Source organism: Sphingomonas crocodyli (assembly GCF_004005865.1).
Taxonomy (GTDB): domain Bacteria; phylum Pseudomonadota; class Alphaproteobacteria; order Sphingomonadales; family Sphingomonadaceae; genus Rhizorhabdus; species Rhizorhabdus crocodyli.
Genome location: NZ_SACN01000003.1, coordinates 1 through 57671, shown reverse-complemented (window position 1 = coordinate 57671; position 57671 = coordinate 1). Strand labels below are relative to the sequence as shown.

The 57671-nt window shown below is 59.4% G+C and carries 56 protein-coding genes (1 of these 56 running past the window's edge); 38 read left to right on the top strand and 18 right to left on the bottom strand.

All coding sequences use genetic code 11. The features are described from left to right. The 7 genes from EOD43_RS17840 to EOD43_RS17810 form a co-directional block, all read left to right on the top strand. Positions 1–654, top strand: partial view of a SurA N-terminal domain-containing protein gene (locus tag EOD43_RS17840; protein WP_127745413.1) — the 3' portion only. 159 nt of this gene lie to the left of the window's left edge; 654 of the gene's 813 nt are visible here — the last part of the coding sequence; its start codon lies beyond the left edge, outside the window; it ends in the stop codon at positions 652–654. A 198-nt stretch (positions 655–852) separates the two neighbouring features. Next, positions 853–1743: an FxDxF family PEP-CTERM protein gene (locus EOD43_RS17835; protein ID WP_127745412.1), complete on the top strand. Its 891-nt coding sequence runs from the start codon at positions 853–855 to the stop codon at positions 1741–1743. A gap of 395 nt (positions 1744–2138) precedes the next feature. Further along, complete coding sequence (locus EOD43_RS17830; protein ID WP_127745411.1) at positions 2139–2405, top strand: XrtV sorting system accessory protein; 267 nt, start codon at positions 2139–2141, stop codon at positions 2403–2405. Positions 2406–2570: 165 nt separating this feature from the next. Next, positions 2571–3779, top strand: coding sequence for an outer membrane beta-barrel protein (locus tag EOD43_RS17825; RefSeq protein WP_164857313.1), 1209 nt, complete (start codon positions 2571–2573; stop codon positions 3777–3779). 74 nt (positions 3780–3853) lie between these two features. Next, positions 3854–6094, top strand: coding sequence for a GumC family protein (locus EOD43_RS17820; protein WP_127745409.1), 2241 nt, complete (start codon positions 3854–3856; stop codon positions 6092–6094). A 14-nt stretch (positions 6095–6108) separates the two neighbouring features. Further along, positions 6109–7203, top strand: a complete 1095-nt coding sequence (locus EOD43_RS17815; RefSeq protein WP_127745408.1) for a glycosyltransferase — start codon at positions 6109–6111, stop codon at positions 7201–7203. A 27-nt stretch (positions 7204–7230) separates the two neighbouring features. Next, positions 7231–8217, top strand: coding sequence for an endonuclease/exonuclease/phosphatase family protein (locus tag EOD43_RS17810; RefSeq protein WP_127745407.1), 987 nt, complete (start codon positions 7231–7233; stop codon positions 8215–8217). On the opposite strand, the gene EOD43_RS17805 is transcribed toward EOD43_RS17810, so the two are convergent. The 3 genes from EOD43_RS17805 to EOD43_RS17795 are packed head-to-tail and all read right to left on the bottom strand — an operon-like array spanning position 8177 to position 10953. Then, complete coding sequence (locus EOD43_RS17805) at positions 8177–9412, bottom strand: glycosyltransferase (RefSeq protein ID WP_164857312.1); 1236 nt, start codon at positions 9410–9412, stop codon at positions 8177–8179. The genes EOD43_RS17810 and EOD43_RS17805 overlap by 41 nt on opposite strands. Next, the gene (locus tag EOD43_RS17800; protein WP_127745405.1) at positions 9412–10671 is read right to left on the bottom strand and encodes a lipopolysaccharide biosynthesis protein; all 1260 of its coding nucleotides are present in this window, start codon (positions 10669–10671) and stop codon (positions 9412–9414) included. The genes EOD43_RS17805 and EOD43_RS17800 overlap by 1 nt, the downstream gene beginning before the upstream one ends. Before the next feature lie 15 nt (positions 10672–10686). After that, a complete protein-coding gene (locus EOD43_RS17795; protein ID WP_127745404.1) occupies positions 10687–10953 on the bottom strand; it encodes a hypothetical protein in 267 nt (88 codons plus the stop codon). 117 nt (positions 10954–11070) lie between these two features. On the opposite strand from EOD43_RS17795, the gene EOD43_RS17790 reads away from it, so the two are divergent. Continuing rightward, complete coding sequence (locus tag EOD43_RS17790) at positions 11071–11634, top strand: polysaccharide biosynthesis/export family protein (RefSeq protein WP_127745403.1); 564 nt, start codon at positions 11071–11073, stop codon at positions 11632–11634. Positions 11635–12340: 706 nt separating this feature from the next. Here the strand turns inward: EOD43_RS17790 and EOD43_RS24005 are convergent. Continuing rightward, positions 12341–12682, bottom strand: coding sequence for an alpha/beta hydrolase (locus EOD43_RS24005; RefSeq protein WP_240653326.1), 342 nt, complete (start codon positions 12680–12682; stop codon positions 12341–12343). A 554-nt stretch (positions 12683–13236) separates the two neighbouring features. Here EOD43_RS24005 and EOD43_RS17780 point away from each other — a divergent pair. The 6 genes from EOD43_RS17780 (at position 13237) to EOD43_RS17755 (ending at position 21798) form a co-directional block, all read left to right on the top strand. Further along, on the top strand, positions 13237–13488 hold the full coding sequence (locus tag EOD43_RS17780) for a hypothetical protein (RefSeq protein ID WP_127745402.1): 252 nt from the start codon (positions 13237–13239) through the stop codon (positions 13486–13488). 710 nt (positions 13489–14198) lie between these two features. Further along, the gene (locus tag EOD43_RS17775) at positions 14199–14582 is read left to right on the top strand and encodes a MarR family transcriptional regulator (protein ID WP_164857311.1); all 384 of its coding nucleotides are present in this window, start codon (positions 14199–14201) and stop codon (positions 14580–14582) included. 426 nt (positions 14583–15008) lie between these two features. After that, entirely contained in the window at positions 15009–15866 is an 858-nt protein-coding gene (locus EOD43_RS17770; RefSeq protein ID WP_206363590.1) for an N-acyl amino acid synthase FeeM domain-containing protein, read from the top strand. 424 nt (positions 15867–16290) lie between these two features. Beyond that, complete coding sequence (locus EOD43_RS17765; protein ID WP_127745400.1) at positions 16291–17388, top strand: efflux RND transporter periplasmic adaptor subunit; 1098 nt, start codon at positions 16291–16293, stop codon at positions 17386–17388. Further along, positions 17385–20456 (top strand): efflux RND transporter permease subunit, encoded by a 3072-nt coding sequence (locus EOD43_RS17760; RefSeq protein ID WP_127745399.1) that lies wholly within the window; start codon positions 17385–17387, stop codon positions 20454–20456. Before EOD43_RS17765 ends, EOD43_RS17760 begins: the two co-directional genes overlap by 4 nt. A gap of 37 nt (positions 20457–20493) precedes the next feature. Continuing rightward, a complete protein-coding gene (locus tag EOD43_RS17755) occupies positions 20494–21798 on the top strand; it encodes a TolC family protein (RefSeq protein ID WP_164857310.1) in 1305 nt (434 codons plus the stop codon). Between the two features lie 65 nt (positions 21799–21863). Here EOD43_RS17755 and EOD43_RS17750 read toward each other — a convergent pair whose 3' ends face one another. Then, positions 21864–22274, bottom strand: a complete 411-nt coding sequence (locus EOD43_RS17750) for a hypothetical protein (RefSeq protein ID WP_127745397.1) — start codon at positions 22272–22274, stop codon at positions 21864–21866. Positions 22275–22844: 570 nt separating this feature from the next. Between EOD43_RS17750 and EOD43_RS17745 the strand changes: the two genes are divergently transcribed. The 10 genes from EOD43_RS17745 (at position 22845) to EOD43_RS17700 (ending at position 40218) form a co-directional block, all read left to right on the top strand. Next, positions 22845–23894: a glycosyltransferase family 4 protein gene (locus EOD43_RS17745; protein ID WP_206363589.1), complete on the top strand. Its 1050-nt coding sequence runs from the start codon at positions 22845–22847 to the stop codon at positions 23892–23894. A 237-nt stretch (positions 23895–24131) separates the two neighbouring features. Next, on the top strand, positions 24132–24959 hold the full coding sequence (locus tag EOD43_RS17740; protein ID WP_127745395.1) for a glycosyltransferase family 4 protein: 828 nt from the start codon (positions 24132–24134) through the stop codon (positions 24957–24959). A 154-nt stretch (positions 24960–25113) separates the two neighbouring features. Further along, entirely contained in the window at positions 25114–26220 is a 1107-nt protein-coding gene (locus EOD43_RS17735) for a glycosyltransferase family 4 protein (RefSeq protein ID WP_164857309.1), read from the top strand. A gap of 91 nt (positions 26221–26311) precedes the next feature. Beyond that, positions 26312–27175 carry a glycosyltransferase family 2 protein gene (locus EOD43_RS17730; RefSeq protein ID WP_127745393.1) on the top strand — a complete coding sequence of 288 codons (864 nt, stop codon included), beginning with the start codon at positions 26312–26314 and terminating at the stop codon, positions 27173–27175. 197 nt (positions 27176–27372) lie between these two features. Continuing rightward, on the top strand, positions 27373–27954 hold the full coding sequence (locus EOD43_RS24240) for a PEPxxWA-CTERM sorting domain-containing protein (RefSeq protein ID WP_420822461.1): 582 nt from the start codon (positions 27373–27375) through the stop codon (positions 27952–27954). A 598-nt stretch (positions 27955–28552) separates the two neighbouring features. Continuing rightward, positions 28553–30226, top strand: a complete 1674-nt coding sequence (locus tag EOD43_RS17725; RefSeq protein ID WP_240653325.1) for a ShlB/FhaC/HecB family hemolysin secretion/activation protein — start codon at positions 28553–28555, stop codon at positions 30224–30226. Continuing rightward, on the top strand, positions 30226–34959 hold the full coding sequence (locus EOD43_RS23915; protein ID WP_206363588.1) for a beta strand repeat-containing protein: 4734 nt from the start codon (positions 30226–30228) through the stop codon (positions 34957–34959). Before EOD43_RS17725 ends, EOD43_RS23915 begins: the two co-directional genes overlap by 1 nt. Next, positions 34956–38057, top strand: coding sequence for a CHAT domain-containing protein (locus EOD43_RS17715; protein ID WP_127745391.1), 3102 nt, complete (start codon positions 34956–34958; stop codon positions 38055–38057). Before EOD43_RS23915 ends, EOD43_RS17715 begins: the two co-directional genes overlap by 4 nt. Before the next feature lie 974 nt (positions 38058–39031). Beyond that, positions 39032–39346 carry a hypothetical protein gene (locus EOD43_RS17705; protein WP_127745389.1) on the top strand — a complete coding sequence of 105 codons (315 nt, stop codon included), beginning with the start codon at positions 39032–39034 and terminating at the stop codon, positions 39344–39346. A gap of 581 nt (positions 39347–39927) precedes the next feature. Further along, positions 39928–40218 carry a hypothetical protein gene (locus EOD43_RS17700; protein WP_127745388.1) on the top strand — a complete coding sequence of 97 codons (291 nt, stop codon included), beginning with the start codon at positions 39928–39930 and terminating at the stop codon, positions 40216–40218. A gap of 427 nt (positions 40219–40645) precedes the next feature. On the opposite strand, the gene EOD43_RS23730 is transcribed toward EOD43_RS17700, so the two are convergent. Both EOD43_RS23730 and EOD43_RS17695 read right to left on the bottom strand, forming a co-directional pair. Beyond that, entirely contained in the window at positions 40646–40813 is a 168-nt protein-coding gene (locus EOD43_RS23730; RefSeq protein ID WP_164857307.1) for a hypothetical protein, read from the bottom strand. A gap of 120 nt (positions 40814–40933) precedes the next feature. Then, complete coding sequence (locus EOD43_RS17695; RefSeq protein WP_127745387.1) at positions 40934–41161, bottom strand: hypothetical protein; 228 nt, start codon at positions 41159–41161, stop codon at positions 40934–40936. Between EOD43_RS17695 and EOD43_RS17690 the strand changes: the two genes are divergently transcribed. The 5 genes from EOD43_RS17690 (at position 41160) to EOD43_RS17675 (ending at position 43887) form a co-directional block, all read left to right on the top strand. After that, a complete protein-coding gene (locus EOD43_RS17690; protein WP_127745386.1) occupies positions 41160–41507 on the top strand; it encodes a hypothetical protein in 348 nt (115 codons plus the stop codon). The two genes, EOD43_RS17695 and EOD43_RS17690, sit on opposite strands and share 2 nt — an antisense overlap. A 158-nt stretch (positions 41508–41665) precedes the next feature. Beyond that, positions 41666–41932 carry a hypothetical protein gene (locus EOD43_RS24285; protein WP_476712815.1) on the top strand — a complete coding sequence of 89 codons (267 nt, stop codon included), beginning with the start codon at positions 41666–41668 and terminating at the stop codon, positions 41930–41932. Positions 41933–42853: 921 nt separating this feature from the next. After that, positions 42854–43075: a hypothetical protein gene (locus EOD43_RS23910; RefSeq protein WP_206363587.1), complete on the top strand. Its 222-nt coding sequence runs from the start codon at positions 42854–42856 to the stop codon at positions 43073–43075. A gap of 295 nt (positions 43076–43370) precedes the next feature. Continuing rightward, positions 43371–43622 (top strand): hypothetical protein, encoded by a 252-nt coding sequence (locus EOD43_RS23720; RefSeq protein WP_164857305.1) that lies wholly within the window; start codon positions 43371–43373, stop codon positions 43620–43622. 37 nt (positions 43623–43659) lie between these two features. Beyond that, a complete protein-coding gene (locus EOD43_RS17675; protein WP_127745384.1) occupies positions 43660–43887 on the top strand; it encodes a transposase in 228 nt (75 codons plus the stop codon). A gap of 68 nt (positions 43888–43955) precedes the next feature. Here EOD43_RS17675 and EOD43_RS17670 read toward each other — a convergent pair whose 3' ends face one another. Then, entirely contained in the window at positions 43956–44210 is a 255-nt protein-coding gene (locus tag EOD43_RS17670) for a hypothetical protein (RefSeq protein WP_127745383.1), read from the bottom strand. A 227-nt stretch (positions 44211–44437) separates the two neighbouring features. Here EOD43_RS17670 and EOD43_RS17665 point away from each other — a divergent pair, with 227 nt between their 5' ends. The 6 genes from EOD43_RS17665 (at position 44438) to EOD43_RS17650 (ending at position 47990) form a co-directional block, all read left to right on the top strand. Beyond that, positions 44438–44920, top strand: a complete 483-nt coding sequence (locus EOD43_RS17665) for a hypothetical protein (protein ID WP_127745382.1) — start codon at positions 44438–44440, stop codon at positions 44918–44920. A gap of 299 nt (positions 44921–45219) precedes the next feature. Next, positions 45220–45384: a hypothetical protein gene (locus EOD43_RS24000; RefSeq protein ID WP_240653323.1), complete on the top strand. Its 165-nt coding sequence runs from the start codon at positions 45220–45222 to the stop codon at positions 45382–45384. Between the two features lie 108 nt (positions 45385–45492). Further along, on the top strand, positions 45493–45651 hold the full coding sequence (locus EOD43_RS23995) for a hypothetical protein (RefSeq protein ID WP_240653322.1): 159 nt from the start codon (positions 45493–45495) through the stop codon (positions 45649–45651). 211 nt (positions 45652–45862) lie between these two features. Continuing rightward, entirely contained in the window at positions 45863–46018 is a 156-nt protein-coding gene (locus tag EOD43_RS23990) for a hypothetical protein (RefSeq protein ID WP_240653321.1), read from the top strand. A 47-nt stretch (positions 46019–46065) separates the two neighbouring features. Then, positions 46066–46224, top strand: a complete 159-nt coding sequence (locus EOD43_RS23715; protein WP_164857304.1) for a hypothetical protein — start codon at positions 46066–46068, stop codon at positions 46222–46224. A 1181-nt stretch (positions 46225–47405) separates the two neighbouring features. After that, on the top strand, positions 47406–47990 hold the full coding sequence (locus EOD43_RS17650; protein WP_164857303.1) for a response regulator: 585 nt from the start codon (positions 47406–47408) through the stop codon (positions 47988–47990). A 997-nt stretch (positions 47991–48987) separates the two neighbouring features. On the opposite strand, the gene EOD43_RS17645 is transcribed toward EOD43_RS17650, so the two are convergent. The 3 genes from EOD43_RS17645 to EOD43_RS17635 all read right to left on the bottom strand — a co-directional run bounded on the left by EOD43_RS17645 (position 48988) and on the right by EOD43_RS17635 (position 49809). Further along, on the bottom strand, positions 48988–49248 hold the full coding sequence (locus EOD43_RS17645) for a hypothetical protein (protein WP_127745379.1): 261 nt from the start codon (positions 49246–49248) through the stop codon (positions 48988–48990). A gap of 86 nt (positions 49249–49334) precedes the next feature. Then, positions 49335–49598: a hypothetical protein gene (locus EOD43_RS17640; RefSeq protein WP_164857302.1), complete on the bottom strand. Its 264-nt coding sequence runs from the start codon at positions 49596–49598 to the stop codon at positions 49335–49337. Further along, positions 49576–49809: a hypothetical protein gene (locus EOD43_RS17635; RefSeq protein WP_127745377.1), complete on the bottom strand. Its 234-nt coding sequence runs from the start codon at positions 49807–49809 to the stop codon at positions 49576–49578. Before EOD43_RS17635 ends, EOD43_RS17640 begins: the two co-directional genes overlap by 23 nt. Positions 49810–49958: 149 nt before the next feature. Here EOD43_RS17635 and EOD43_RS17630 point away from each other — a divergent pair, with 149 nt between their 5' ends. Then, positions 49959–50168, top strand: a complete 210-nt coding sequence (locus tag EOD43_RS17630; protein WP_127745376.1) for a hypothetical protein — start codon at positions 49959–49961, stop codon at positions 50166–50168. 190 nt (positions 50169–50358) lie between these two features. Here EOD43_RS17630 and EOD43_RS24070 read toward each other — a convergent pair whose 3' ends face one another. From EOD43_RS24070 to EOD43_RS17620, 3 genes are all read right to left on the bottom strand, one after another. Then, entirely contained in the window at positions 50359–50487 is a 129-nt protein-coding gene (locus tag EOD43_RS24070; RefSeq protein WP_276318206.1) for a hypothetical protein, read from the bottom strand. A 1073-nt stretch (positions 50488–51560) separates the two neighbouring features. Then, positions 51561–51875, bottom strand: coding sequence for a hypothetical protein (locus EOD43_RS17625; protein WP_127745375.1), 315 nt, complete (start codon positions 51873–51875; stop codon positions 51561–51563). A 19-nt stretch (positions 51876–51894) separates the two neighbouring features. Further along, complete coding sequence (locus tag EOD43_RS17620; protein WP_127745374.1) at positions 51895–52164, bottom strand: GlsB/YeaQ/YmgE family stress response membrane protein; 270 nt, start codon at positions 52162–52164, stop codon at positions 51895–51897. A 1036-nt stretch (positions 52165–53200) separates the two neighbouring features. Between EOD43_RS17620 and EOD43_RS17615 the strand changes: the two genes are divergently transcribed. After that, positions 53201–53395 (top strand): hypothetical protein, encoded by a 195-nt coding sequence (locus EOD43_RS17615; protein WP_127745373.1) that lies wholly within the window; start codon positions 53201–53203, stop codon positions 53393–53395. A 98-nt stretch (positions 53396–53493) separates the two neighbouring features. On the opposite strand, the gene EOD43_RS23710 is transcribed toward EOD43_RS17615, so the two are convergent. From EOD43_RS23710 to EOD43_RS17605, 3 genes are all read right to left on the bottom strand, one after another. Beyond that, positions 53494–53649, bottom strand: coding sequence for a hypothetical protein (locus EOD43_RS23710; protein ID WP_164857301.1), 156 nt, complete (start codon positions 53647–53649; stop codon positions 53494–53496). A 158-nt stretch (positions 53650–53807) separates the two neighbouring features. Beyond that, positions 53808–54128 (bottom strand): hypothetical protein, encoded by a 321-nt coding sequence (locus EOD43_RS17610; protein ID WP_164857300.1) that lies wholly within the window; start codon positions 54126–54128, stop codon positions 53808–53810. Positions 54129–54197: 69 nt separating this feature from the next. Next, positions 54198–55334, bottom strand: a complete 1137-nt coding sequence (locus EOD43_RS17605) for an acyltransferase family protein (protein WP_127745371.1) — start codon at positions 55332–55334, stop codon at positions 54198–54200. A 1228-nt stretch (positions 55335–56562) separates the two neighbouring features. Between EOD43_RS17605 and EOD43_RS24235 the strand changes: the two genes are divergently transcribed. After that, positions 56563–56937, top strand: a complete 375-nt coding sequence (locus EOD43_RS24235) for a DUF6232 family protein (RefSeq protein ID WP_420822460.1) — start codon at positions 56563–56565, stop codon at positions 56935–56937. 30 nt (positions 56938–56967) lie between these two features. Here EOD43_RS24235 and galE read toward each other — a convergent pair. Then, positions 56968–57671: UDP-glucose 4-epimerase GalE (galE, locus tag EOD43_RS17600; RefSeq protein WP_127745370.1), on the bottom strand; the 704-nt coding region annotated here is incomplete at its 5' end.

The following is a 57671-nucleotide window of genomic DNA, read 5'->3' as shown; positions in this document are numbered from 1 at the left end:
GCGAAAACTCTCCAGAACCTCGTTCTCGACGACATGATCCAGAAGCGGCTCTTGGCTCAGGCAGCCAAGGAAGAAGGACTCGATCGCTCCCAGGACTACCTCCTGCGATCACGCGCAGCTAACCAGGCCCTGCTCATCGATGCCTATGGAAAAAAACTGCTTTCCGGGGTGAGCAAGCCTTATGACGCCGATGTTGAAGCTTACATGCGAGCCAATCCCTGGCGGTTTTCCCAGCGTATTGTCTACCGTATGGACCAGATCCGTATAGGCTTGGGTGACTTCCGGCCAGAGCTGGTGGATGGCGCCGCACGGTTGGACGACGTCGCATCGCGCCTAGAAAGCCAAGGTATAGCATTCCAGCGCGGGGGCATAACGGCAGATTCGGCGACATTCACCAAAAGCGATTTTGACAAAATCAACGCACTTCAGCCCGGAGAAGTATTCAAGGTCCCGCAAGCTGGGATGATGCTGGTTAGCGCCGTCGTGCAAAGGCAGCCTTCGCCGCTGGAGGGCGAAAAGGCCTTGCAGGTCGCGCGAAATCTTCTGCAGACTGAGGCCGGACGGGACACGCTGAAGAATCGGGTTGCTGCCTTAAAAAAGAGTGCCAATATAGAATATCAGCCCGGTTTCGCGGCCCCCAAGACTTCCCGATAGTTTTGGCGGTTCGAGTAAAGCCGTTTCAACTCGCAAATTTGAGCCTGGACTTGAGCTTAATCAGGTCTAGGCTTTTATTTTCCTGAGAGAGCTGACGAGCGTCTCCTCGACAGCCCTCGATGCTCTCGCCGCTAGGCTGCCTATGCCTCAAAATCCAGGCAGAACGGTGGCAGATTTCGCGCCGCAACCCAGCAGGCTATGGTGATCGATCGGGCCGAAAAGCCCTGGCGGGTATCGCTGCAGTTCGATGAAGTGGGCATTATTTGCTTTCTAAACGCAAAATTGCGCGAATTTTACACGATCGAGACGGATCGATCCTGCCGCGATGCAACCAAACATCAGGTCGCTAGTTTGAGGCGTTGCAACCGCCATATCCGTCGCCGTTATTGGACGAAATTGTCAGTAAAAAATCTGCTCAGCACTATACTTAGTATTAAGATTTCGCTAACGACTCGATTGCGTCTCATTACGCGTGATTCGCCGGTTGCAGCCGGGCAATGGTTTGGGAGGTTGAGTATGGCTTTGAAGCATAAGATTCTGGGAGCGATGGGAGCGGTTGCTCTTTCCGTCGCATTCTCGGGCGCGGCGCATGCCGACACCACCTACAATGTGAACGACGCCAGCGGCGTGTTCACCGCCACGTCGGATGCAAACGGCGTTATCTCGGCCTCGTTCGACCTTAATGGTCTGCCGGCCGGCACGTTCACCGACACGTTTCAGTTCCGCGTTCCGGTGAACGGTACGGGTACGGGTTCGCTGAACACCAGCGGTCGGTTGAACTCCGCTAACGACCTCGACTTCATCAGCGTCTTCGTAAATGGTGTCGAAGCCACTTACACGCGGCTGCAGAACGGTGCGGTCGAGTTTGCTTCGATCACGGATCTCCCGGTTCTGGCCGATCCGTTCATCAACCAGATTGTGGTGACTTACACCTCGCGCGGTAACGGCGCGTTCTCCGGCGTGGCGACCTTTACGCCGAACGCGGTGCCTGAAGCCGGCACGTGGGCGATGATGATCATGGGCCTCGGCGCGATCGGCGGCGTCGCTCGTCGTCGTCAGCGGAACTCGGCGTCGCTCGCGACCGCCTAATTCTGCTTCTCAGCAAAAAATTGCCACTGGTGAGATGTCTCGCCAGTGGCTTTTTTTTATGCCGTGCATTCTCTCATGATCCGGCAGTCGTTTCTCATCGATCCCTGGTGATGGAAGGTCGATTTCTGATCATTGGTAGAGCCGTAACAAATCGTTGAGGCTTCCTGGGTTAGCGTTGCGCGCCGACATGGCGTGGCGAGGAAACTATTTCCAAACCACGCATGACAAGCTGCGGACGAACCTAGGCTGCAACCGGCGCTCCGCAGCTTGTCATGCACCACCGTGCCAACTCGGAGCCTTATCCTTTGCCCGCCTTCCAATGTGCTGCTAACCTGCCTGGGTGGCAGCGACAGACTTACGCGGGCACGAATTGATTTTCCACATGCCGGGGTATTATGGAAACCGTCTATGACTGGGGCACTGTCGCCATCTTCGCAGGCCTTGTCGTTCTTTTCATGCAAAGGTCGAGCTCGCCCGATCCGTCGGACTCTCTCTGGCAATATCTGATCGCGAGCGTCGGCTGCGCAACGGCAAACTGGCTCGGCAACCGCGCGTTGAAGCTGGGCGATGCCACCAGCCATCTGTTGGCGATCGCAGTCCTGATGGGAACGTTGTTTTTCATTTACCGCGTCCTCAAACCATTCGATAATTTCAAGAAGTAGGGGGACTGCCGGCATCGCTCGCGCGATCCAACCTGCAGCGCTTGCAGGCTGCTGTGATGGCAAGAGCATAGCGTTGACCCGAGTATGATCCTGCGCTGTGGTGGCGCGAGATCCTTCGCCCGGGAAAGGTAATAGGATAATATGCTGAGTCGGGGGTTTGCATCAGTGAAGCAGTTGCGGTGGATCCTGGCTTGCGCGGTCATCAGTTTGCCGACCGAAAGCGCGCTTGCCCAACTCCAGGGCGCACCGGTCGAAGGGCAGGGCGTGGTCGCCGGCGGCTTCCGATTGATACCCACTCTGACCTTCGGAACGACCTTCGACGACAATGTCCTCCTGAGAGACCGCCGCGGCTCGGATGTGGTGGGAACGGTAGCGCCCAGGGTCAAGGCGACATCAACCTGGTCGAGCAATCAGCTCACGGTCGACGCCTCGTCACAACATCGCCGCTATGCCAAGCGCAGCAGCCAGAATAACGACGCCTATCGCGTCAAGGCGAACGGGAGGCTCGATATAACGCGCACATTTCCCGTTAGCGGCGCGTTTAGCTATGGCCGCGAAGTCGAGGAGCGTGGCAGCCTCGGCGACGATCCCGACTTCGACCGTTACGTCAAATATCAGCTCATGACGGGTTCGCTATCCGCGAGCAAGCAACTCAATCGCTTCATCGTTTCAGCCAATATCGGCCGTTCGCGCTATCGATATAGCGACGCGCGGGAGCGCGGAATGATCGTCGACCAGTCCTTCCGCGATCGAACGATCGACACGTTTGGAGGGCGTCTTGCCTATCAGGTAGGACCTACGACAAATGTGTTCGTGTCGGGCTCCTATAACGAGGTCGATTATGCCCGCCCCAATCTTGGTCGGGATCGTTCATCAAAAGGCGCCACCGCTATGGGTGGCGTCGGCTTTGAACTGACACGTCTTCTCCATGGCGAAGTTTCGCTCGGATATATTCGGCAGGAATTTGACGACCCGCAGTTCACCGATTTTGCCGGACTGAATTATAATGCGACCATAAGTTACGAGCCGACTGCGCTCACGAGCTTTTCGTTCGGGGCTCGTCGGTCTCTCACGGACAGTGCGCAGCGCGACGTGCCGGGTGTCATGGTCAGCACATTCAGTCTGAACATGAACCATGAACTATTGCGGACGCTGATCCTGACAGGAAATGTTCAGCTTGAAAGGCGCAACTTTCGCGGCATCGACCGCTCTGAGTCGTATTGGTTGTATGGGATAAGCGCGCGGCGCATCGTTAATCGCTTTCTCTCGGTAGCACTCACATACAACCGGCAGGAGCGCTCATCGTCAGGTGTCATAATCGGACCCAATTTTCGCAACAACCGCGTGTCATTAAGTATGATCATTACGAAATAGCCAATTGCTGCGTTGCATCATGCGGGCATGCCTTGGTATCAGGAGCCGCATTGGCGGTAGTGGGTTAGATCAGCGTGAACAATGAGATTACTCTCTACCGGGATCCCGAGCTGGCGTCGCAGAACCTCGCCCTGACCGGGGGCTCCGCTCAAGCCACGACCGACGATCGCGTCAATTTTGGCGCTATTGCCAGCATCTTGCGCCGCCGGCGCACTTTGTTCCTGTCGATCTTTCTGGCGATCTTTGCGTTGGGCGTGATTCTCACCGTCACGCAAACTCGGATCTATTCCGCCTCGGCGCAGGTTGTCATCGACACGAGCAAGGAGCAGGTCGCTCCGGGTAATCAGGAGGAGGTTCTCCAGCAGGGAGCCCTGTCGTCTGCGCAGGTCGATACCGAGGTTCTGATCATCTCGTCGCGCGCGATGGCCAACAAGGTTGCCGAGAGCCTCAATCTTTACAAGTCCGCGGCCTTCGATCCCAGCAACGTGCAACCGGGCAAGCTTGCGCGTTTGCGCTCTTTTGTAACCGGTGCGCCGCTTCCGGTGTCACGTCGTGCCTACGATGCCCAGGCCCAGCGCGAATTCGTCATCGACGTCCTCCAGCGAGGCCTCAAGGTAACGCGCACAGGCGTCACCTATATGCTAGTCCTATCTTACGAATCCGCTGACCCCGATTTCGCGGCAGCCGTCGTCAACGAATATGGACGTCAATATGCGCTCGATGCGCTGGCCCGTAAGCGCGAAGCCAACCAGAATGCGCTGACCTTCCTTTCCAAGCGTTTGGACGGCCTTCGCAAACAGGCACAGGCGGATAATGAGGCGGTTCAGCAATATCGCGTCGCGCATAATCTGCTCAGCGTGAATGCCGCGCAGCTGACCGAGCAGGAAGTTTCGATCTATAACCAGCAGGTGGCCGGCGCGCGTGCCGCGGCAGCGGAAGATAGCGCGCGGCTCGCCGAAGCGCGCCGGCAGATGCGCAATGGCGCCGCCGGAGAAGACGTCGGTGAGTCGCTTCAGTCAGGCGTTGTGGGGTCGCTCAAGACGCAAAGGGCCAGCCTCGCTTCCGAACTCGCAAATCTGGAATCACGCTACGGAGAGCGGCATCCTGAGGTCGTCAAAACCAAGAACCAGCTTGCTGAGATTGACAGGTCGATCCGTGACGAAATCGGCAAGATCGTCTCGGGTCTCAATGCGCGCGTCAATGTTTCGCAGCAGCGTTTGAATGCGGTCGGGTCAAATCTTAGCGGCGCCCGCAGCACGCTGGGAACAAGCAACAAGGCGCTGGTCGGCTTCGCGGAGCTGAGCAGCAAGGCCGAGACTTCGCAGGCGCTCTACACCGCCTATCTCGATCGCTATAAGGCTGCCGCAGCGCAAGACGGCACCGAAAAAGCCGAAGCGCGCGTGATCTCGTGGGCCCAGGTGCCAAGTCAGCCCAGCAGCCCTAAGGTGACGCTTAATATCGTGTTGGCGGGCCTTCTCGGTATGGGCGCTGGCCTTATCTCCGCTTTTCTCGCCGAACTCTTCTTCACCGGTCTGACGACCGGCGAAGATGTCGAGACACGGGTCGGCGTCCAGTATCTCGGGTCTATCCCGCTGCTCGGGTCGCTGGGCAAAGGCAAAGGCCCCCCGATCGATGCGATAGTCGAGAAAGAGAATGTCGCATTTGCCGAGGCGTTCCGCGCATTGCGAGCAGCGATCGGCTATTCCAGCGATGTGCACGCCCAGGTCGTGCTGATCACATCGGCCCTACCCAAGGAAGGCAAGAGCACAATCTCCGCCTGCCTGTCGCGGATCGCGGCGCTGGAGAACGAAAAGGTGCTCTTGATCGATTGCGATCCGCACCGGCGCAGCGTGAATTCGATGATCGTGGAACGGCGAGATGCTGGCCTCTTCGAGGTTTTGCGCGGTGACGCGGAGATCGAGGATGCGCTTGTACTCGACGAGGCGAGCGGCGCCTGGCTCCTGCCCTTTAACGACACGCGCACGCAAAGCAGCGACATCCTCGCCGGCGACGCGATGGCCGCGCTCATTCAGAAGTTGAGAGCCGACTTTACTTACATCGTTCTGGACGGGGCGCCGGTGCTGCCGTCGGCGGATACGCGCATCCTTGCGACGATTGCCGATGCGGTGGTGTTCGTCGCACGCTGGCGCAAAGTGACCGATCATGCGGTTAAGAGCGCGCTCAAACTCCTTCCGCGTGGCAGGATTAACATGGCGGGTATCGTGCTCAGCCAGGTCGATATCCGCAAGCAGGCCCGCTTCGGTCATGGCGATGCGTCCTACTATTTCAACCAGTATAAGGAATATTATAGCTGATTGGGGCGCCAGCGATGACCACTTTGCGAACGTTCAAACGCGTTGCGATTATCCATTATTGGCTGGTGGGAATGCGGGGAGGTGAGCGCGTATTGGAGCGCCTCATCAAGTTGTTTCCCAATGCTGACATCTTCACGCATGTCTATGTTCCGGAAGCAACCTCCGCTCTGATTAAGAGTCGTCCGATCAAGACGACCTTCATCAACCGTCTGCCGGGTGCGGCTAAACATTATCAGAAATATCTGCCACTCATGCCGCGCGCGCTCGAGGAGCTCGACCTGCGCGGTTACGACCTTGTGATCAGCAGCGAATCCGGGCCGGCCAAGGGCGTTATTGCGGCGCCGGATGCCTTTCATCTTTGTTATTGTCATTCGCCAATGCGGTATCTTTGGGACCATTATCACGATTATAAAGACAGCGCTGGCGCTCTGACCCGCCGCGTCATGCCGTTCCTGTTTCACAGCCTGCGCGAGTGGGACACCAGTTCTGCAGCGCGCGTGGATGCCATTGCGGCAAACTCGCATTTCATTCGCCAGCGCATTCGTCGCGCCTGGGGCCGCGATGCGAGCGTGGTGTTCCCGCCGGTCGAAGTCGACTTGTTCAAGGCTCGAAGCGACATCGAGGACCGGTATCTGTGGGTTGGTCAGATGACCCCGTACAAGCGCGCGGACCTCGCGGTGGAGGCATTTAACGAGCTCGGCCTGCCTCTCCTCATGGTCGGTCAGGGTGAGATGGCGGCTAAGCTGAAGGCCCAGGCCAAGTCGAATATCACCATCATTCCCAAGCTCAATTTCGATCAGTTGCGCGAAGCCTATGCGCGCGCACGCGGTCTAATTTTTACGCCGGAAGAAGATTTCGGAATTGTGCCGGTCGAGGCAATGGCGTCAGGGAGGCCGGTTCTGGCATATGGCCGGGGCGGGGCGCTCGACACCGTCAAACCCGACGTCAGCGGACTGTTCTTTGAAGAGCAGTCAGCATCATCGCTGATCTCCGGGATCGAGAGAATGGAGCGTTGGCTACCCTCGTTCGATCCTGACGCGGCGATCGACCACGCCCGCCAATTCGCGCCAGACAATTTTGATAAGGGCATTCTGGCCTGCCTGCCATGATATTGGCCACCATCAGGCCGGGGACGAATGGGTGACCGGGTGATCAGTTCGCGTCCAGCCAAGCGGATCACAGTTAGGGCGCGCCGATATCGCATCATCGCAACAGTGGCGCTCTTTAGCCTGGCGGCAGCGCTTCAGCTGGGGCGGGTCTCCTCGCTTGCTGACTTTCCCAACAATTTCGCACCTCTGATAGCGATATCGTGCGTGGTCGGAGTACTGATAGCCGTCATCGTGGAGCGACGCCTCACGCTATTGGTCGCGTCCGGCATGGTATCTGCCTTGTCGGCGCTTTGCCAAACCTTGCCCGAGTTCGTTCGTTCACCGCCGATTTTCACATCGCGACCGGCGACAGTCCGGCTCGTCAGTCTGAACATGTACAAGCAGAACGCATCACCGCTCGCGGTAGCTCAATGGATCATCAGCCAGCGCGCTGACATTGTCATTCTGCTCGAAGCGAGTGGTTTGTCCGCCGACGCTCGCAATCTTTTGAGCGCATATTTCCCTTACGGATTTGATTGTTCGAACAATGGACGGTGCTCAACGATCCTGCTGTCGAGGAGCGCGCCTCTATCAGGCGGTGGTCTGGCACGGGCCGATCCGGAAGATCGCAAGGGCGTTTCGGCGGTCTGGGGAAAGTTTCGAGATGAGCATGGCCCATTCACGGTCGTGGGTGTGCACATGCAACGGCCGCCGCCGATGGGAGATCAGGCGACCGCTATCAACGATATCGCCGCATTTCTCGATACTGTCCCACGGCGGCGGGCGATCGTAGCGGGTGATTTCAATCTGACGCCGTGGACCTTTGCGATGCGCCGCCAGGACCATATATTGAACCTGCCGCGGTTGACACGGACCAACCCGACGTGGCCGGCGCCACTTCCGCTGCTGCCGATCGATCAGGTTTATGCAGGGAGCGGATGGCAGCCGGTTCAGCTTCTACGTGGCCCATCATTGGGTTCTGATCACTATGCCGTCATAACCGATCTGGCCGCAGCAGAGGGCCCTGAGCGCTAATTTCCTCGATGAGCTCAAAGAGTCTGGCTCCGAGCTGTTCGGGATCGAAGCGGTCGCTGCGGACGCTCGCCGCTTCGCGCCAGCGACGAATATGGTGGGGCTGCAGGATCAAGGCAGCAAGCGTCTCAGCCCAGGTATCGGTGTCGCCCGCCGGCAGAAGCGCGCCCGTTATACCAGGATCGACGAGTTCCGGCACGCCGCCGACATTGCTGGCAAGAACCGGCATGCCCTGCGACAGAGCCTGGATAGCGACCCCTGGCGAGTTTTCCGCCCAAACCGAGGGAAGGCACAAAAGATCATGTTCCGCCATCAGATCTGAAACGCGCTGTTGCGAAACATGACCATGAAAGGTCAGCCACGGCCGATTGCCATAACGCTCGCGCAACATCTCGCCATCTGGCCCATCGCCCGCAATGGCCAGGGTGAATGCAAGGCCCCTGCCGGCAACGATATCCGCAGCATCCAGAAGAACGTCGACGCCCTTGGTGCGGTGAAGGCGGCCAGCGTAGAGAAAACGAGGAAGCGAACCTGCTCGATAGGGGCGGACAGGCACAGGATATCGGTTGGGATTAAAGATCACGCGCCGTGGACGCTTGCGCAGCGGCACGAGGCTTTCGACACTCTGCAGATTGGCACGCGAAGGAGAGTAAAAACCCAGTCTGCGCAATTTGCCGATCTGGCGCTGCTTCCACCAGGAAGAAAGCCGGCATTCGGTGCATTGCCGCTGGCAGGTGTGGTCCCCGCGAAACATGCCCGACCGAACACAGGCAAGCGCCAGGTCGGGCAGGGCGAAGAGGACAGGAACATCATGCCGCGCGAGCTCTGCCAGGCTGTTCCAGCCGAGACCTGCCAGGAGATGGACGCTCGCGAAGTCCGGTTTGAACTCGCGAAGGACATCGCGAACGATATCGATATTGGCTGGATCCAGGTGATCCAGAAGGTGCCACACGAGCTTCGCAGCGGCAGGCTGATTGCCATAATGTGCCATTGGGTAGGGTCGCGGCATCCTTACACGCCAGACGCGTAATCCATCCTCGATCACCCCGGTTGTTGCCGACTCGGAACCGGCGGTGGTCGTTAGGACGCCGACTTCGTGACCATGATCACGCAGCCAGCACGCCAGGTTCCAGGCGGATATCTCCGCTCCTCCCAATGCATCGGGCGGAAACAATGATGATATAATGAGGATCCGCATCACGCAGCCTGAGGTCGCAGCGCGATGTGCTTGCGCAACAAGGTCGAGCGGACGAGAATGATCGCAAGCAGGCTAAGGATGGATGCGATCGCAGTCCCTACCAGTCCGAAAGCGCTGATCAGAAGGCTCCCCAGGCCCGCCACGGCACCGACGCCGCCAATGTTGGTGAGGGCAAGCGCTCGATCGAGGCCAAGGCTGTATAATCCCGAGTTCAGAATGTCGGCGACAGGTTTCAGCAGCGAGGTCATGGTCATGAGGATCAATAGGGTGGCATTGTCGCGAAAAATCGAAAAGTCGAAGGCAGGCAGCGCGAACACCAGCACAGCGACAATGGGCGTGGCGCAGATCATTGCGAGCATCAAAGCATCCCTAGTGTCGGATACCAGTATGTGCCTCCACGACGTTACACCATGCTCTCGTAGAGCCAGCGACAATTTTGTCATGGTCAGTTGTGTCACCGCTGTCGCCGTTAGTACGTAAAGACCATGTGTGATAGAGAATATCAAAACGTAAAGGCCAGTCGCTTTTAAACCTGCAAAATGCAGGACGATGAAGCGATCGATATAGACTTGGCCATTGGCAGCAAGGTCGTTGAGATAAAGCAGCGGAGCCTGGCGCGCGCGGGCCAGCATGGCGGGCCAATCTATGCGTGTGCGTATAACCGCTCGTACATCAACGTCTCGAAAAACGAAAATCGCACAAAAAATGCATATGATCAGCGCTGCGATCCAGCAGCCCAGCATGAATGGAATCGTCCGCAATTCGCGATCGAGCAATCCAAGAATGATGAACGGGCCGATCCAGCTTGCGGAGCGTATGAACAGAAGGAAGTTGGCCGTTACCGGTCTGCGCAGATTGATGAGCATGACCTGGGTATCGAACAGGAGATACTCTAGCGTGACGATGATCATCGTCGGCCAGAAATAAGCCGTTGGGGTAGCGAGCCCCGAGAGCATGGCGGAACTCAGCACTGCCCAGGCTGCGATCGCCATACAAAGATTCAGAGCCAGCCTGTCTCGAATCAGCACATGCGCTTCGTGATCAGACAGTCCAAGCAACTCCCGATTGACGAAGTAGCTGATACCCAAACCGAGCATTGCGGGAGCGAAGCCCGCAATCCCGGTTATGATCCCGAACACCCCGACGGCTTCCAGTCCGAGCATGCGAGCCAGATAAAGGGACAGAATCAGCCGCCCTCCCAGGGAGGCGGACCGCATGAGCATGTTGGCGACCGACGTACGCCAGGTGAACAGTGCCACCAAAGCCTTGCTCCGTCAGCGCGGCCGCCGCGGCAGGCTTTTCGGTTGCTCGCGAATTAGCCGAGGCTGGCCGGGGCGCTGAGATCTCAAAGCTCCGCGTCGCGAACGGCGGCGACGAAAGCGGGGGCGCTTTTTCAGAAGCAGGAGAATACCGGCTGCAGCCACAGCCGGCCAGACCAGCAGGTTTATGACGGGCAGGCCGACGTCAACGTCGACGAGGATGAGGAGCAGCAGGATGATAATCGCGCCAGCTGCGCACAGAAAAATATAGCGCTTCTGCATCCCCCTATCCTAACTAACCGTGTTGCGACATCTGGCCGGGACCACCGCCAAGCGTCCAGCGTCGGTGCGTAGCGGGATTTCCGTTAGATCGCGAGAAGTTAATAAAGGGATCGGAAAATGCCTCGTAACCTTTTGCATGCTCATATTGTGCTCGGCATGATTGTCGCGACAGCCGGCTGTTCGACAGCGCCGCTCATGGCGCCCGATGGCCCACAAGCTCTCGCCTATCGCCTCGATGCCGGCGACAAGGTACGCCTCACGATGTTCAATGACCCGTCGATCAGCGGCGAGTTTGCGGTAACGCCGGAGGGCGATCTTTCGCTTCCCTTGATCGGCAATGTGTCCGTGCGGGGGAAGACGCTCGAAGAAACGACCGCTCTGGTGACCGAGCGCTTTGCCAGCGGCTATGTCAAAGACCCGCGAATGACGCTCGAGGTTCTGAACTATCGACCTTATTATATCCTCGGTGAGGTTTCGCGCGCAGGGGCATATCCGTTTTCAGCCGGACTGACTGTCGAGCAGGCGGTCGCGGCGGCAGGTGGCTTCAGCTATCGCGCCAACAAGCGCTACGTCTTCATCAAGAGGGCATCGGATCCGGTCGAACGTCGTGTCGATGTGAAAAATTCGAGGACCTACGTCCTGCCCGGTGACACGCTGAGGATCGGCGAACGCTATTTCTGATCGGCGATCGAGTCCGAGCCGTGCCGCGGCTCGGATCGCTTGTTGCGACGTGAATATTTGCCACTTGGTCCTGCGCGCCAATGCGGGCTGGGTGCCTTCGCTAGGCGGACATTCGCTCGTCGAAATGGCGAGGATAGAAACCAATGTTAGAGGTGGATGTTAGCGCCGTCACACCGCGGCCAAAGGTCGGCATGGTAATCATGAGGTCGTTGGGGGAGCGTGCTTCCGCAATACGGCAGGTCACGCCCACCCCGCCTTAGGCTGCAACCGGCGTAATAGGGTGTGGCCTGCCGGCTTGATCGACCTCAGGCGCGCGCCAGTTCGCTATGCGGACCAATGAGCGTGCGAGAAATGAGTATAGCGCGGCCGAGGCAAAAGAAGATAGGGGATTGCTGCACGACCGCGCTCGTCGGGCGGCCGGGCGCCGTTGCCCGACTATTTAAGCAAGGACGCGTCGGGCGAACGCCGTTGCTGCGTTGAGGCCGCCCTGATCGATGCTGTGGCCAGGGCCGCGCGAGGATGGGTTTCGACTGCGACTCCGGCGGCGCTCAGCGCTACCTCGGCCATCTCCATTGAGCGAAACGGGACGACCTCATCGGCGGTGCCATGGATCAGAAGGACAGGCGGACGGCTTCGAATGTCCGTCTCGAGGTCCTCGGGGGGCGACGAGCATTCCCGATAAGCCGACGATACCGGCGATGGCGTGCTAACGGCGCAGGCCGACATAGAGCGACATCATCGTGCCCGGGCTGAAGCCGACCAGGACGAGGCGGGCGCTCGCGAGTTCGGCTCGTTCGAGTTCGCTGGTAATGAACGCATCCAGGGCAGGGGCGGCGGCCGCGGCGCCGGCGGCACACTCAGCCATCGAAAAGGTTTTGATCGGCCACCACTGATAAGCCGCCGCCATACGGGGGATCTGCGACGGCGCATGATGCGCCATAAACGCTGCGTCAGGCGAGGCCAGCCGGATCATTTCAGCCCGCGCAATGAGGTCGTCGCCGTTGGAGCCGTAGTCGTGGAAAAAAATGACGAGAGCCGTGGGCTCCAAGCCGGAACGCGGGGGCAGGCGGGGCCATCAAGCAGCACGACATTCCTTTCAGACCGGGCAACTGATCCGGCGGCTGCTCGCCCACAAGGCAGCTGATGCCGTAGCCTTCATCACGGTTCAGCGCGCGGGCAAAGCAAGGTCATCGTACGGCCAGCCCCGCGGTGCTGAGGATCGAACGACTGACCCCAGCCGTTATAGCTTTTGGACAATCAGAAGAACGAGGATGCCGAATGCCGACGATCTGGAGCGCTGCCGCAGCTGAGTTTGCTGCGTCGGCTGCGGCGCTTAACGCCCGCGCCCTTTATCGAGCTGGGCTTCTTGCTCCCGAAGAGGTCGGCGCATTGCACGAGGCCCTCGACGCGCTCGACACAGCCGCTCAGACCGACGAGCAACATGCCTTGGTAAGGTCGCTTCGTGGATGCCTTCCGTCCCATCGAGAGCCGATGGCGCCGCTATGAGGGAGGGTGCCTGGGCGCCTATCTTGGCGCTGGGCACTAAAACTGCCACAATAGCCGCTTCACCTGCTTGGCGCATGTTGCTGCGAAGGATCGCCGTTGGATTTTTTGGGCCACACCTTTATCGACAAGGTCGTTCAGTTGGACGGCCACACGTACAAGGACTGCACATTCGATGGGTGTGTCGTCCGCTACGATGGCGGCTCGATCAAGTTTGATGGAACGACGTCTTTCAGGGGCGAAAACCGCATCGAGTGGGGCGCCAACGTCGATGCCACCCACCCCTTCGCTCGATGGTTTACGGACAAAATGCGGGACGTAAGGCGTCGCGGGCTGCCAACGGCCGAGTAGCATCGCACGCATCTAGGATCTACGTATGATCTAGCTGTTAGCACCGGCGCGCTGGCGACAACGACTTATGTACATTCACGCGGCACTCCTGCGGCAAGCAACGCTGTTGTTGGATGCGGAAACTAGGAATGCTTGGGCCGCTAACGGCTGCAAATAACACTCCGAGATCGAGATCGCATGCCCGTCTTCACGGGGACCGATCGGCTCGGATCAATGCTTTAACGATCCTGCTAATGGGAGCTTCGTCACTTAAATCCCCCCCGATACTTTGTAACGGGTCTCCGTTTTGGGTTCGTCGGTTCCTGTGGCCGGGACTTCATCCCCCCCTGAGGTGTCTTTTCTCGCGACTGCTCACGGTCTGGTTGCTCGCTGTCCGTTTCGGGTCGCGTGAGAAAAAGTCGGAGCGAAGGGTTTGATAAGCACCATCCCCATTTTGCGGATCAGCAAGCAAAGCAGGGCGATGCCAATGCCCGATGCGGTTCGCCGGAAATGCCTTCGCCTCAAGTCGCCAGCATGGTCAAACACAAGGGACGGCCTTTGCCCTCTGGCATATTCCGACAACGCGCAGCCCTTCATCTGCCGATCAAGCTGAAATTGCTGGCCAGATCAAAAGTTTGCGGTGCGGGATTTCCCGGATTTGAGGCAAGGAACGGTCACTGGCATTTAGGATTTAACTAGACCAGTTCACCTATCTTCGCTGGGGACCTGCTTTGATCGAAATCGCATGGCAACAACCCTCCCTCCCAGACAAAGAGCGCTGTAACTTGGCTCTCCATGCGTTTGCTCGACTCATGAACGCCGAAGCGATGGCGTTCATTTCGAACCCATCGGGAGCGAGCATCGTATCGCAGCTGCTGGATGCTCATGACGCGGGCCGAAATGTCCATGTGGGGGAACTGACGCGAAGCTCGCAATTGTCCGTGACAGCGACACTCCGGCGCCTGGATCAGCTTGAAAAAGATGGGTTCATTCGTCGTAGCCGTGATCCGCACGACGGACGATCACGACTGGTCGCGATTACCGCCAAAGGGCGAGACTGCGCTTTGCGTGCTGCCTGGGAAATTGAAATGGCAGGTTTCGGCTATTCTGACTGACATTCCTGCCGCATTTTGCGACGCTTTAATTCGCGGCTCAAACGGACCCGATCGCGAAATCCACGCTAGGATCTAGCGCAGATGCCATCAGCGCAGCGCGAAAATGGGCTTGAGTTGCCTCATGCGGCCAACGAATAAAGTTCCCGACAGGCCTGCTTACAGTCGCCTATCGGCCTGACATCGTTCGAGCCAGGTATCCCTTCCAAGGCATCAAAATAGCCCACGAAATCGCCAAATTCTGGATCTGGACGAATCGACGCCTTCGATACATCGTCCATTTTATTTCGACTCCGCAATAATAGTCGCTAGCTGATGCTGGCACCATAAACGCGGGCAAGAATTTTCGACCAAAGTCGGGCATTCAAGCCAAATGAGACTGCTTAGCGGCCCATTAATCCTGTTCGTTTACGATACTCCAAGATTTCGATGGCAGCTTCCGGATTGAAAGGAGCCTGCCCGATGTCGCTTTTTTGGACGAACGATCATTTTGCTACGGACCAGTATGCTGACGAAACGGCCGTCTTTGAAAGCTACCCCGACCAGGAGCTTCAACTTCCGGCGAGCTCAGGCGAACTGAAGACGATCACGGTGCGGCTTGCCGACAGCGACGATCAGCGCAATTCGGCGCGGATGCTGGTCAATCGGCGCTATGCCTGGCGCGGCTATGGCGATCAGCATCAGATCCCGGCAAAGTCTTCGCACATGACGTTTACAGCGTCGAGCGACGAGGGGGTTGTGGGCACGATCACGCTGGGTGTGGATTCGCCGGCCGGCCTGGCCGCAGACGATATCTTCAAGGACGAGATCGACAGCTTCCGCAACGTACCGGGCGCAAAGGTCTGCGAACTCACCAAGCTTGCTTTTGACGCGGACGTTTCGTCCAAGCCGATGCTTGCCGCGCTTTTCCACATCGTGTTCATCTACGGCTATAACGAGCATCGCTGCACTGACCTTTTCATCGAGGTCAATCCGCGCCACCGCCGCTTCTACCAGGCCATGCTCGGCTTCAAGCCGGTGGGTGAAGTCAAGACCAACCAGTCGGTCGATGCCCCCTCGGTCCTGATGTGGCTCAAGGTCGACGATATTCGCAAAGCGATCGACGCGCACGCTGGGCACGGCCAGGAAAGCAGCCGCTCGCTCTATCCCTTCTTCTTTTCCGAAAAGGAAGAGCAGGGAATTTTCGCACGTCTCGCCGCATCAACGCGTGACACCATTCAGGCTAAGAGCGCGTATTTCGCGGCAAAGGCGAACGATCCTGCGAGCATCCCCGACACCCGCTCCTGAGCGGTGGGACGAAGATGGGCTGAGCGTGCGCACTGCGCTGCATAGCTTGCTGGTCGCGCGCCATGACTTGAAGCGGTCTCATTTCGAGATTGGGCAGGCGACGCCTGTTTGAGCTAAACACACACTAGTAGATCGTGAGCGCACCCTCACCAAGAGTAGCGGCCGCGAGGAGATGTTCCTGTCCGACATGGTCGGCCAGCCCGGAATACGCAGCTTGGGCGCCATTCCATACTCGACCCGCGACAAGCCGGTCGCTCAGGCCCTATTGAACGCTAAAGCTGCCAATCCCCACCTCCCAATCACCACCCGGAGCGGGCGATGCTTGCCTGTCGGCAGAGGAGGTGGCACTTAACCATCCAACGACGCCTCTACTCAGGTCTCTCGCTCTGACTTTTTCGGGGCTGGATTCAGGAAAAGATTGGCAATGCTGCGGGATGCACCGGACGTGAAACATTTGCTCTCGTCGGTCTTCTGCGCGCTCCTCTTGAGCGCTTGCTCTGACAACGCTGATGTTTTGGCACCGAAAGCCGTCATGGCGATAACGGTAGGCCGTGGAGGCGAGGCGGAAACGCGGTCTTACCCTGCGCAGGTTGCTCCGCGCTATTCAGCGGCCGCGAGCTTCGATGTTCCCGGTAAGATCACGGCAACCTACGTCGAAACAGGATCGCTTGTCCGAGCGGGGCAGCCCTTGGCGAGGATCGATCCGGGTGCCTCGATGTATGACGCGGATTCGGCTGCTTCGGCGGAACGTGTCGCCGCAGGCGCGCAACAGCAGCAAGCCACTGATATGGAGCGCGCACGAAAGCTCCTTGCGGAGGGCTTCATTTCGCAGGCCGAATTTGATCGGCAGGAACTTAGCTTTGCTCAGGCTCAAGCGCAGCTGCGCACTGCCAGGAATACGAGATCCGCGGCCTCGCGACAGGCCGCCCACCATATTTTGCGTGCTAGTCGCGACGGCATTGTGACGAGCTTGACCGCACAGATTGGACAGGTGGTGCAGCCCGGTCAGTCGGTCGCGGTCATCGCAGATCCGGCCACGAAAGAAGCGGTCTTCGCTGTGCCGGAAATCGACGTCGCGCGCCTGAGAAGCGCGGACATCAGCGTCGGTCTCGCATCGAGACTCGACCGGATCATTCCCGGTCGCCTGCGCGCGATCGATCCTGCGGCAGATCCTCGGACCCGATTGTTCGTTGCGCATGTCACCTTCGATGCTGGACCCAACGAAGCTCCGATAGGGGGCTCGCTGCGCATCATCACACGTATGTCGGGTGGCGCGCAGGCTACCAGCGTGCCGGCCACGGCCATCACCCAGTTTCGAGGAAAAACGATTGTCTGGCTGTTGGCCGGCTCACCCGCACGCGTGCAGCCCAAAACCGTCAGGCTTGCGGGGCTGAGGGGCGAGCAGGCGATTATCGCATCGGGTTTGAAGGCGGGGGACAATATTGTCGTCGCCGGTGCGCATCTATTGCGTCCCGGCCAGATCGTGCGCCCCATCATGCAAGAGACGAGTGACCGGCTTTGAAAGGCCCAAATCTCTCTGACTGGGCAATCCGGCATGCCGCATCCGTACGCTTCATCCTCGCTCTGTCGGTGCTCGTCGGTTTGGTCAGTTTCCTTGAGCTCTCCAGACAGGAGGATCCTAGTTACACCGTAAAAAACATGATCATCACAGTGGCCTGGCCAGGCGCCGATGCTGCAACGGTGGTCAACATGATCGCAGAGCCTGTCGAGGACGCGATCCTGTCCTTGCCTGATATTGAATATGTGAAATCAGACGCACAGCCCGAACGCATCACGTTCAATGTCAAAATTCGCGACGACGTCAGCCCGTCCAGAGTAGCGCAGATATGGGGGCAGGCTCGGCAACGCGTCGGCGACATTCGCGGCCGGCTTCCCGAAACCATAAAAGGCCCGTCGTTCGACGATGATGTCGGAAAGACGTACGGTAATATCTACGCCATCACCGGTGAAGGCTTTCCGCTCGAAGACCTGCGGCCTTACGCCCGCCGGCTGCGCAGCGCCATTCGCATGCTCCCCGATGCCGGACGGGTGGAGTTTGCAGGCTTCCCCGAAGAGCGGGTTTATATCGACTATGATCCGGCACGGCTCGCGGCTCTCGGCGTCGATCCGGCAATGGTCAGTACCGCGGTACGCGATGCGGTGGCGATCAATCCGACGGGCAGCATCGTCGTCGGACCGGAGCGGATCCGGCTTGTTCTTGGGCAGGTCGCGGGCAGCCTGAGCGCGCTGCGAGAAATCCCGCTCGCTCAGGCACCGGGTTCCCTCACCCTCGGCGATGTTGCTGTCATCTCGAAGCAACTGACCGATCCACCGACTTTCCAGATGCGCGTCAATCGCGCGCCCGCCATCGGGGTTCTCGTCAATTTGCGCGACGGTGGGGATAGCAACCGGCTCGGTCAGGATATTGGGCGGATCGTCGCGCAGGAGCAGCGCAATGCGCCTCTGGGCGTCCGCTTCGTTAATGTGGCGGATCAGCCTGCGATCGTGAAGCACGCTATCGGTGAGTTTCTAAGATCACTGCTCGAAGCCGTCGTAATTGTTCTAGCCGTGAGCTTTTTTTCGCTGGGGACGCGTGCCGGCCTCGTCGTCGCCCTGTGCATACCGATCGTTTTTGCGCTGACATTCGCGGCAATGTACGGACTGTCGATACCCTTGCACCGCGTGTCTCTGGGCGCGCTGATTATCGCATTGGGACTGCTTGTCGATGATGCCATCATCGTGATCGAGCAGATCGAGACCAGCCTTCGCGCCGGGATGGGCCGGCTGCAGGCGGTGATATCGTCCTATCCGCTTACGGCACAGCCGATGCTCGTGGGAACTCTGATCACGGCTATCGGCTTCCTGCCAATCGCGCTCGCTCAGTCGAGTTCGGGAGAATATGCCCGCGCTATCTTCGAAGTGGTCGCTATTGCCCTTGGCTCTTCGTGGATCGTTGCGGTGATCGTGACTCCGCTTTTTGCAAACCGTCTGCTCGCCAATGACGGCCATGCAGGCGCGGAATCGAAACCGGTCTATGCGACACCCTTTTATGGACGGGCGCGCGCGACTGTTGCATGGGTCATCGAAAACTGGCGCATCGTCGTCGCTGGGACGGCACTTCTGGTCTTTTTGTCGGCATTGCTGTTCGCGACGATCGTACCGAAGCAATTCTTTCCAGCATCGGACCGGCTTGAGCTCATCGTCGACCTGAAAATGGCGAAAGACGGCGACTGGCGCAACACGTCCAAGGTCACCGCTCGCCTTGAGCAACTTTTGGTACAGAATAAGGATGTCGCGTCGACCGCCGCCTATATAGGCGGAACGTCACCGCGATTTTATCTCTCGCTCGAGAACCAGCCGCCAAGCCCGGCTTTTGCGCAGATCGTCGTTAAAACGCGCGACCATGCAGCCCGGGACCGAACGATCAAATGGTTGCGATCGACCCTGAATAGCAGCTTCCCCGAGGTAAGGGGCCGAGTCAGTCGTTTGGAACTGGGACCTGCCGTCGGGCAACCGATCAAGATCCGTGTGTCCGGTGAGGATTTCGATAGCATCAAGACTGCCGCAGACCAGGTTGAGGCGATGATGCGAGCCGATCCACGGGCGCGCGATGTCAACCAGGACTTTGGCGAACCTGCCAAAACGGTACGCATCAATCTCGATATGGAGAAAGCACGGGCGCTTGGCATCTCCAGATCCTCTGTCCAACAGGCGCTCTCGAGCCAGCTTTCAGGCATGGCGGTCGCAGCCTCGCCGGCCGGGCGCGACCCGATGGCGATCGTCGCGCGCGGCGAAGAGGTCGGCCGCTCCGGGATGGTCCGTCTCGAAAATGTGCTTGTGCCAACGCCGTCCGGCGCCAGCGTGCCACTCCTGCAAGTTGCACAGCTTACACCCGGGTTCGAAGCTGTCGAACTTCATCGCCGATCGGGTCGGCCCACGATTACGGTGCAGGCCGATGTCGCCGATATCCAGCCGGTCGACCTTCTATCGAGTTGGACGCCCAGGCTGGAGACGATCCGCGCGCAGGCGGCGGGAAGGGCGGACATTATCGTGGGGGGCGTTGTCGAGGACAGCAAGAAATCTCAGCTGTCAGTTTTCAAGCAGGTGTTCGCAGCACTGGTCTTGATCCTTATCCTCCTCATCATGCAGGTTGGCAGCGTCAAGAAACTGATCATAGTGCTGTCCACCGGGCCTTTGGCCTTGATTGGTGTCGCAATGATATTGTCACTGTTTCAGATCCCATTTGGTTTTGTAGCCTTGCTGGGGGCCTTGGCGCTCTTTGGAATGGTGTCACGTAACGCCGTGATCCTCCTGGCGCAGATCGACTCGCTTGTTGCGGATGGCTTTGCAATGTTCGATGCCATCGTCGAAGCCGCCATCATGCGGTTCCGGCCCATCATTCTTACGACCCTGGCTGCAACATTGGGCATGATACCGCTCACGCGTTCGGTATTCTGGGGTCCTATGGCCTGGACGATCATGGGTGGACTGATCATCGGCACGGCGGTTACCTTGCTATTTGTGCCGGCAATTTATGCGGGCATATTCGCAGTACGGCGCTCGGCTGACGGCAGCACGGCCCATGCGTAGCATTGGGGCAATCCGACTGACCGCCTGCATATTGTGCTTGAGCGCGCCACTTTCGGCTTCACCCGCGCAAACGCTTACGAACGCGCTGCAGGCTGCATTACAGAACGATCTTGACTGGCTGGGCGCGCAGGAAGGTGCCACGGCCGCCGCAGAATCGGATGAGCAGGCAAAAGCCTTGTTTCGCCCGAAGGCGCGACTTGTCGCCCGGGCAGGATTTACCGACTTCACCGCGCGGGTGACGCTGCCCGCACCTGTCCAGGATATCGATCGCCTTCACATCTCGGGCAGTTCGCTGGCCGGGTCGGTTCAGATCGCGCAACCGCTGATCGATGGAGAAGCGTCCGCTGAAAAGCGCCGGCTTCGCGCTGCCGCCCGATCCGGCGAGGCCGAGCGCGGCGAAGTCCGCCAGAAGATCATTCTAAAGGTGGCCTCAGCCTATTTCGCAGTCTTGTCGGCTCGCGATACGATTGCGGCTGCAGAAGCGCTCAAGCAAGCGGCCGAGCGGGAAGCCCGCGCTGCTCAAGCTCGCTTTGATGCGGGGCGCGCCCGTATCACCGATGTCCGCGAGGCGCAGGCAGAAGCCTATCGGGCAGCAGCACAGCTCGTCAGTGCGCAAATCGAGAATAGCACCAGCACGGCTCGTTTCGAAGCGATGACCGGCTCAAAAGCGGTCAATCTGCAAACGTTTCGAGACGATGCGGCATTATACCCTCCACTGGAGCCGCAGGCTTATTGGCAAGATCTGGCGCAACGAAGCTCTTACAGGATTGCCATCCAGAACTATCAGTTGGATTCCGCCGTTGCCTATGCGGACTCGCTTGGCTGGTTGTCGCGAATGAAGCTCGAGGCATCCGGTACGTACGAGGTTCGAGACGTATCGGGTCGGACTTCCATAGCCTCGATCGACCGATATAGCGGCTATATGGCGGGCGTGCAGCTGACCATGCCGATCTATAGCGGCGGCGCTCTGGAGTCACGCCAGCGTCAGGCTCAGGCTCTTGCTCGCCGCGCTCAACGTCAGCTTGAATCTGTTCGCCAGGATGTGCGGCTCGAAGTCGGTCGCGCTTATACCCAATGGACTGGGAGCGTGCAGCAGGCCGAAGCGCTGCGCCTGTCACTCGATGCCGCGCTACTGCGCGAAAAGGCAGCGCTGACATCGCATGAGCTTGGCATGCGCACGCAGGCCGACGTTCTGGCGGCGATAGCCCAAGTCATCCAGATCCGGTTCGAGCTGCAGACACTGTTCCGTCAATATATGATCAACAGGCTGGCGCTCTACGCGGCCGCCGGGAAGCTCCATGAAGAGCAGCTAACCGAAATCGAAAAATATATGACCGATTGAGCACGCGGCTCGCTGTCGCGCAACCGCGGCTGTGCGTTGCGTTTCTGCAGGCGCCTGAAAGACGATTATTTCGCGAGACCGCGCCGATCCGAATGCGCGACCTTTTGGCCGACAGAGGTGTCGACGACGTCTTGTGTGCGCTGAGCGTCTAGAAAGAGCTCGGCGACTTCCTCTGCCACGAGACGTCCATTGTCGTTCCGATCCGCCTGTCGGAAATAAGGGACCGTCCGCTTCAGGAGCGTTGCATCATCCTTGATCGACGCGAGTTCGGGGGCACCAATCAGGTCCAGCATCTCGGCAGGCCGCGATCGGAGCCATTGGCCAAAAGCCAGGGGCGTGAGTTCGCCGCCTCTAGGAAGCTCGCGAATACGCACGCGGGGCATATCCGTATAGGCACGCGGCTCAGCCTGCGCAGCTGCCGCCTCGGCGGCGGTTATCGCGATGAGCGCACCGACAATTGCGAGATGAATACGCAATTTTAAGCCCCCCAATGCCGATACCGCCAGTTGGCGGATTCAGCGCAAGGAATCGTTAACCATATTTTTGGGGCTATGGCAAGGGGAACAGCCAACGAGACGTCTAATATTCATCATAACGCCTATGTAACATAGTCGCCCACTCTATTTCTTTAAAGAATTATACCGGAATATCCAGAGATATAATCTAAATTTCGTGGATATAATTACCTTCATCACAGATATTTGATCCAACTTTTTATTAGGATATATTCTAATGTCGGACCATTTGGATTTTTAGGCATTTCGTCTCCGTTGCTACAAGTTTATCGACATGCGCCTCGCTTTGGTGGCGCATTGCGAGCAAACTCGTCGCGAAGCGCTCCTCCAGGATGTCTGGCGCAATAAGCGGCAGCGGCGCGCTGCTGTCGGGCAGATCCGTTGTCGGCCAGTTGGTGCACCTGTTCTTTCTGCCTATGCTGCGATGCAAAAGCGCGGTAGCGTCGTGCGGCTAGAGGGGGGGCGGCAATGCGGCATGTTCTGTTCAATATGCCTAGTCAGACGGGTGGGGTTCCGTCAGGCGTCCCGCGCATGGCGTTCAAGCTGATCGAAGGCCTGTTATCGCAGACCGAGTGGTCGTTCACCCTTCGCTCGCCTTGGGCGCGCCATGAGCTACCCTTGCAGTTGCAATCGGATCGCCTCGGCTTGATCACGGTTCCGCGCCCCCGGATCCTGGTAGCCAATATGTTCGTGGAAGCGCTTTCAATGCCAGGCCTGTGTCGAAGCAGGCAGGTCGACCTTCTGGTCAATGTGGATCCGTTCGGGTCCCCCCTGGGGGGGCCACGCCGCGTCACGATCGTGCACGACCTTTATTTTCGTGCCGTTCCCGAGCAGTTTTCGCGGCGCGAGATGCTCACCAATGACCTGATCCTGAAGTCGATGCTGGCATCTTCTGATCGGGTCATTTGTGTATCGGACGCAACCGCCCGGGATGTTCAGCGCTGGTATCCGCGCGCCGGGCAGAAAACCGACGTGATCCACTCGTCTGCGACCCTTGAAGCCGCAGATATGGTATCGACCCAAGGCGGCCCTGTTGATCCCCCGTATATTTTGGTTGTCGGTAACGGCACACCGAACAAGAACCTGCGTGTTGTCGCCAACGCATTTCATCATCTCGCAACGACGTTTCCCCGGCTCAAGATTGTTCACGTCGGGAAGGATGATGCCGAGACGATTGCATCTGGCCTGGGGCAAATTGCCGGCGAACGCTTGGTTCGCCTGCGCGGCGTCGACGACGATAAGCTCGCGCAGATTTACGCTGGAGCTTCGTGTCTTTGTGTGCCTTCGCTTTATGAGGGTTTTTGCCTGCCGATACTCGAAGCCCAGGATTTTGGGTGCCCGGTCGTGAGTTCGAACGTGTCCGCAATGCCGGAGATTGCCGGGGAGGGCGCACTATATTTCGAGCCAGCAGATGCCCCGGCGCTTGCCGGCCACATCGAAAAACTCCTGACCGACGAGGGGCTGCGACAAACATTGATCGAGGCGGGGCGCAAGAACCGTGGTAGATTCTCCTGGCACAAGACGGCAACTCGCTATGCCAGCATCTTCGAGGATCTCATGAACGGCTCATCCCGGGCTTGATGGTCGATAAAAGGGTTGGCGGTGGCGCTTCTTATCAACGCACGATTCAGGCAGGGTCCGCAAACCGGCGTCCAGCGCGTTGCGTCCGAGCTCCTTTCGCGGCTGAGACTGAACGTTAGGGAAATTGCGCCGAGCCGCAGCTGTTCAGGGGCTCCCGGTCACCTTTGGGAGCAGGCGATACTGCCGATCCGGTGCGCCTCCGCTCCCCTGTGGAGCCCGTGCAATACGGGTCCTGTTTTGTCAAAGAACCAGGTTGTCACCTTTCACGACGCCGCAATCTTCGATCATCCCGAATGGTTTTCGACAGCTTTTGTGAAAGTATATCGTGCGATGTGGCCGCGACTTGCGCGCCGCTGTCGACGGGTGGTGACGGTTTCGCAATATTCGCAGGCCAGGCTCGCGCAGGCGCTCGACATCCCGCAAAGGCAGATCGAGGTGGTGCCAAATGGCGTCGCGGAGCGCTTCACCCCACCGGCGGCCGACCTGCTGGAAGGCACAGCGCAAAAGTACGGCGTCGAGCCGGGTAGATATTTCGTCACTCTGTCTACCGTAGAGCCTCGGAAGAACCTCAAGCTGGTGCTTGATGGATGGGCCCGCAGTGTGGGCCGCCGCCCCGCCGGCATGAAATTGCTGTTGCTGGGCGGGGCAGGCGCCAAGCATATTTTCGCCTCGAGCGATACAGGCGCAGAGGACCTTCCGCAGGACGTGTCGCTAAGCGGTTTTGTACCGGACGCTGATCTGCCGGCGCTTTTGGGTGGCGCGTGCGCGCTTCTATATCCGAGCCGCTACGAAGGCTTTGGATTACCGCTAGTCGAAGCGATGGCCTGCGGCACGCCCGCTGTGACGACGCGTTTGACGAGCCTGCCCGAGGTTGGCGGCGACGCTGTACTTTACGTGGATCCTGACGATGCGCAGGCGCTTGCGGACTTTATCGTACAGCTGGCATCCGAACGATCGCTGCGTGATGATTTGAGCCTGGCCGGGCTTGAGCGGGCCAAGGCGTTCTCATGGGATAATGCGGCACGCGCGATGGAGACAATTCTCTCGCGGGACCTGCAATTGTGACGCAGAGCGGCTCCCTTACAACGTTGCCCCAATTCTGCGCCCGCTTAAGAAGCGATCTGGACACGCCGCTGCAGACACAAACGGGGTTCCTTTTTTCAATCTGCCATCCGAAGATGGTGATGCGCCTTCATGTGGCGTCAGAGGATCTGTGACGTTGCGTATAGTTATTAACGGGCGTTTTCTCAGTCAGCAGACCACCGGTGTGCAGCGCATGGCCCGCGAGTTTACCGTGGCGCTCGATCGTCTGCTTGAGGACGGCTATTATCCTGATCTGAGCGTCGAGCTTCTGGTCCAGGCCGGCGTTTGCCTGGCCGCTCTCAATCTCCGCGTCATTCGCGTCACGACTATCGGGCTCGCAAAAGGTCATGTGTGGGAACAGGCCATCTTGCCATGGCATAGAGGGGCGGACTGGCTCCTCAATCTGGGCAATACCGCACCTCTGATCAGCCTCTATCGCGGCGAAGCCGTCGCGGTCGTCGTGCACGACCTTTCGCACCGGCTGTTTCCGTCGGCATATCGCCTCGCCTATCGGCTTGCTCATCGCGTCCTGGGCCATGCGATCATGGCGCGCGCCAAGCTCGTGATTACCGTATCCGAGACCGAGCGCGACACGATCACGAGACTATATCCGCGCGCGAAGAGAAAGATTGCGGTGGCGCAAAATGGGGGAGCTTCGGACGATGCGGTGACGCTGCCGGTCCGCTCGAGCGATCCGGCTGCATCGCCTTACGGCCTGTATGTGGGCTCATTGTCTCGCCGCAAGAATATCGACGTCGTTCTCAAAGTGGCGGTCGATCTCGCCCGCGAACGCAATCTGCAGTTCAAGCTGGTGGGAGCCTTCAGCCCGATCCTGCGTGAAACGACGCTGGATGTGCCGTCGGATGTCGCTGGCAAGATCGAGTTTTGCGGACAGATCGAAAGCAAAACCGAGCTTGCCAGTCTCTATCGCAATGCTTCTTTCCTTCTCTTTCCGTCACTCTACGAAGCGTCCGCTCTACCTCCGATCGAGGCGATGACTTACGAATGCCCGGTGATCGCTTCCAACATTGCCGCTTTGCGCGAACGCTGCGGAAACGCCGCCATCTATTGCGATCCTCATGACGTCGAGCATATCAAGGCAGTCGCTATCAAATTGCTCGACGAGCCAACATTTAGCGGGGAAATGATAGCTCGAGGGCGGGACTGGGCGAAGCGCTTTTCCTGGAGAGGGCAGGTCAGGGATGTAATGACGGAACTGCTCAAGCGCTCGACGGCCAAATGATAGAAATAGTAACTTTCCAACTGCATTGTTTTGCGACGGGCAGGCGAATTCGCCGCGAAGACTTGGACCTGCGGGATTAAAGGGATCGGTCATGAAAGTGTATGTCATCGTCGCGACGGTCGGCCGCGCGGAACTTACGTACAAGACCGTGGACAGGCTTGCCGACCAGACGCGCCAGCCTGACGGCGTCATCGTCGTATCCGTAACGCCGCAGGATGTGGCGGGGGTCGAGCGGGCACGTTCAAATCCGCAAATCGTCTTCGCCGAGCGAGGCCTGTGCAATCAGCGCAACAAGGGCCTCGACATGATCGATGGTGTCGCAGACATCGTCATATTCTTCGACGACGACTTCATGCCGGCTGCGACCTATCTCGAGGAGATCGAAAGGCTTTTCATCGCAAAACCTGACGTCGTGGGCATCACCGGCCGGGTGATAGCCGATGGCATCCACGGCCAGGGATATAGCTTCGAAGAAGGCGCCACGATTCTCGAGAAGGATACGCCTTCTACGGCAGACGAACGCCCGATATCGGCACTCTACGGCTGTAACATGTCGATACGTATGTCGGCGGTACAGGGGCTACGATTTGACCCGGCCCTGCCGCTGTACGGATGGCAGGAGGATATCGACTTCACCTATCAGGTCGGCCGTCGCGGACGTAATGTGAAAGCCTTTCGACCGGCGGGCGTACACCTTGGGTCGAAAGGAGGTCGCACGTCGGGCTTGCGGCTTGGATATTCGCAAATCGCCAATCCCCTCTACATGTTGCGAAAGAAGTCGATCCCCGTGAAGCAGGCGATAAAGCTGCTTTACCAGCCGTTTCTGGCCAACCTGCTCAAGAGCATCAGACCTGAGCACCATGTTGATCGCCGTGGACGTCTCAGAGGCAATTTGGTCGCGATCGTGGACGTCGTGCTGGGTCGGATCGATCCGCGCAAAATCGAGCGCATGTAGAGCCGGCTCTGGCGCCGCCAGAGCGAGGTCAACTTTCCCCCCATTCTCGCGATAGCCAACATCACCGGCCGATCGCGCTCAGCTTCTGTGGGTCTTCCACCCGCAGCGGAAAGACGATCGCAGATCAACGACCATAGGGCGACGATTTCTTAAAGGTTGCCAGCTTATCAGGATGGATCGATCCTTGGGAGCTGGGCATGCTTCGGCAGCTTGTCACTGCGAAATTTCTCAAGCTTAGCCTGGCGGCCACCTGCCCGGTCGCGGGGACTGTTGCCCTGAGCCTTGCCCTCCCGCCGGTTCGCGCTGCGGTCCATCGCGCGACGAGTCCCAGGCAATATGCCAAGCCCAAAACGCGCGAGCGTGTCGCTGCTCCATCCGTAATGCCCCGTCCCCAGTCGTGCCAGGCGCTTGAACCTTTCAGCCTTGCGGAACTGCCCGTAATACTCCCGTCCCTCACCCAGACTGTTCTTCCCGACCAGTCTCCTGAAGACACTATTGCCAGCCTTACGTCAGTGAGCGGCGCGCCTTTTGGTCCTGGCTCTGGAAGCAGAGCAGCCCAACCCGCGCGGCGGACTGCGAGCCGAAACGCACTGACCGATGATCTCCAACGTACTGACACGCAGGTGGATAGCTTCGTCGCCAGTGTGGAGACCAATATAGTTGTCTCGGCGGCGCCAGAACCTGGAACATGGGTCCAACTTCTAACAGGGTTCGGCATCATCGGCTTCGCCATGCGAAGGATGCGTCGATCATATGAGCGCGACATCCAACCTGTTTAACTTGGGACAATCAACCCATTTTGAAGTGCAAGCAGTGGTCGGGGTAGTCGACCTGGCATTGCCTAGGTCCTAAGCAGCCCTGGTCGCTAAAAATCCCCGACCGGCGGCAGCTCTCAACGCCCTGCATCTGCACGACTATCGTCAAAGCTGAGGCCCGGTCTGCGGATACGCCAATTGTCCCATAATGAGCAGCCATCTAGCGAGATGCCGAGGCGTGTGATCGCGAATTTCACACCTCTATCTCCTGGCCACAACTTGGCATCCCACGTGGCAATAAAATACTGATACAGCTCATGTTTTAAGCCAATCTGTGGGCCCCAGTTGCGACCCCGCTATCGAGCCTCAACCACCCCGCAGCGCTAAATCGAATACGATTGCACAGGCCCGAAAACTCTCTTGATTAACGATTTGTAATACTACTAAGTAGAGTCAGAATCGGCTCAAATAAGGCCGGATGGGGTCGCACGCGTTTAATGAACAGGCCGCGTAACGTTACGTTACTTGCGGATAGGGGGCGTTTGTGCGTAATTTCAGACTTTCTCGCAATGGAAGCAATGCCTTCCTGGCTCTGATAATGTCGAGCGTAAGCTCGACGAGTTTGGCCCAGCAGGCGCCAACGCCCGCGCTTCCCAATTCAGGCTTGCCGACGCGCGAGGAGGTGACGCCGCCGCCGGCGCCCTCCGCACCGGACAAGCCACGGCTCAAAGTTGAAGGTGATATCGAGCGATCGGCCTGCGCGCTGTCCGATCCCGCCTACAAAGACGTCCGCATTACGCTTTCGGGGGCAACCTTCAATAATCTGGGTCCAGTTTCGCCAGCCGAACTCGCGCCAGTCTATCAGGCCTATCTCGGCAAAGACGTGTCAGCGAGTGCCATCTGCGAAATCCGCGATGCCGCTGCGACCAAACTGCGACAGATGGGCTACCTCGCGGCTGTTCAGGTACCGACGCAGAAGATCGAAGACGGCGTGGTGCGCTTCGAAGTGCTTTATGCCCGGGTTGTGGCGGTCCGTGTGCGCGGTGACGCTGGCAAGGCAGAGACACTGATCGCCAGTTATCTGGGCAAGCTGACCCGTGATCCTGTGTTCAACCGAAACAGCGCCGAGCGCTATTTGCTCCTGGCGCGCGATCTGCCGGGCTATGATGTGCGGCTTGCCCTCAAGCCGACCGGTGCCGCGCCCGGCGAACTCATCGGCGACATCACCGTTGTGCGGCGGCCTGCCGATATCGATGCCAACATTCAGAATTATGCGTCGCGGGCGACCGGCCGGTTCGGCGGTCAGATACGTGGCCAGTTCTACGGCCTGACCGGCCTCGGGGACCGTACCTCGGTCGCATTATACTCGACCGCGGACTTCAAGGAGCAGCAGATCCTGCAGCTCGGGCACGATATGCGTGTGGGCGGGGAGGGGCTGACCCTGTCCGGCCGCTTCACCTATGCATGGACCAAGCCCGAAATCGCCGCCACGACAGGCGTCGTCAAGGCACGCACTTTGTTCGGCACAGCCGAAGCGAGCTACCCCTTCTTGCGCAGCCAGCGCGCTAACCTCACCTTCGCCGGTGGTCTCGATATCGTCAACCAGACGGTACGGTTCGGTGGCACGCCGATCAGCCGCGACAGGCTTCGTGTCGCCTATCTGCGCGTGGATGGCGATGTTGTTGACCTGAACCGCGCAGCTGCGCCTGCCTGGCGCCTGGCTTATACGGCTGAGTTGCGGCAGGGCCTCGACATCTTCTCCGCGCGCGAAGGCTTTTCCGGTGGAGTGGGTTCGAGCCGCAGTGATGGCGACGCGGAAAGCACCTCGCTTCGTCTGAGCGGTCTGGCCGAATGGACACCGGGGTCGAACGTCACAATCTCGCTCGCCCCGCGCGCGCAATATGCCTTCGATCCGCTGATGAGCTTCGAGGAGTTTTCCGCGGGCACCTACACGATCGGTCGCGGCTATGATCCGGGCACGTTGATTGGCGATCATGGCATTGGCGGGACGCTGGAGGTGCGTGTCAATCGTCTCCGGCCGTTCACGCAATTGGACGCGACATTCCAGCCGTTCGTTTTTGTCGACTCAGCTTGGATCTGGAACAAGAATGCAGGGATTGGCGCGCAACGGTTGACCTCGGTTGGCGGCGGCGTGCGCGCCAGCCTTTCGGGCCACATGCGCCTCGACGCAACGCTCGCGGTGCCAACGAAGCGCGCCGGCCTTCAGCCTGATCGCGGGGATGTTCGCTTCCTCGTCTCGCTTACGACCAAACTTTTTCCGTGGAAGGCACGCTGATGTCCGCTTATCGGCACGACAGGGTTTCGCACGGTGCTGCCCTTCTTATCCGCCTGGCGCGCTCGACCGCGCTTGCCTCGGCCTGGCTGGCCGCTCCGTTGCTCGCGCAATCGGCAACCCCATCGTTTAACGCAACCAGCGCGACCGTTGCCTCGGGCGCGGTGACGATGGATCGCGGCGTTACAACGCCCGGAACCGACGTCTATACCGTCGGATCCTCGACCGCGGTCATCGATTTTGTGCCGACTGACCAGGCCATCAACCCTGGCGCGGTGATCGACTTTCAGGGCGCTAATACGACCGCAATCTATCAGAGCACCCCGGGCGGTCCTAACTTCACCGTGCTCAACCGGATTGTGCCCACCGATGTCAGCCGTCCGGTGGCATTCAATGGCGACGTGGCCAGCCGCCTCGTCAACGCCTCGAATGTCGCGACCACGGGCGGATCTGTCTGGTTCTACAGCCCGGGCGGCATCGTGATCGCCGACGGGGCGACCTTTGACGTCGGCAATCTGCTGCTGACGACCGCCGATCCGACGGGGGGCTCGGGAACGATCAGTTCGACGAACAGCTTCGATCTGGCGAGCACCCCCAATGGTGGCGGTATCGTCAATATTTTGTCGGGCGCCACGATCAACGCGACGCAGAACAATAGTTATATCGCGGTCGTCGCGCCGATCGTCTTTCAACGCGGCACAATCAACGTCAACGGTTCGGCGGCATTTGTCGCAGCCGAGACCGCGCGGGTCACTTTCAATCAGGGCCTGTTCGACATCGATGTGATGGTGGGTTCGAGTGCGGCCAACGGTTTCCCGCTTCAGTTGCGCGGATCGATCACGGGCCCCGCTGGCACCTCAGCTTCGCCCAATCATGGCATTTACGCGGTCGCGGTCCCAAAAAACGACGCGGTGACGATGATCATCGCGCCCGATGGCAATTTCGGGTTCACGCCAGCCAACAGCATCTCGGTCGCGAGCGACGGTATCTATCTCCAGGCAGGGGCCGATCTGAGCATTGCGGCCGGTGCCGATATTGCTGATCGCATCCAGCAAATGCCCGGGCAGTCCGTCAACGCCAGCCTGTCGATAGATCGCGGTGTCTTCACCTCGTCGGTTGCCGCACGCGCTGGAAATACGCTTTCGCTTCAGCCTGCCAATGGCATGTCGATCGATTTCCAGTCGAGTGCCGCTTTCGCCACCACGACAGCCGCGCTCGGCAACTTGGATGAGGTCGAAGTGGGCGGAGACCTGTCCGTCCGGGTGCGCAACGACCTGACGCTGACCCAGGAAATCGGGGCGCCGGGCAACGTGTCGATCAGCACAGAAGGTACGCTGCGCTATGCGAGCATCGCAAGCGGCCGATCGATCGACCTGTTCGCTCGTAATAATATTATCGGTGGCGCGATTACCGCGGGACTGGATCCGCAAGCTGATGAAGCCCGGATCGACGTCTTCGTCGGAACCGGATCGATCTCGACCGGCGCGATACGGGGTCAGAACATTGACCTGGGTTTCGATGAGGACGGGACGGGCAGCATCTCCACCGGCCTGATCACGACCGAAACGCTCGAAGTATTCGGACAAGGCGATGTGACGATCGGGGGCGTCGCAGGTTCAGACCTTTACCCCAACATCAGCAGTTCTGATGGTTTCCTTATCGCGATCGAGTCCGCCAGCGGACGCGTTCAGACCGGTCAGATTACCGCCGCTGGCTTTGTGGGATTGAGCGCGGGAACGAGCATCTCGACCGGCAATATCACAACGACATCCGGCGTCCTGGCGCTTGCATCGCAGGATGTGGGCATGATGTCGGTCACGACCGGCTCGGGTGAAAGCCTTTTCATCTCGAACCGCAGTATCACGAGCAGCAACGCGTCGTTCTCGGAGCTCGAGGGCATCAACGATGTCGACAACGACTTCGATCGCACCATCTTGCGTAGCGCCGCCCCGGTCCGTCTCCAGGGATCGGTGACGCTTTCCGGACCGGTCAGCACGGGCTATCTTCAAGCCGCGGCGAGCGGCGCGATCACAACAGCCTCGCTTGATGTGAGCACGCTGCTTTCGCTGAATGCGGGGTCGTTCCTGACCCTCGGCAGTGTCACGACACCTGCCGATGTCAGCTTGAGTGCGGACGCCGGTATAACGGCCGGCGCGATCTCAAGCAATTCGCTCGCAATACGCTCCGGCGCTGGCGAGATCAGAACCGAAAGCCTGACGGCGCGGCGTGGCCTGACGCTGAACGGCGCCACTGGCGTTACCGCCGGCAATTTGACGGCGATGAACAGCATCAGTGTCAACGGCAATAACGGCGGAATAGCCCTGGGCAATGTGGAGTCGACCGGCGGACGCGTTGTGCTCGGCGCGGCCCAGTCGGTGCTCGCGGGCAATGTTCGTGCCGCAGGGTCCATCGCGATCACGTCCAACGGCGCGGTGACCGCCGGCGACCTCACGGCAGGAACGGGTCCGCTCGTCGGAGAAGGCAATGGTGGACTTGGGAGCGGCGCACAATCATCGGCGCCGGCCGGCATTGCGCCAGGCTTCAACGCCTTTACGCTGACGCGTTGCGATGACTGCGCCAGTGGCGCGACGCCGCTGTCATTCACCGCCAACTTCTTCGGCACCAACTTTACCAATACGTTCGTCAGCTCGAACGGCTATCTGACCTTCAACAGCGGTCAGAGCAGCTACACGCCGACCGGACTCGGCGCGAATTATAGCGGTCAGCCGATCATCGCTGCCTTCTTCGCCGACGTGGACGTCCGCGGCGTGGGATCGGCGCCGGTCACTTATGGCACGGGCACCTATGTCGGCCGCAACGCCTTCGGCGCCACCTGGAACGGTGTCGGCTATTTTAGCAGTCGGACCGACAAGCTGAACAATTTCCAGATCATCTTGTCTGATCGGGCTGATACTGGTGCAGGCAATTTCGACATCTATCTCAACTACACGAATGTTCAGTGGGAGACCGGCAACGTCAATGGCGGCGTAAACGGCCTGGGTGGAAACTCGGCCGCCGTTGGTTTCAACGCTGGCACCGGCAACCAGGCCGGCACCTTCTTCGAACTGCCCGGATCGCGCGTTCCCGGCAGCTTCATCAATGGGGGAACATCGCCGCTTGCCCAGTACAGCGCCAATGGCGTTCAGGGGCAGGTCCTGTTCAATGTTCGCAACGGTATGGTCGTTACCAGCGACGCCGGACCAGCGACGGTCACCATCAACAACAGTGGTGCTACGGGAGCGGCCCGCAACGTCGCAGTCGGCAACATTACCGGTGAAGCCGTCTCGATCGACAGCGCGGGCAGCGTAGCGACCGGCAATATCACGATCGCCGGCGCGAACGGGGCCAGCGTACCGACACCCTCGGCGACCATGCCGTCGGCCGGGATCATCGATATTTCGGCGGCCGCTGGTGACATTGCCGTTGGCGGCATGAGCAATACCGGCATTATCAGCCTCGACGCCGCCGGCAATATCACGATCAATGGCGCATCAAGCGGCGGTGCAATCAGTTTTGCCAGCAATGATATCACGATCGGCGCCAATGCCAGCGTGACCGGGCAGACGATCAATCTCCTCTCGCGCTCGACGACCGGCCCCGCAATGCTGGGCGGGACGGGTGGCAACAATGCTTATGTGCTCGACGCCGCGGAGATAAGCCGCCTGCGGGCAGGTTCGATCGCATTCAGTCAGCCGGAAAGCGAAGGCCGCGTGCCCGGCGGCGATGCACAGGTCATCGTGCGGGATCTGACTTTGATTGGGTCCGCTGGCGCGACACCCAATCTGATCGGGGCGGAGGGCTCCTTCACCATCAGCTCGCCGGGCAGCATCCGCGTGATCGGCAATGTCCGCCTGAACGACGCCGGGGCGGACAACCTGCTGTCGTTCGCCGCTGGCGACTCTTTTGATCTTGTCACCGATGCTGGTTCGGTTGGTGTGTTTGGGACAGGCAATGCCCTGGGCGGCCGCCTCTCCATCTTTGCATCCGACATGACAGTTGCAGATCAGGCGCTTTTCGATCTCGCGGCGCGGACCGATTTCGACGACGTCACCGCGCCGGAAGTCATCGCAGCCATCGGAAGGCCCGCCGCGCGGACCCGGCCGGAGGGTTATTTGCAAGCAGGAAATCTCGATCTGGTCGCGAGAGACTTCATTGCAATCCAGAACAGCGGCACAGCGCAGCTTGCCGGTGGCTTCAGCGCCAATAACCTCACGATCACGAGTTTGGCAGGCGGTCGAGAGCAGACGATCGATAATAGTCTGAATGTCGTCATCTACGGGCGCGTTACCGGTCCGACCGGCGATTTCCTGACGAACCAGGCGACGCGCGACGCAATTACGTTTGTCACCGGAGAATCGAGTGGCGACCTGACTGGCTTCTCCGCGCCGTCGGTGGTTAACGGATGCGTGATTGGCGGAGGCGCCTGCAGCACCTCGAACGATACGGCGACCCCGGCTACGATCGTGGCGAGCATCCGCGATCTCGTCGACGGCCCGTTGTCCGGCCAGCAGGGCGATCAGGCCTTCAGCGTCCCATCGGTGCAGATCGAGACGGGCGTTGACCTGAGTGCGCTGACGACGAGCTCGATCATCACCGAACCCGTAGCCAGCGCGGGCAATGCTAGCCTTTGGCAGAGTGCTACGCTCTCTGATGGCAGTTCTGGCCTGATCCAGTCGGGCCGACGGGGCCTGGACAATGCGCCGCAACGAAAGAAGCTCAGGGAGAAGCGCCGATGATCCGTCAGTCTCTAACGGTCGCGGGCGCGGCTTTGCTGCTGGGGTGCCTGTCGGGCAGTCTGGTCGCGCAGGCACCCGCCAGCGTCGCTGTACGCGACAGCTTCCGGATCGGCGACGCCGGGGTCTTGTGCACCGCACAGATTCAGCCGCTTGATAAAAATGTTAAGGGCATATTCGATCGTGGCTATGGCGTGGTGTGCCGCGACGCCGCCTCGACAGTCGGCCACCTCTACGCGCTGCGCGCCAACGTCGGTTCTGTGGCGGCGGTCATTGCGAGTCAGGCGGACGCCATGACATGCGAAGCTCCAGTTGCCACGACGTTGGGGAACGTTTCGTCCGTATCGGAAAGCGTCTGCACTTCCCAAGAAAAGGGCCTGAAGTATAAGAGCTATTCGGTTGTACGCGGCAAAACCACTTATGTCGCCGTGGGGCTTGCGGGGTATGACGCCGCTCTCAGGCTCGGCCTGCAGACGCTCGTTGCCGATCGCCCGGTTGCCGGGAATATTGAGGTGGCCACGACGGCCGCTGGTGACCCGGCGGCCTTCGCGCGCGTACAAGCAGGCACGCTCGATGCCGATGCCGCGCTGTCACAGGCCTATTTGCGCAACAATGAAGGCAGCTTTGCCGAGGCGTCGGAGTTTTTCGAGACGCTGACCGAGCGCGATGCATCTGGCAGCGGCGAGCGCTCGGCAGAGTATCTCGCGAACGTCGCTATGCAGCAATCGAATCTCGGCAACTTCTCTGCAGCCGACAAGCTGTTTGGCCAGGCCGACAACCGACTGTCGGCAGGCGATGCGCTGACAAGCCGGCTGCTGCGCAATTACCGGTCCATGCACGTCCTCAATCAGCGTAAACCTGATGAGGCGATTGCGTTGCTCGATCGGGCAATGCCTCCGGTGGAGCGCGGTGCGGATGCCGATCTTGCCGGCGGTACCATCAGCCCGACTCTCGCCAATCAGATCAATCGGCAAAATGCCTCGCTCGAGGTCCTTGGTGGCGTCGACACCCGGCTGCGACCTTATGAGCGGGCAGCGATCCTTGACGGGCAGGCCGAGCAGTTGCGGGGTGTCGCATTGCGCATGAAAGGCGATTATGACGCCGCGCTGGGGGCGCTTGCCAAGTCGAACACGGCATTGGGATCGGTGCGCAATGGCCAGGTGGCTTCGACCGCATTTATCCGGTCGGAAACGATGGGCGAGATGGCGCTGATCAGTGAAGCCCGGGGCGATATGCCCCATGCCGAGCAGCAGTTCCGTGAAGCCCAACAGCTCTTAGAGATCGACTATCCCAAGTCGATCGCTGCACTTGCCGCCAAAGCGCGTCATGCCGCTTTCCTGGCGCGTCAGGGCAAGGCAGATGAATCCCTCGAATTGTACGGCGCGGTTGTCACCGACAGCCAGGGAATGGCGGGATCATCGACCGCTATCGGATCGATGCTCGGGCCATATTTCGCGCTGCTCGCACCGCGCGTTGAAGCAGACCCCAAGGCAGCCAGCGCGATGTTTGCGGCATCGCAGGTCATGGTCCGGCCAGGTGTCGCCCAAACGCAGGCGGTGTTCGCGCGCGAGCTGTCGGGCGGGGACGACGAGGCATCGTCGCTGTTTCGGCAATCGGTCACTCTGTCGCGCGACGTTGCACGAACCAGTGGCGAGGTCTCGCGACTGGTTGCTGCCAAAACGGGTGACGCGGAAAGTCCTGAGCTCGTCGCGGCGCGTCAGCGTCTGACTGCTCTTGAGCAGGATCAGACCGCGTTGCAGTCACGGCTTGCCGACTATCCTCGCTACCGTGTTCTTTCTCCGCAGCTTCTCGAGGTCGCAGAGCTGCAAAGGATGCTGAAGCCCACTGAAGCTTATTATCAGATGCGAGTGGTCGACCGCGATATTTATGCGCTGGTCGTAACCCCGACTTCGGTCCGCGCGGCCAAGGCTGATATCGATTTCCGCACGCTCGAGTTTGATGTGCGCACGCTGCGCGACACGATTGTGCGCATGGAGAATGGCGAACCCGCCACTTATCCATTCAATCTGAAGCTTGCTCGAAAGCTCTATTTGGCTCTGTTCGCGCCGTTCGATGACATTCTGGCGGGTACCACCGGCCTTGTTTATGAGCCCGACGGCCCGATGCTCGAACTGCCGGCCAATTTGCTGCCGATGCGGCAGGCTGACGTCGACGCTTATTATACTAGGATCAAGAATCCCAAGGCCGACGACTATGATTTCCGGGGCGTGCAGTGGCTCGGCAAGGATCGCGACGTCACGACGGCCGTATCTGCGCGCTCGTTCGCAGACATCAGGTCCATTCCCCCTTCGCGTGCCAAGCAGGCTTATCTCGGCCTGGGGCATAATGCGATCCCGTCGCGCGATGTGGCGCTGTTCCGTCGTCCGGCTCCAGGTGACACTGCGGATTGTGAGTGGCCGATCGACAATTGGGGCAATCCGATCTCAGAAGCAGAGCTGGGCATCGCGCAGCGCGCCTTCAGCCGCGAGGGAGCTCAGCTGATCACCGGTGCCGCTTTCAGCGATACCGCTCTGCGCGAGCGTACCGATCTCAACGACTTTCGCATCCTCCACTTCGCTACGCACGGTCTCGTAACTGCCCCGAGCGCGCAATGTCCTGCGCGACCTGCGCTGCTCACGTCGTTTGGCGCGCAGGGATCAGATGGCTTGCTGTCGTTCCGAGAGATTTATGACCTGAAGCTTGATGCGGATCTCGTGATCTTGTCGGCCTGTGACACGGCCGGCATGGCAACGGTTGAAGCCACGCGGGATGCCGGCATCGCGACCGGCGGTAACTTTGCGCTCGACGGTCTGGTTCGTGCGTTCGTGGGAGCGGGGGCCCGCTCGATCATCGCGAGCCACTGGCCGATCCCCGACGACTATAATGCTACCAAGCGGCTGATGACGTCACTGTTCGATGCACCGTCCGGCACGCCGGTGGGCACGGCGTTGCGCAATGGCCAGCGTCTGCTTATGGACAGTGCAGAGACGTCGCACCCGTTCTATTGGTCGGCTTTTGCGATCGTCGGTGACAGCACCCAGCCGCTGCTCCCAGCCGGCGACCAGCAGACAGCGATGCTTGCCCCCCATCGCGACCAGTAAGGTCATTGCGCAGTCGCGCGGGCTGACCCAAGAGCTTAGCCCCCGCGACTGCGGCCTATCCTTGAGCAAGGTGATCGCGGACAGTTTCAGTCGCGGCTGTTTCAGCCATTCCGGTCGTCGCGTCAAAAAAGCAACGCAGTCACAGGCCCTTTAGGACGTAAGCGATGTGGTGGCGCCACCTTGCCCGTGCCGGGCGCTGTGGCTGAAGTGTGGGGATGGGACGATACCTGCCTTACGACCGCATTGGACACCCGCATTGGAGTGCCTCTGAAGCGTGTTGGGCGCGTCGAGGTCCTTGGCCGACTTGCAGCCCGACGCCGCGTCTGGACGCTTAGCAGAAGCTGGAGTTGGTCGCCGAGATGGAGCGCTGCGACAACGTCGCAGCTTTTGCTCGTGAGCGGGAGATTAGCACGACGCTTCCCTCTGCGCCTCTGCTGCGCGTGAACCGATCAGCTGGCCGACGCCGATAGCGTTCAGCAAATCGAGGGCTTCACCCTCGATCCTGATCCCTTTTCGCTTCTCTGTGTGGCGAGCCCAATGCCGCGTCAATTTCGCCAAATTCGTCACGTTGCTCTTTGTTGTGCTTCATCGTGGACCTGTGCCCCGATCCATTGCCGCCGCCGAAGGCTGCAGCCGCGCGAGCGTACACGGCGCGACCAATATCGCTTTAATATTATTAACTTAGGTTGATCGACCATGATCGCATTTGTTATATCTATAGAGCTTACGGAAAGAGTATCGGGGCGGCGATGCAAGATCTTGAATACGAAAGCGTGGATCTCAGCAGCACAAAAGATGAGCCGGACATTGGCCGACCCAATGAGGCGCTGCGAGTCCGGCGCACAGCAGATGTCTTCGCCGCGATCGAAAATCTCTGCGAAGATTCCAGTAAACGGATAGGCGAGTATTGCGCGGTTTCGTCCGGCCGACGGCGCAACTCGCCGCTAGGGGACGAAATCCGTTAATCTACGAGGTTGTCCAAGATTGATGCAGCGGCCTACGTCCCGCGCATGGAACACGATGTGACGATCAACCGATATGGCGAGGCGCGAGAGCTTATCGGCAACGTCGTTCGCTTTCATGCTGTCAGAGCTGGTGAACCGGTCTTCGTGGAGATCGACCTGATCCAATGGACGTTGATCCGCGACCGTCATCCTGCAATCGATCGGGCGCTCGCGTTCGTCGAGAGCCTGACCGCGGAAGGCTCTTGGCAAACGTCTGACGGCGTGCGCAGCGTCGCGGTCGCAATGGGCCCGCTTATCAACTACGGGTCGCCTGAAGAGATATAGGACGATCATCGCTCACTCCGAATCGCCTCGAGCACCGTCTCGCCTCGTTCGCTACGCTTGCAGGATCTATCGAGAAGCCTCATCGCGATTAGAGCGTGGCGGCAGCTCACGAAGCCGGCGCCGGGCCCCTTACCGACTCCGACCCCGCCGCTGTGCGTGTATTAGCCGCACGGCCAGATCGGCAACGCGCGCGGCGCGGTTGACAACCTCGTCATAGCCGTCATGCCAAGCCTCATAGGTCGCGCTCCCTGACTGACGTCGGCAGACGGTGCGCGGTGTTCCTGCGAGCGCGGCGTTTGCGCGATCGCCTCCGGCGCGCTGGACATGGTCAGGCATACTGCAGTCTGCCTTCTGCGAGCCCGCATTCAGTCGTCTAAGTGCATCACACATCAGCATATTTCCTTAGTGGCTGCGACTCGGCGACAGGAGGTTTGAATGGTCTGCTATGGGGCTGAGGAGACTGTAACCCGCAGTTCGCCCCCTGGAGGACCGGCGATATGCCTTTGAGGGTTCAGCTGAATGATCGAAGACCCGGTCATGTAGTCCCAAGAACTCTCTCGGACCCCATCGTCGCGTGGGCCATGACGAAGGAGGCGATAGAGGAGCTTTGGATCCTGCCCGACGATCGGGATTATCACAGCGCAGAGGACATCTCGCTCGGGATCGTGGTATTGCTGTCTGGGTGGGACAATCCGGACGCGAGCGTGAAAGCCGATGTGATGCAACGGTGGGTTGATGTTGCAGTAGCTTGGCGGAAGCAGGTCGCGGTCGCGGCGGGGATCCCGATCGGCCTGCGGACGATTTATCCCGGTAACTTTCGGGAGCTTGCGGAAGTTCGAAAGAATGGCACACGCATTTTTCTCGCGATCTAACCGAATGATCATCAGCGCATGCCTCCGCCAAAGGCAGCACCGGCCGAGCGCCATCTTCGAGGCTGCGCCGCGAGTTGATGACCAGGCGGACCCCGTTCATGTACTGCTTGGCCAGCAGCGCCCACCCGGCGCGTCAGGCCGCATGCTCCCGGCTGGCACCGCCGCGGCCGTCCGCTACCGGGCCTGATCCGCGAGCTTGGCGATCCGGCTGAGGCGCGGCGCGTGCTCGAACGCCGTTTGAGGATGAGCGTCTTGCGGCGCGGGAGGCCGAGCGCGCTTGCCCGCTGACATTCGAAGAGAAGCTGGCGCGCGTCTCGGCTGGCGCTGGCATTGTCACCGGTGTGCCGATCAGCGAATCCGCGCCCGACATGACGCTCGGCGGCATCGCGACGGGGGCGATCTGATGTCGTCGATCCTTTTGTCGCGCCTATTCGGCGCCCGCCGCGCGGTTCACGCTGTGCTTCCGGTAGCCACGGTATCGCAGCGGACGCCTGGGCCGCTTCTTGATGCTCTCGATCACCTTTTCGCGAAGCATCGCGGGCACAAGCAGCACCAGCGCGAAGGCTATCGGAACGAAGAAAAAGGCAAGCTTCATCACCATGCTAATTCTAACTGGGGTGCTGGCGGGCCGTTCCGGCTAGTGTCGCTGACCTGCCGCGAACCCGGGATGAATGCCTGGGGCGTTGCGGCTGCCGCGCGTGACAGTTGCTGCAACTTATTCCGCAGCCTTGGCGCTGCTGCGCGGACCTGTGGTTTGCTCACGACCGTCCTCGATCGAAGCGTCTTCATCATGCATCACTGGTGACCATCTGCCACTTTCATAGGTGGACGGACCAGCTGGTGGATGCAGGATTGCGGTCAGGACAGCAATAAAGCCGCCAACGCCAATCAAGATCACAGCACCGACGATCCAGGAAGCGTTCGCGGTGACTTCCAAAAGCATGCTGGCGCTCCTGAAACCCTTCCTGTGCCGGGCTCGGCCCGCGCAATTTCGCTTTTTGCCTATTCTCACCCGGTGCTGCCAGCCTTCTGGCGGCAAATGGCGTCGGATTTCTGCCAGACCGTTTCGGCGGCAAGCCAGCATGAGCGCCGATCTTCTCCGGCGCCTTATTGAGGGCGGCACACCTGTCGCGCTCATCGCTGAGGTCGCTCAGGCCCTGGGCGAGGCGGCTGCCAATCAGCGCAACCTCGATCGTCGCCGCGCCGCCGATGCCGCGCGTCAGCGGGCCCGCCGCGACCGCGAAAAGGAAGCTGCGTCTTGTGACGCCACGTTAGGTCAAGTGCCGTGACCTAACAAAGCGCACGAATCCCCTCCCTTGATAAAAACCCCCAAACCCCCAAAATTAATCCCACCTCGCACACAGGGGAGGCGCCCACGCGTGTACGCGAGGCGGAATCCCGGCTGGCATCCAGCCGCTGAGCTTCGCCATCGCCATCGCCTCGACGCCTGGACGCTCCGAGCCGCCCGCTGGAAGGGCACGCCGCCACCGCCGGACGTGACCCACGCCTGCTGGCTGGGATTCCTCGACCAACGCAAGAGCCATCGGAAAGCCGTCAAGTTCACCGACCGAGCCCGACCGCTCAGTTCCAGTTCGCAGACTTCGATAGCGACGAGATCGTCGCCACCTACCGTCTCGAGGAGCAGGAATGGCGCTGCGGGAAGAGGCTGTTTCGCGCAGTCTTCCTCGGCCGACCTGATCAGCCCTGCACTTGATATTAGTTTTTCCAGCGCGCTGTGGAAGCGGGGAGGCTCTTGGAAAGGTGGTAATCTAGGTTCGAGTCCTAGCCGCCCCGCCATCGTTGTGCTCTGTCGTAATCAAGCCTGCCCGATCGCACCATCTGGCCCACCTTTGCTCGACAGCAACCTTCGCAGCCGTCTTGCTTGAAGCCTCCCCAGCGCCTGACGTGTCCACGTATGGCATATGCACAGCGTCTATCTTGAATGCCCAGCAGCAGGGTTCGGCCGACCGCTGCACCACATGGCCAACGCACAGCTGACCGCTATAGGCCAGTTCAGCATCAAGGGAGCCGGTGTCCCTTTCCCAGCGTAGGCGTGTCATAGCGCCATAGCCTCGCGAAGCGGCTCGTTCCCGAGTGTCATTTCGCTCCGCCTTCAGATGTATGGGCCTGCCTGCACATTTCTCGAATCTGCCTCTTCAGCACCCCGCTGCTGAAGTGAGTATGGACGTGGGTGTATCCCTCCTCGACTAGTTTAGTCACCACGTTGCTCCACCCGGCGCAGGTTCCGGATGCGGCGAGTTGAAACGCGCGCTCGACTATATTCCGTTGCTCGCTCAAGCTTCGGCTCCGTTATCTTCGGCTGCGCAGCCGGTGTCGCCAGTCGTTCGCGCGCAAACCTTATTGATTTGAGAGCGGAGCAGCGGGCTGTTGAGGTAAGTGTCGACGGCATCATAGTTCTCGCGCTTAAGTCGCGTCCCAACATCCCGCCAATCTCGACATGACCCCTCCTCAGCGAGTTGAAAGGCACGTTCGAGCAGCGCTGGTCGGTTTTCCATTTTCGCAGGCAACAGCGTGGCGCAATTACGTCAATGTACTAGGGCACAGTCGGTTATGCCTTGGATACCACCAAACACCCTGCGCTGCCTTCCCAAAGGTTGAGCGTGCGCCGCCTTAAATGCGCGCCGTCGATGCTTCCTTCGCTCCGCCGCCGCTGCGCCGGCTGCCCGACGATAGGGCTGGCAAAGAGCGTGAGCGCAACGAGTTCAACCCGCCACGGAAGCTCTACAATACCGCCCGCTGGGGTGCCCTGCGCCTGTTCGTACTCGCTCGAAATCTCTTCAATTGCCCGATGTGCGACCGCATCGAGGGCGACATCGAAGCTGACGGCAGACCATGATCGCCCGCAACGTGGCGATCTGAAGCTGTTTTGGGATCCGGAAAACTTGAAAACTTTTTGCTCCTCGCCCTGTCATTTGAAACACAAACAGCGGCAGGAGCAGGCACCGGAGTTCCGCTAGATCAATTCAACCTCGTTATCGGCGGTTCGGCTTTCACGATGGCTTCGGCAGGAAACTGGCCCTCGTGCTTCTTCATGCCCTCGAACCATATCGTCCACACCTGGTTCGTCTCGATCATGCTATTGCCGACGTGGACAACCGTCATAACCGGCCCGCCTGGCACACGCGAGGCCGGTGCTTTGCACGCCCAATATGTCGTGGGACGGCTTTTCCGGCAGCTATTCGCGATCGGTCGGCGGGGTTTACCTGCGCGACGGCGGCGCATTCGATGTCACGAAGTTCACGACCGAATATCACGACACGTCGGATAACGGGAACAACAACGACCTGCAGCCGACGTACAGCTATCCCAACGCGGTGATGACCGCCGACGTCACCGGCTACCAGGTTTGGTGGACAAAGCTTGACTGGGTGACTCTCAGTTGACTCAACGCTGTCTTTTGGAGGCGGGGTTGGCGAACGGATGGGGCTTTCGGAGGCGGAATGGGCGGTGATCGCGCCATTGCTGCCGTCAGAACGCGGGCGAGGTTGTCGACCTGCGGGCGATAATAGGCCGTATTTCGAAGGCATGTGGATGGCGCGGACGGGCTCGCAATGGCGGCATCTGCCCGACGATTACGGCAACTGGAAAGGCGTGTTTTGGCGTTATCGGCGCTGGGGCGCGACAGGCGTGTTCGACGCCCTGCTCTAAACATTGACCGAAATGGCGGGCCGAGAGAGGTCGGACGACATGATCAACAGCACCATCGTCCGAGCGCATCACTGCGCTGTCGGCATAAAAAACGGTCTCAAGCGACCGAGGCGCTCGGCCGATCGCGCGACGGCTTCACTACGAAGCTCCACGCCTCCTGCGACGGCAAAGGTCGGCCGCTCGGGATAGTCCTGACGCCCGGCGAGGCCCACGACGTGAAGGGCTTCGGGCCGCTGTTCTGAATGATCTCCGACAAGGCGAGAGCCCTGCTGGCCGATCGCGGCTACGATGCCGACGCCATCCGCGAGGAGATCGCCTTTCACGGCGTCCAGGCGGCCATCCCCGCCACCAGCCAGCTCTCCATGACCGCGACAAGTACCGCCAGCAGCCGCGTCGAGCAGCTCTTCTCCAAACTTCAGGACTGGCGCCGCAACGCCACCTCTATGACAAAACCAGAGAATCCTATCTCGGTTTCGTCAGCATCGCTTCAGCACTGCTCCGGCTGCCCTTTGTCCACGAAGCCTAGCCACCGGCGCGAAAGGCTCCATCGATGTACGTCGAAAAGGCCTGGACCGCCCCCAACGGGGCAGCGTGTACTGTGCATCGCGTGCAGTCAGTCATTGTCGAGGGCGGGCGGAATATCGCGGCTGTCAACGCCTACAACGCTCCCGAGCAGCAACTGATCGGCTGGCAGAAGCGCCGCCCTGTCCCGTACAGCGCATTCTTCAGCGCGGGCGGGCCGGTAATGACGGTGATCGCCTATCTCATCAGCGAGGAGGGGCCGCCTGCCGGCGGCGTCATCCGCGACGCCCCCCCGCGTGAAAAGAAGGCCCGCCGTGCTGTGCGCTCGGCGGGCCAAGGCTCGAGTCGGAAAAGAAAAGCAGCCGCCAGTGGCGAACACGTGCCGCGAAAGAAGGCCCCAAAAGATGGCCCGCCGACGGGTATCAGCGGGCCAATAGTGGGAGTCCTCTTCCTTGGACACCTCTCCAAACCGTCAACTGTCAAAAAGTTCAGCCTGCTGCGCCGCGGATAAGCGCTGGCCCAGAAAATGACCCGCTGGGTGTCACGATCCAGCGGGTCAGTTCCGGTTTCAGACCCAACCAACCGGTAGCGTGCCAGTGGCCTGCCAGTTTGGGCAAGCAGGCCACCGTAAGCGGCACGCGCCCGTCCGGCCGGGCTCTGCTGCTCTACTGCAAAAACCTGACCAATCCCTTAATTCGTCATCCCGTTCGAAAGGAGCGCCGTTGGACGCTGCCACCAGCCTCACCGCGCGTGCGGTCGCAATGGGGCCTCAGATGCTTTCCCCGCCCAGCTTCCACGGAGGGTGCCTGTGTGCAATATCTTTCTGACGACAAACATGTTCTTCTGGGCGGCATGATGACGGGCAAGCAGGCGCACCGGATCTGGCTTCAACGGCGCTACGACCACCCGCTGCATCCGGTCACCCTCTATCGCGCCGTGACGCTGTTCGCCGGCTGCGGGCTCATGCTACGCTGAGGCGCTATATATCTTGGGCTGGAATCCGACCGTCCGATCGCGGTCGCGCGCGTTGCGCTAGCAAAGCGCTGGCATGATCCGATCGCTTGCTTTTGTAGCATCATGTGGATGTCGATCGCGATCAACGGCGAGGTGGGCATCGAGTGGCAGCTGCGGCGCGCTCCCTTGCTGACCGACATGTGGTCGCGCTGGCAAGCGCTCGCGCGCCCGCTGCTTGTGCTCATCCTAAGCTTCGCAGCAGCGCTCGCCGCCGTCGCCCTACGGTGACCCGCATGGCCTTAGCAGGGGCAGCCGCGTCCGTGGCAACCGTTCCAGCGACCTGAGCCTTGGACATCACTTCCCGGCTGGGCCGTTCGTCGGGTGCATCCTCGCCGTCATCATCACGCGCTGCATCATCGTCCTGAACACCGAAGGGCGGCGGCAGGTCTTTCTCGACATCTTCGTCTCGGCCCTTTCAGTCCTGCTGACGGCGATCTGGGTGCAGAGCCACGATCTCGATCTGCTGGCGGCGGGTGCCCCGGGCGTCAGCATCGCCAGCCTCGGCATAGGCGTGATCAGCATCGCGAAGAGCGCATTTGCCGGCCGATTCAAGGCCGCCGTCGACGCCTTCATTTCAGGGGCACCAAGCCCCTGATCCATCACGCCGCGGCTGCCGGCGCTTCTTACGTTGCGGAGACGGTCATGACCTATATTCCGGACCTGCTCGCGCGCGAACTCAACATCACGCCCTTCGGCCCCGGCACGAGCAAGGGCGCGCTGCTCCTGCAGGAATATCTCAATCACAACGGCTTAGGGTCGTGGTCGATGGCGACTGGGGCCCGGCAACGTCGCGAGCTCTAGCCTCGCCGCATCCCGATCCAACGCGGGTGAGGCCTGACACGCTGTCGCGCGTGCACAGCCGCTGATCCGCATGATTAAGCCCTTACAAGCCAAGACGTCGCTGGGGAGCTACCATTGTGGCGACCGCGCTGGTGCACCTACGCGCGCATCCGATCGAGATCGGCGGGCAGAAGGCTCGGCCGTTCGTCCGCGCGTAGATGGATGGCTACAAGTTCAGCGTCAGCGAGGAGAAGCTGCGTTCAGCGGTGGAAGGTCGGCCACAGCGATGAGCGGGTTGAGTTCTTTCTCAGCCGCGAAGAGGACTAGGCTCAGCGCTCGACTGTGCGGCGAGGGCGGCCGGCGAAGCCACCAACTACCGGAATGGCCCGCCCCGGAATGCGCAGGAAGGAGCCGGAGCGGGCCAAAAGACGCGGTGGTGTGGGTCGCATCTTCGCAGGTCAAACTGCGCGCTCGATTAGATGTTTCGCCAAACTGCCTGAATTGATCTGCATCATGACGATTCCGAGCTTCGGTGGCTTATTGAGCAGCCGGACCGTGCGCTTGTGATCATATAGACCACCAGGCCATTCTCGCTCAGAAGTTCTTTAGCTGCGGCTCTGCGTCGTCACACCACAACTGAGACAGCGGCACCCATTCCGAAAATCCTCTGCCGAACGGCTCGCAAAGCAAAGCCTGCCCGCAGATCTGTACGATTCTCATAGCTCGGTCACGCCCCGTGATCCGCACGACTTAGCCAAATCGGTACCGCCGCATGTCTCCGTCCCTTACGCTTGCCCGCCGCTGTCAATCGCACTGCTGGAGCGTGGCGAATATCGCCTAGTGAACGGCCCGGTTGTGCGACGGCGGCGCGCTGCTCACCCGTGCGCCGCCGTCTGACCCTACCGTCTGGCCACGGCGAGGCTGATTTCCGATACCGCCGCCAACCTGATTCCGCTATTCTCATGAATGACTACTGAGCTTCTTGCCCTACAAGCCGAGCCAGACGAAATGGCGCTCGCTTCATCGGGAGCCAGCGCACACCAGGCAAAATTAGAGGCGCGTTATCGGGCGCTCGTTTGGTATCAAGACGGGGGAACGCCTCCGTGACACTATGGATAGGAGAAAAAGCCGCTCGCAAACATTGATCCTATCCACGGTGGCGCTGTCGCAGGTGTGAGATGGGTAGAACATTTCGAGCGCTGGTGATCGAAGATGACGATGACCTTCGGTTTGTCATCCGCCTTGCGCTTACTCGAAACACCGGTTTCGAGCTCACCGATTTCTCAAATGCCTTCGATGCGATTGAGACATTACAAACGCTAAGGCGTCCGTTCGACGTGGCGATAGTAGATATGCACATACCGGGGATGTCGGGTCCCGATTTCGTCAAAGCGATGCGGGGGATTCCTGTTCATCACGAGACCCCGGTGATTTACATGACTGCGGCGCTATTCCGCATCGATGAACAGAACCTCTCCGACCTTTATATACACGGTGTCATTCCAAAGCCTTTTGAAGCTCTAAGGCTTCCTGAAATGGTTCAGGGGCTCCTGGAGCAGGCAGACGGCCGTGGTCTGAGCGCCAACGGCGAGCGCTATTCTGACGCCAGACCAGATCTGAGGCCAAGCCGCTGTACTGAAAGCTCCGGATTCGAGGCATCCGACCCAAATGGCTATGTTTCCCGCGTAAGCAGCGAAAAGCGCCGTGCAGGTTCCGACAATCGCCAGGCCAATTGGGGTCGGCCCCATTTCGTGGCACCGCCTCCGCGAGGTAACAGCTCGTCGTAAGACCGTTCAGGATCCAGCTACAGGCCGAAGCGAGCCGACAAGTCGCTCGTTTCAGCTGGTACCAGCGCGATCGCGTTTGTCCCGTGACGCGACAGCCCGCCCCGTCATGGCATCTGCGAACGCCCTCGCAGTACCGACATCCGGATAATGCGCGACTGGCACGAACTGCCCCTGACGCGTGCCGGCAGCGCCGCGGTAGATATGTCCCGCAGCCCACCAACCCCGCCGCGTCAGCGCTGGCTCGATCTTCCACTCTTTGTCGGCCTCGCCCATGGGTCTCTCAAACCCCGCGCGATGTTCATCAGGCGCTTACGCACTCAATCATCCGCCCATGACCAAGTCCACTGATCTACCTCGGCCGGTGCATGATTGGACCTGAAGTAGTCTCGCAGCCCATCCGTAAGGTGCCTGGCCACGTCAGGACAACGCTCCAGCAGCCCGATCGCGGGCAGCGAGGAATCGCACGGTGGCTGCAGCAAAGTCCTCATTGCCCTCTACCAATAAAGCCTGGCGTTCGCCCAGACGGGGTCAATCTCCCGATCGCGAAGCGTATCCCACAGTTGCTGAGCCAGGTGGTCGATCAGCGCTTCCCGGTCGTTCGTCGTACAAAGGTGGCAACGATTCCTCACGGTTGAGATTGCGCTCGACATCGCCGATCTTGCGTCATGCCCATCATAGCCTCGAACACCGTGACAGGCTCGCGCTTCGCGAGTTCGGACGGCTGGGCTTCTTCAGACAAGTATATTGTCCGTTCTCTGATTCAGGGGCGTGAAGCCGGTGAAAGCCTCGATCGCTGTCGGCGGCGCAAGATAGTGCTCGCGATGGCTGGCATTGTATGGGGTCAGAGACTGCCGGCTGGCATCATCAAATGCAGTCTCACAAGTGGAGGGCCGCGGCCCACACGGTCGGCGGAACATGGTGACCCGATAGTGTGTCGGCGCCTTTGGCCGATCGGTGTCGACCGGCCTTGCGAATCGGCCTGCGGCGTCCCGGCGCATCACAGCCCGAAAAAGACCGAAAGCACCTGCTCGTCAGGAATCGGCGCGAAGATCTCCAGCTGCGAGTCGAGCCGGATGCGGTCGGTGTCTGTCATCTCGTAGAAGACGTCATCGATCTGCTTGCCGAATGCCGACACGCTGCGAGCGCGGAAGATCGCGTCGCTTTCGCCCTCATAATTCTCGATCAGATCATATTTGTAGGCTGGGCGCAGGTCGTCACTGATCGGCTCGACGCCGGGGATCAGTCCGTCGTTTCTCATGGCGCCTCCTTGGCTGCATGAGAACAAAAATGGAACATCGCGCGCGATTCGGTCAAGCGGCGCTATGCGCGTTTAGAACCGGTCAGTTAATGGCTGACCCGGTAAGGCTTGCCGGTGGCATCATCGATCCACTCAATACGCCCCTCGGAATCCATGCTGACCGACTTCCGATAGTGATAGTCGGCGCCTGTTTCCCAAGCGTCATAGAGGCCGTCTTCGCCCTCAGCGGTGTAGGGATTGAATACATCTAGCGGCGCCCCTTCACAGTAGGCCGCATAGCCCTCGCGGAAAGCGGACATCTCGTCGGGCGACTTGCTGTCTGACATATCATGCACCTCGGAGCGCTGCATCGATGCCTGCCTTCCAATAAATTGCGTGTGGGCGTTCGGGCATGATGTCGGCGATAGCATCATTCATATTATCTGTCGGCTCGCGCATGGCTTGCAGGATCAGCACTGCCAAATGCCGGTCGTGATTGCTGTTTTCTCCGTCACTCAGGAATTCGACCCGATAAGCATCGGCCACCACCATAGACCTCCGATCGATCATGGTTTCAACCATCGATGCCTCCATTCACTGCGGAGCGGCTCGGGGCGCGCCTTCTACGGACCGTAAGCTTTATAACGAGAACGAATGATCGTCATCCCCCGTTAATGAGCACTAGGCCAGCGCGGGTGGTATTGTTCTTGAGTGGGCTTAGAGGTCGGTATATGGGCGGTGAGATCACAGGCTGCGACGGATCGGCAGCGCTGCTGCTGGTGACCGCCCTTATTGTGAACCTTGAGACCCGCGGCGGCAAAGTTGTCGGCCCGATCGAGAAGACAGTTTCAGACCTTTTGGCTCGAACATCCGACCCGTCTCAACGATCAGCGCTCGAAATTGCCCTGGACGTTGTTCAAGGCCTAAAGGGGCAGATCTAGCACGAGCGGAGCGGCGAGGGCATTCGCCTACCCGCGCCGCTCCTACCACGACCTCTTCGGGGGAATGGCGTCATGGATCCCGGCATCATACACTGGCCTCACCCCGCTTGATAAGCGCCATTTGGCTTGGACTCTGCCCTAATGCTGCACCAGTGATCAGAAGCTGATGCTCCGAACCGAATCCGCGGGCTTAGGTGTTGCGGCCTCGAATGACGAGCCAGACCATATATCCCGTCATCGCGCTGGCAACGAGCGCGAGGCAGGCGAAAACGAACGTGATTTCGTTGACGCTAAGGTTGGTCAACGGGCCGATCATCATCGCCGCTGACCTCCCCACCATAGCAATGTCGGCGCGAAAATGATCGCGAGGGCTCCCCATACGGTGGCGATATGCTCAGCGCCGACTCCGGCTAGTGACATGCTCACCTCGCATATGATCGCCATCAATATCGCGCCGAGCACAAACACGGTAATGCCCCGATCCAGTCTGAAGCTATCCACTCGATCCTCGCAGTTCTGTGTGAGGCCAACATATGGCGTTAGAGGAAAGGCGCCAATCCATTACGAGAACTGACCCCCGCGTCGTGAAGCCCACGCGCGCCGCCATGCCTTTACGGCACAACCGAGGACACCACTAGCAGATCACTCGGGTTGCCGCTCATCGACACGGTATCTATCTCGGGCCTGCCCTTCCCTCTATACGCCGCCTTTGACCGGTCGCTTATCACTGTGGCGGACCGTTTGCTCATCGGCACTGGTGACGTTTTTCTATCGGAGGCGACGAAGCACCTCCGTTTGGACATCGTGGGACTCTTAGGCGGGACCCCGACGTTGGGCTATTTTAGCTATTCGCCTGGCGATGGTGGAAGCGTCAGCGCGTCTGTCGGCCAGATAGCACCCGCAGCCAACTCACCCACCGCGGTGCCGAAGGGCGCGATATGGGCACTCATGGTCATCGGCTTTGGCGTTGTCGGAAATGGCATGCGTCGCAGGATTTCAAATCAGACCTCGCGTTCGGCACGTCCGATTTGATCTTAAAAGGCCGACCATCGGGCGGTTCGTTCAGTATGCTAACGGCCACCATCGCTCGATTATAACTTTAACAAGCCGCAATGGTTCAGCGCGCTGTGACATACGCACGTCGCGCCGCACCGCCGGCAACGTACCCTCGTCTAGCGATCTAGCACGCAACCCTCTCACGGCGAAAACAAGTATTCGAAACCCGTAGGGTCACCCTTCTTTTGTTTTGAACTCCTTAGAGGAAATTTTTGAGGCGATTGTCTCAAATCATTGTCTCACAGTTTGTCTCGCACCGAAGTCGAGCCGCGGACACGAAAAAGGCGCTCAGCCGAAGCGAAGCGCCCTCTCAAGATTCGTAACTCGGTCGAAGGTTTACTTCGCCTTCTCCACGTCGACGGTAGGAACCTCGACATCGGCCTTCGTGGTGCCAACCTCGACCTTTGGGACCGTGACGTCCGTCTTTTTCATACCAACATCCACCTTGGCGGTGTCGACGTCGAACGCTGGAGCTTGACCTCCCTCAACGGCGACCTTTGGCAGTTTGGTTTCTTTGGTCTGATCAATATCGATCAGACCGAAAGCAAATGCGGCGATCACCGCGACGACCGCGATCACTGCGACGACGATAGCTGCCGTTGCACCGCCGCTGCGGCGCTCCTCCACGACATAAGGCCTGTTGTCGACCATTGTGTCTCTCCTGGTCTTGTTAGCGAACCGCGCCGCGGCGGAACATGTTGACGATCGCGAGCAGAACGACAGCACCCAGGAACGAGACGAAGATGCTCTGGAGGCTGATCATGCCGCTGGTGATTGGCGCACCGCCGATGAAAGGCGTGATGATGAAGCCAGCGAGAAGCGCACCAACAATGCCGACGACAACGTTTAGCACAATGCCCTGCTGACCATCGGTGCGCATAACGATGCTGGCGACCCAACCAATGAGGCCGCCTACAATCAATAGAAGAACGATACCCATAGCCTGTCTCCCAATCGGTATTGGCTAGACAGTTACGAAACAGAAATGTTCCACGAGTGAACCATTCTCAATAAGCAACCTAAGTCGAGATTTCGCGTTTTGGCGTCGGGACGAAGCATGCTCCCTCGTTGCCAAACGATTGCTTCGTCCCACCCTTGTGTGGCTTTCAATGCACTACGCATATGGTTTGAGACACACCTCGCGACTGCTTTTTCCATGTGCCTCAGGGGTAAGAACCGTCACGCCGCGGTGTGGGGTTACTCACGACAAGCACTACTGATTTGGATGGCGTTCTGTCGCGCTCCGAGCGGAGTATCTCGATCGAAAGACCGGCTCAACATAGGCGATGTGGTGGCGCCACTTTGCCCGTGCCAGGCGCTGTGGCTGAAGTGTGGGGATGGGACGATACCTGCCTTACGACCGCATTGGACACCCGCATTGGAATGCCTCTGAAGCGTGTTGGGCGCGTCGAGATCCTTGGCCGAGTGGCAGACCGGCGCCGCGTGTGGACGCCTGAGCAGAAACTGGAGCTGATCGCCGAGATGGAGTGTTCGATAACGTCGCATAAGCAAGCGCTTATTTTTGAACGCTGCGAACGGATATTGATAGCGAGGGTATCAGCCTGAATCTCGGCCATACCCCGAGAGAGATGTCGACCAAGCCCTGCGGACGTCATCGCTAGGACGGTTCGATCAAAGTGGCAGAAGCCACAGCAGTTTGGAATATTAACCTCCCGCGTTTTGACGTCGTTCATACTTTGGTCCAAATTGAATGATAAATTTATAGTCCTCTTCTAGCCAACCCTACTGCCCAACGCCGGCGCATATTGTAGGCAGCTCCAGAGCACTGGCTAACGTCGTTAAATATGGTTAACACCACTTCTGCTTACTTATTTCCATCTTGTGCAATGCGGTACGCATCTGTATTGGGTCAGCCGGAGGAACCATTTCAGTCGCTATGCGTAGGGCTGTTCGCAGGGTTCAGTCTCAACAGCGCCGGAACAGGTGGCAGTTGATCGAGTAAGCGGAGATGGGTCATGTCACTCGAGATCAACGACGGGATGGAGCGAATCATCGCGGCGTTTGAGGACGGGTGGGCGTCCGGTGCAATGTTGGGCCTTCGTGAAGTCCCGTCGGCTCTCGAGCCCTCTCTGCACGACTTTTGGCTGGATGGTTTCGAAGCAGCCATTGTTGAGAGGTCGATCGACGACATCAGCTTGACTGTGCATTGATCCGACTCATTTTTAAGCCGCCTGTCTCGGTGACCAGTTGAAGTCAGCACCCGGAAAGTGGTCGGCGATTAGGTATTTCACCGCTCTGCGTTGAACGGTTAGACTTCGCCTTTTTGCGCCTCTCGGCTTTCGAGATGAGCCATCACGACTTCGATATGCGCATCCTGCGCAATGGCGTCGCGCCGCCACAAGAACAGAACTATGTGGATGATCGCGTAGAGTGATATCCCCATAACAAAAACTAGCGCAACCATCTCAACGCATCCTACTTCGTTCCGCGTCCTCCTCTATAACCATGAAGCTAACAAGCTGCTAACGCGACCTCGCGTCAGAAGTTAAAAGGAGCGGCAGGGTGCCACTAGCAAACGCCTCGGCCCGCCGGCCGAACCTCAACCAGGCCGGCGGTTGCAACTTAGGGCATCGGGCCCACCGCCTGGACAGCGCGGCTGCTCGATCGAAGCGCCGAGGCAAGTGCTATTAATGGCACCCACAGGAAAAAGCCGCCAATTGCATAGAGCAATGGCCAATCATGCAAAGCCATAACTGCATATACGGCAAGCGCCATCCCGAGAATTGGGATCGACGTGATGAATGCAGCGGCGGCTGCCCCTACGATATACCAATGCCATTGAATAGTCAGATATGTGAACACGATATATGGCGCGTAGAAATACGCGGCGATGAACCACAAGATACCAGCCAGCGCGAACAGCATCGAGATAAGGGAGCGCATAATATCAACTCTCATCGCGGTCGATGCCTCCTGACGGTCCCATACTAAGCTTTGCGTTCGAAAACTTACTCACGGCAAATTGCGATAGCGATATTCAACTATCCTCTGAATGCGCCGAAAATAGCGGGAGTCGATGAGCCTTCGCAATCCTGTTCGCACGACCGGCTCTGCAATGTGCGACACAAGAAAGCTCAGGCCAATCACGGCAAAGAGAGAGAGTGCCAGCGCTACCCAGCGCGACAACCCAGCCCAGCTCGATACCCGCAACAACCAGGCTCCAACCACATCGTGGAGCAGATAAAGTGGGAAGGTCGCCAGTCCCGCCGCTCGCAGACAAGGTGATTGCCACCGATGACCATGCAATTCTCGTTTTACGGCAAGGATCAGGAATCCCACGCTGGCCACCCAAGTGACCGCGGCGATATGCGACAGCCACGCAGGTCCCGCAAGCGTAACGGGCTCACGTCCCGCATCGAGGATCTCGACATAACCTGCTGCCATGCAGGTCAGGATGACGAGCCATAGGCCGCGACCGGCCTTAGTGCCTTGCAGCGTCCATAACAGTCCGCCAATAGCAAAAAAGCAGCCGTGTCGAATGAGCAGAAGTCTGGCCAGCATCTCATCGATATGAGCTACTGGAAATATTCCGATAGGGAGAGCTGCAAGCCAGTAAGCTGAGCTCAGCAAACCGACGAGGCACAGAGCGAGATTGATCCAAGCGAGACGGCCGATAACCAGAAGTACGAACATCAATGCGTAGAATGAAATCTCCACGCCGAGAGTCCAATACACCCCATCAACCCAAGGCCCTTTAGGCCAGAATACCAGGCTCCTGACAGTCATGCCGATAATATCGCTCGGCATGAACACCGAGAAATAGATGAGGACTGCCGCCGTGACCGGCGCACAAATCCACACAGCGGGCACCAGCCTCAGCAGGCGGCTTCGAAGGAATCGCCATGGCCCACCTGTTGCGGAATAAACTATGACAAAACCTGATATGACGAAAAATATTTCGACGCCGACCCAACCAAGCGACGCAATACTTTGGATGCTCTCGTAGCTATACCGCCCAAGAGATACGGCCTTCGATGTGCTATAGGCGGCTTCCGGCGCCCAAGACCAGAACGCGAGATGGAACATCGCAACCGACACCGCCGCAATAAAGCGCAGGGCATCAATTTCACCCAGGCGGACTTTATGCACTGATTGCTCGGATGCCGTAACTCTGACCCGGCCCGGCGCAGCCGCCGATCGAAATACCGGTTAAACGCCGACTATCTCGTTCGCCTTCCAAAAGAGAGGTTTGCCTGATTGTGCGAGATGTCGAGCGCAAGCATCGTTGCCTTTGGCGTGCATTGTCACATGCGCCCAAGCACTTCAAATCGTCAATGCGACTATGTCTGGCCATCCGGATCCGAGGGGGCCGGCCTGGGGATCGGCAAAGAGGTGGAATGTTTGTGCTCGTTCCGGCCCTGCACCGCTCTGAACCTCTCATAAGCCGGGGGTAAGACGAAACCATTAGGAGGGCCGGGTCGAATGCGGGACCGGACGCGACCAGCTCTGCAACTTTCGAGCTAACGCATCAACGCCCTTCGCTCTTTCAAGTCTGATCTTGCGGTGCACGAGGCCGCCAGCGACAACGAGGCTGCTGATGAACAGTCTGACTGCGTTCTCAACTTCAGGCAGAGAAATGAACGCGCCAGCGTGAAGGAGAGTCAGGAAGCCCCCAAAGCCGACGGTCGCTATTTCAACTCGACGCGACGGCGGGCGATAAGCATAAAATCGATAGGCGAGAGTCCAGAAGCACTTCGCTGCGAACTGCCTAAACATCGTAGCCGCTCCAACGGAGATCAAGCATCGAGCTCGCCAAGGCGGGTCGCGACTGACGCTCCGAACAAGCCATAGAGCCGTGATAAACCGCGGATATGGAGCATCCCGCTGAAACAAGACGCAAGTGATGCCAGATCGCCAGTAAAGGATGCGATCTCTCCAATCGCATTACCTTGAACAAGCGCCCCCGAGCTGCCGTCCGCACGCCCCGTCCCCCATATTTCCCCAGGCCATGGCGGGCATTCGCCTGCGCAATGACACGCGCATCTCTTATATTGAAACCGCCGGAAGATCGAATATTTCTATCGGCACATTTGGATGAAACTGCCGCAGCGCATCCTATTTTGACACAACAGTTAGTAAGTTTCGTGAGGATGACGCGCAGGTTGCAACATATCTGAAACAACGGTCCGAAATCTTAACGGAGGTTGCAGATTTTTCCTGACATCAATGCTCACGGGTCCAACGCCTCGACAGGTTGTTGGACGACTATATGCATTCAACCGTACTGAAGTCCTTCGCACGCACTCACACATGCGGTATGGAAGACACAGACCTGTCGTACGCTTCATTGCTTTTGACAGGGGGGGGGTAGGGGCACATGGCAGTATTTGTGGATCACGAGACAGTCAGGTTCGGTTCAACCTTGGTAAAGCTGACTGACATTGATCGTGTCGAGGTCAGATCCCGTAAGCCACACAGTCGCGCCGTTTCCTGGGTCGCCTTTCTGCTCGCGATTTTCATGTTTCCTATGATCTTCGTTGCAACCACTAGCAGCGACAGATTCAACGCATTAATAATGGTGCTCGTCTTTAGCTTGGTCGCGTGGATATGGTGGCAAAGGGCGAAGATCGTCGAATATAGCCTCTACCTGATTACGGGATCGTCTGAGACAAGAGCCTGTGGCTCGCGTGAGCATCATGACATTGTCCAGATGCGCGAGCAGATTGAACAGGCAATGTCCAGTTACACATGACATCAGCACGGTGCGCGCATTTTTCTTCGCTCATTTACGCTGCGTCAGTTGAACTTCCCAGGCGAGCGCATGGGCCACGATCGTATCAAGATCGGCCAGCCTCGGCTTCCACGGCGTCGTCGCCAGGATGCGGCTGTTGTCGGCGATCAACGCGTCGGGATCGCCCGCACGCCGCGGTTCCAGCTTGCGCACGATCGTCTGGTTGGTCACGCGATCGACCGCGTCGAGCACTTCCAGCACCGAAAAGCCACGGCCATAGCCGCAATTCATGATGTGGCTGGTCGCCGGATCGGCGATCAGGGTCTCGAGCGCGTGGATATGCGCCGCCGCCAGATCGCTGACATGGATATAGTCGCGCACCCCGGTGCCGTCGGGCGTCGCATAATCGGTGCCGAACACCGCGACCGATTCGCGCTTCCCCGTCGCCGCCTCTACCGCGACCTTGATCAGGTGGGTCGCGCCCGCGGTCGACTGGCCCGAACGGCCTTCGGGATCGGCGCCCGCGACGTTGAAGTAACGCAGCGCGCAATAATTCATCGGATGTGCGAAGGCGACGTCCTTCAGCATCGCCTCGGTCATCAGCTTCGACATGCCGTACGGGTTGATAGGCACGGTCGGCATATTCTCGCGCACCGGGCTTTCGTCCGGAATGCCGTAGGTCGCGGCGGTCGATGAGAAGATGAAATGCTTCACCCCGCCGGCCACCGCGCTGCCGATCAGGCTGCGGCTCTTGG

What these genes read in the sequence shown, in the direction of transcription:
- EOD43_RS17690 (WP_127745386.1), top strand. Translation starts at nt 41,160, where the DNA reads ATGCTGGCGCTCCTGAAACCCTTCCTGTGCCGGGCTCGGCCCGCGCAA.
- EOD43_RS17675 (WP_127745384.1), top strand. Translation starts at nt 43,660, where the DNA reads ATGGGGCTTTCGGAGGCGGAATGGGCGGTGATCGCGCCATTGCTGCCG.
- EOD43_RS17805 (WP_164857312.1), bottom strand. Translation starts at nt 9,412, where the DNA reads ATGCGGATCCTCATTATATCATCATTGTTTCCGCCCGATGCATTGGGA.
- EOD43_RS23995 (WP_240653322.1), top strand. Translation starts at nt 45,493, where the DNA reads ATGTCGATCGCGATCAACGGCGAGGTGGGCATCGAGTGGCAGCTGCGG.
- EOD43_RS23910 (WP_206363587.1), top strand. Translation starts at nt 42,854, where the DNA reads ATGCGCGCCGTCGATGCTTCCTTCGCTCCGCCGCCGCTGCGCCGGCTG.
- EOD43_RS17610 (WP_164857300.1), bottom strand. Translation starts at nt 54,128, where the DNA reads ATGCGCTCCCTTATCTCGATGCTGTTCGCGCTGGCTGGTATCTTGTGG.
- EOD43_RS17640 (WP_164857302.1), bottom strand. Translation starts at nt 49,598, where the DNA reads ATGCAGCGCTCCGAGGTGCATGATATGTCAGACAGCAAGTCGCCCGAC.
- EOD43_RS17795 (WP_127745404.1), bottom strand. Translation starts at nt 10,953, where the DNA reads ATGCAGAAGCGCTATATTTTTCTGTGCGCAGCTGGCGCGATTATCATC.
- EOD43_RS17770 (WP_206363590.1), top strand. Translation starts at nt 15,009, where the DNA reads ATGGCAGCTTCCGGATTGAAAGGAGCCTGCCCGATGTCGCTTTTTTGG.
- EOD43_RS17625 (WP_127745375.1), bottom strand. Translation starts at nt 51,875, where the DNA reads ATGGTCGACAACAGGCCTTATGTCGTGGAGGAGCGCCGCAGCGGCGGT.
- EOD43_RS17630 (WP_127745376.1), top strand. Translation starts at nt 49,959, where the DNA reads ATGGGCGGTGAGATCACAGGCTGCGACGGATCGGCAGCGCTGCTGCTG.
- EOD43_RS24240 (WP_420822461.1), top strand. Translation starts at nt 27,373, where the DNA reads ATGCTTCGGCAGCTTGTCACTGCGAAATTTCTCAAGCTTAGCCTGGCG.
- EOD43_RS17835 (WP_127745412.1), top strand. Translation starts at nt 853, where the DNA reads ATGGTGATCGATCGGGCCGAAAAGCCCTGGCGGGTATCGCTGCAGTTC.
- EOD43_RS17830 (WP_127745411.1), top strand. Translation starts at nt 2,139, where the DNA reads ATGGAAACCGTCTATGACTGGGGCACTGTCGCCATCTTCGCAGGCCTT.
- EOD43_RS17635 (WP_127745377.1), bottom strand. Translation starts at nt 49,809, where the DNA reads ATGGTTGAAACCATGATCGATCGGAGGTCTATGGTGGTGGCCGATGCT.
- EOD43_RS17815 (WP_127745408.1), top strand. Translation starts at nt 6,109, where the DNA reads ATGACCACTTTGCGAACGTTCAAACGCGTTGCGATTATCCATTATTGG.
- EOD43_RS17620 (WP_127745374.1), bottom strand. Translation starts at nt 52,164, where the DNA reads ATGGGTATCGTTCTTCTATTGATTGTAGGCGGCCTCATTGGTTGGGTC.
- EOD43_RS17715 (WP_127745391.1), top strand. Translation starts at nt 34,956, where the DNA reads ATGATCCGTCAGTCTCTAACGGTCGCGGGCGCGGCTTTGCTGCTGGGG.
- EOD43_RS23715 (WP_164857304.1), top strand. Translation starts at nt 46,066, where the DNA reads ATGACCTATATTCCGGACCTGCTCGCGCGCGAACTCAACATCACGCCC.
- EOD43_RS23915 (WP_206363588.1), top strand. Translation starts at nt 30,226, where the DNA reads ATGTCCGCTTATCGGCACGACAGGGTTTCGCACGGTGCTGCCCTTCTT.
- EOD43_RS17700 (WP_127745388.1), top strand. Translation starts at nt 39,928, where the DNA reads ATGACGAAGGAGGCGATAGAGGAGCTTTGGATCCTGCCCGACGATCGG.
- EOD43_RS24070 (WP_276318206.1), bottom strand. Translation starts at nt 50,487, where the DNA reads ATGATGATCGGCCCGTTGACCAACCTTAGCGTCAACGAAATCACGTTC.
- EOD43_RS17645 (WP_127745379.1), bottom strand. Translation starts at nt 49,248, where the DNA reads ATGAGAAACGACGGACTGATCCCCGGCGTCGAGCCGATCAGTGACGAC.
- EOD43_RS17765 (WP_127745400.1), top strand. Translation starts at nt 16,291, where the DNA reads ATGCTGCGGGATGCACCGGACGTGAAACATTTGCTCTCGTCGGTCTTC.
- EOD43_RS24235 (WP_420822460.1), top strand. Translation starts at nt 56,563, where the DNA reads ATGGCAGTATTTGTGGATCACGAGACAGTCAGGTTCGGTTCAACCTTG.
- EOD43_RS17745 (WP_206363589.1), top strand. Translation starts at nt 22,845, where the DNA reads ATGGCGTTCAAGCTGATCGAAGGCCTGTTATCGCAGACCGAGTGGTCG.
- EOD43_RS17730 (WP_127745393.1), top strand. Translation starts at nt 26,312, where the DNA reads ATGAAAGTGTATGTCATCGTCGCGACGGTCGGCCGCGCGGAACTTACG.
- EOD43_RS17665 (WP_127745382.1), top strand. Translation starts at nt 44,438, where the DNA reads ATGTACGTCGAAAAGGCCTGGACCGCCCCCAACGGGGCAGCGTGTACT.
- EOD43_RS17615 (WP_127745373.1), top strand. Translation starts at nt 53,201, where the DNA reads ATGTCACTCGAGATCAACGACGGGATGGAGCGAATCATCGCGGCGTTT.
- EOD43_RS23710 (WP_164857301.1), bottom strand. Translation starts at nt 53,649, where the DNA reads ATGGTTGCGCTAGTTTTTGTTATGGGGATATCACTCTACGCGATCATC.
- EOD43_RS17810 (WP_127745407.1), top strand. Translation starts at nt 7,231, where the DNA reads ATGGGTGACCGGGTGATCAGTTCGCGTCCAGCCAAGCGGATCACAGTT.
- EOD43_RS17790 (WP_127745403.1), top strand. Translation starts at nt 11,071, where the DNA reads ATGCCTCGTAACCTTTTGCATGCTCATATTGTGCTCGGCATGATTGTC.
- EOD43_RS23730 (WP_164857307.1), bottom strand. Translation starts at nt 40,813, where the DNA reads ATGAAGCTTGCCTTTTTCTTCGTTCCGATAGCCTTCGCGCTGGTGCTG.
- EOD43_RS17695 (WP_127745387.1), bottom strand. Translation starts at nt 41,161, where the DNA reads ATGCTTTTGGAAGTCACCGCGAACGCTTCCTGGATCGTCGGTGCTGTG.